The sequence below is a fragment of the Bradyrhizobium sp. UFLA06-06 genome, from assembly GCF_054820065.1.
Map to the genome: position 1 here is coordinate 1 of NZ_JADFUD010000037.1, position 57,055 is coordinate 57,055.

Consider the following 57,055-nt stretch of genomic DNA (forward strand, 5'->3'; position numbering starts at 1 on the left):
TCGACGCCTTCACCTCCGAGGAATGTGCCAACTACCTCAAAAATTCAGGCTATCGAACTTAATGCCATCACGCTTTAATCGCGGGCGGCATCGGCATTACGCCACTGATCGGGGCAGCTTTGGCGTTGGCGCGCCGCGATGCCGACTTCACTCTGCATTATGCCGTTACTTCTCGTGAGCAAGCCATCTATTTGGATGTTCTCGCTCCCCTGCTGAACAAGCGGCTTATTGTCCATGCGGGCAACGAAGGGCGCAGGCTCAATTTGGATGACTTGTTCGCTTCGCTGCCGCGCGACGCCTTGACCCTCTTGTGCGGTCCGATCCGGATGCTCGATGCCGCGCGCCGGGCCTGGACTGGTGCAGGACGCGCACTATCCGACCTACGTTACGAGACCTTCGGTTCGAGCGGCTCACTGCCGACCGAGGGGTTTCGGGTGCGCCTTGCAGATCAGGCCATTGAGATCGAGATTCCGCGCGATCGCTCGTTGCTGGACGTGCTCAATGGGGCCGGTTACGAGGTGATTTCGGATTGCCGGCGCGGCGAGTGCGGCGTCTGCGCCATCGATCTCGTCAAAATCGACGGTGAGCTTGACCACCGCGACGTTTTCTTCAGCGAGCAGCAAAAGCACGCGAACGAAAAGATCTGTGCATGTGTTTCTCGCGCCCGCGGCATGATCACCGTCGATATACTGCACCGACCGGACGCGCTATAGGTTCACTGCGACTCCTTGTTTTAGGTAGCAGATCGTTGCCTCAGAACTCGGCAACTAACGTATGCTTATGGTTTGTTACGTTCACAGAACAGTGGCGCATGATTGCCGGATGGCGGTCCGCGGCCCGTCTTTCTCCTCGACAAGGCGAAAGTTGAGCACGGAATGAACTCCGAGAGCCGGTCTCGTCCATTCTCGCAATGGGGCTGTGACGGGAGTTCTGCGCTTATACACGCCGGCCCTTGAGCGACACCAACAAACAACCAACATGTCGAAGCAGCATCCACGTCAGGATTTGCATCGAGACATTGCGGATGCGCATCTCGGGCGGCCGCTCTGCCGTCTCATTCTGCCGTCGCTGTCTGCTTGAGAACAAAGATGCCGGAAACTTGACAGCGCGTTAGGTTCACCCCGCAGTATCTCTGGCAGTTATGCGCGTTTTTCTCACGCTGGACACAGAGCCCACCACATTTCGCAAGCGGCACGGGGATTGCTGGATGGCGAGCTGAGAAGCGGCCGCCGTCAGGCCGGTCGAAGCTGCCCTGTCACAGGAGTTTCCGATGAGCCTTGCGATTCTGCATTTGCTCGCAGAAACGACGCGATCGCTGCGCCGGTATGGCGACGTGCTCTCGCCGGTGGGCTGACGCACATGGATGCCCTTTCGCCAGAAATCTGGCAATCCGTTGCGCTCACGGTCGAGCTCGCCAGCGTGACGACAATGATCCTGCTGGTGATTGGCGCGCCGCTCGCGTGGTGGTTGGCACGGTCAAAAACGGTTTTGAGCGAGGCGGTGGCGACAATGGTCGCGCTGCCGCTTGTGCTGCCACCCACGGCGCTCGGTTTCTGCGTACTCGTCCTGCTCGGCCCGAACGGACCAGGTGGGCTTCTCGCCTCTTTCTGGGGCGAGCACACGCTCGCCTTTACCTTTGCGGGAATCGTGGTCGGATCGGTCCTCTCGGCGCTCCCTTTGGTGGTGCAGCCTATCCGTAGCGCCTTTGTTGCGATGGGTAACCACCCGCAGGAAGTTGTGGCGAGTCAGCGCGTTTCTGCGTTGTTCGCCTTCATTACCGTCGGCCTGCCGCTGGCACGGCTGGAGTTCCTCAAGGCTGGTTTGGTTGGCTTTGCTCATACGATCGGCACATTCGGTGTCGTGATGATGATCGGAGGCAACATTCCCGGGCGCACCAAAGTGTTGTCAGCTTATGTCATTGACTACGTCCAAGCATCGCGCTGGCGCGAGGCAGGTTGGGTTGCCGGCGGTATGGTAATGTTCGCCTTTGCGGTCATGTTCACTTTGACTCTCATCGACAAACGATGTGCCAGGAGAGGCACGTGAGGGGCAGGCGCACTAAGCCGGATCGAAGCATCTTCGGCGTACTGGCCAAGCTGGCCGGTCATAACCGAGCAGCAGTATTGCAAGTCAGATCCGTCCATTCTTAACGAGGACACAATGAATAAGCTCGTTGCAGCCGCGGCGGCCGCTGGTATCAGCTTCAATTCAGCACACTCCGCGCCTTTGCCCGAGGCGAGGGCCGATGACGTCGGAGTTTCCAAGCAGCGCCTTGCCAAACTGGACGAGTTCTTTGCTAGCGAGATCGCAGCCAAGCGCGTGCCGGGCGCAGTGGTTGCAATCGCCAGAGACGGCAAGCTCATTCACTACAAGGCGTACGGGCAACTCGATCCTGAAAAAGGAACCTCGATGAGGCTCGATGCGATGTTCGCGCTCGCGTCTATGACCAAACCGATGGTGGCGGTTGCTGGGCTTACCCTCATGGAACAAGGTCGCCTGCCTCTGAGGGCCAGACTTACGGATTACTATCCCGAATTTGCAAACATGAAAGTGGGAGTATCGCAGCCTGACGGTTCGTTAAAATTCGAAGCGCAGAGTTCCCCGATCTACGTCCACGACCTTTATCGCCACACATCAGGTCTCACCTATGGCGCGCCGCCGGACAGCTCAGACCAAGTGGCGCGTCTCTATCCGGATTTCGCAGCGCCACCGGTCAAGGGCGATAAGAAGGCTTTCATCGAAGGCATTACCAAGCTGCCGTTGGCGCACCAACCGGGAACGGAATTCGAATACGGCTTCTCGACCGACGTGCTTGGCGCTGTCGTGGAACAGGTTAGCGAGCAGCCACTAGGCGAGTATCTTTCCAGCAACCTGTGGAAGCCGATCGGAATGCTGGATGCCACTTTCCATTTGTCGGGATCGCAACGCGAGCGGCTCGCGCGTCCATTTAAAGACGACCCACTGACGGGAAAGCCACAGGGCATCGAGCTCCTCGAAAGTCCGACGAAGTTTGACTGCGGGGGAGCCTGTGCATTCGCGACAGTTGGTGATTATGTTCGCTTTGGGCAAATGCTGCTAAACGGCGGGGAACTCGATGGCCAGCGCATTCTCGGTCCCAGGACGGTGCATCACATGATCTCCAACCACCTTGGGCCAGAGATCAAAAACAAGGTCGCTAATGTGGAGCCGCACCGTGCCGGCTTTGGGTTCGGGCTCGGAGTGGCTGTACGCATAAGCGAGGGTCTCTCGGCCGTTCCAGGCAATCCAGGTGAGTTCACCTGGACCGGCGCTTACGGAACACAATTTTTCTGTGATCCAAAGGAGCGCCTGGTCGTGGTGGTTGGAACGGCTGCGCCCGGAGAGATCCGCAAGTACTACCGCGAGCAAGTCCAGAATATCGTCTATGCCGGCATAGTTCGCTAGCTCGCTTGCCGCCGGCAAAGCGCGATGAACAGATTGGATGATCAGCAAGTGATGTTTGCTGCTGCGGATCGACGTCAAACTAAAAATACCACACCGTCGTCTGCTATCCGCGTTGCGCGAATCGGACCCAGTACATGGAAACGGCGAGATCGCCTCTGCCATCGCTGCGAAGCTCACCGGAGAAAGGTGTGGTTTCGTGATGCGCCAAGCCATCGCCTCGCTAACGCTTGGCTCGCGCGATGAACGATGAACGTTTCTGGATGAAAGCTCTCAAACGCGCCCAGCCTTGCGCCCGCAATCCCGGCGGGCTTGGTACCGCGCGTCATTGACCCAAGGCAGATTGGATCGATCCGCCCTGAAAGGTGAAGGCGGTGTACTGCGGCGCGGAGGGCTCGCTATCGCGCCGTTCTTGGTCGCCGGTTCGGGTTGTTGGTGACTGCCACTTTGGTGTCGTTGCGCAGTTGCGACGATCGCGGCCTCCATTGCATCTGAGAATGGCGAACAAGTCCCATTGAAATCGGTGAGCAGTGCGGTGCCGCGTGAACTGCGGCAATTGCCGTGTCGGCCGGTGTCGGGACCGTGCTTAAAGAGCGAGTATAACGCATTGGCCGCGAGGGACGAGCCATTGTGCTGCATTGTTGGAGTTCTGACATCGACGGTCAAAACCGGACACCATTGGCACGGTGAGCGCGCTCAGTTGCGCAGCTTGCGCTTAGCTCGCCGATCCCACTGCAAATCACGGAGTGGCGGCTTGGTAACCGTCAGATGTTTGCCGGGCGGTGGCCCATTTTTTGCTGCTGAATGTGAGCAATTCGTCAGGGCCGACGAGAAACTTGGAAGGGGTTCATGAGTGGGGCAACGGAAACCTTCTACAGCGTGATCAGACGCCAAGGTATCACGCGTCGCAGTTTCCACAAGTTTTGCAGTTTGACGGCCTCGAGCTTCGGACTCGGCCCGCTCGCCGCAAGCAGGATTGCCAATGCCCTAGAGACCAAACCGCGTATGCCCGTCATCTGGCTGCACGGGCTCGAGTGTACCTGCTGCTCGGAAAGCTTTATCCGCTCGGCCCATCCGCTAATTAAAGACGTCCTGTTGTCGATGATTTCGCTCGACTACGACGATATGATCATGGCCGCGGCAGGTCACCAGGCTGAAGCCATCCTCGAGGAAGCCCGTCTCAGGTACAAAGGCAGATATGTGCTTGCCGTCGAAGGCAACCCGCCGCTGAATGAGGGGGGCATGTTCTGCATTGACGGCGGCAAGCCGTTCGTCGAGAGGCTCAGGTGGATGGCGGAATCATCCATGGCGGTCATTGCCTGGGGGACCTGCGCATCCTGGGGCTGCGTGCAAGCGGCCAAGCCCAATCCGACCGGCGCTGTACCGATCGATAAGGTGATCACCGACAAGCCGATCGTCAAGGTTCCCGGGTGTCCCCCCATCGCAGAGGTCATGACCGGCCTAGTGACCTTCATCACCACGTTCGGAAGGCTTCCTGAGCTCGATCGCCAAGGACGCCCAAAGATGTTTTATTCCGAGCGCATCCACGACAAGTGCTATCGACGTTCGCATTTCGACGCCGGCCAATTTGTCGAGGCGTGGGACGATGAGTGCGCCCGCAAGGGCTACTGCCTGTACAAGATGGGATGCAAAGGGCCGACCACCTACAATGCCTGTTCTGCCCTTCGCTGGAACGGCGGCGTTTCATTCCCCATTCAATCAGGCCACGGCTGCTTCGGCTGCTCCGAAGACGGCTTTTGGGACAAAGGTTCGTTTTACGATCGGCTCACGACCATCCAGCAGTTCGGCATCGAGAAGAACGCCGATCAGATCGGCATGGCCGCTGCCGGCGCGGTTGGGCTGACCGTCGCCGCACATGCGGCGATCACGGCCGTGAAGCGATTGACCCACAAGCCGGATCGCGCAGTTCGCAAAGATAAGCCGACTTAAAGGGGGCGACGGTGGTGGTCCAGACTCCGAATGGGTTCAACCTCGATCGTTCCGGCAAGCGAATTGTGATCGATCCGCTGACCAGGATCGAGGGCCACCTGCGCGTCGAAGCCAACCTCGATGCGGACAACGTGGTCCGCAATGCGGTCTCGAGCGGGACGATGTGGCGTGGAATCGAAGTCATTCTGCGCGGGCGGGATCCGCGCGACGCCTGGGCGTTCACCGAGCGGATTTGCGGTGTCTGCACCGGCACCCATGCGCTCACCTCGGTGCGTGCCGTTGAAAACGCGCTAGGGATCACCATTCCGGAAAATGCGAACTCGATCCGCAACATCATGCAGCTTTGCCTGCTTGTGCATGATCATCTCGTGCATTTTTATCATCTGCACGCGCTGGATTGGGTCGACGTCATCTCTGCGCTCAAGGCCGATCCCAAGTCCACTTCGGCGCTGGCGCAGTCTATCTCGCCCTGGCCGCTTTCGTCCCCTGGTTATTTCAAGGACCTGCAGATCAGGCTCACCAAATTCTTCGGATCAGGGCAGCCCGGTCCGTTCAAGAACGGCTATTGGGGTCATCCGGCATACAAGCTGCCACCTGAGGTGAACTTGATCACCGTGGCGCATTATTTGGAGGCGCTCGACTTCCAGAAGGAGATCGTCAAGATCCAAGCAGTCTATGGCGGCAAGAACCCGCATCCGAACTGGCTGGTCGGCGGCGTGGCCTGCGCGATCAATATCGATGGAACTGGTGCGGCCGGTGCGATCAATATGGAGCGGCTTAACCTGGTGTCCTCGGTCATCGACCGTTCAATCGAGTTTGTCGAGCAGGTCTACCTGCCCGACATTGCGGCGATCGGCTCGTTCTATAAAGACTGGCTGCATGGCGGCGGACTTTCCAGCAAAAGCGTGATGTCCTACGGCGACATCCCTGAAAACGCTAACGACTGTTCCGCGAAAAGTCTCAAGCTGCCGCGCGGTGTCATTCTTGGCGGCAATCTTGAGGAGATTTTGCCGATCGACCATGGCGATCCCGAGCAGATCCAGGAATTCGTCGCGCATTCATGGTATAAATACCCGAGCGAGTTCAGCGGACTGCATCCCTGGGAGGGCATCACCGAGCCGAACTTTGAGCTGGGGGCAAAGGTCAAAGGCAGCAGAACAGATATCAAGGAGCTCGACGAAGGCGGCAAGTATTCCTGGATCAAAGCGCCGCGCTGGCGCGGCCACGCCGTCGAGGTCGGACCATTGGCGCGATACATCATCGGTTATGCGCAAGGCAAAGCCGAATTCAAGGAGCCGACCAACAGACTGCTCAAGGGGCTCAATCTTCCCCTGAGCGCGCTGTTTTCGACATTTGGCCGTACTGCGACGCGGGCACTCGAATGCCAGTGGGCGGCACATCAGATGCGTTATTTTCAGGACAAGCTGGTCGTCCACATCAAGGCCGGCAATAGCGCGACCGCCAACGTCAGCAAGTGGAAGCCGGAAAGCTGGCCTAACGAGGCCAAGGGCTACGGTTTCACTGAGGCGCCGCGCGGCGCGCTCGGGCACTGGATCAAGATCAAGGACACCAAGATCGACAATTACCAATGTGTCGTGCCGACCACGTGGAACGGGTCTCCTCGCGATTCCAAGGGCAATATTGGCGCCTTTGAAGCTTCGCTGATCGGTACCCCGATCGCGGACCCGCAGCGGCCCCTGGAGATCTTGCGTACGATCCATTCCTTTGATCCGTGCTTGGCCTGCTCAACCCATGTGATCAGTCCTGACGGCCAAGAAATGGCTTCAGTCAATGTTCGGTAGGGACATGGCCGACAAGGCTCCGCAAAACCCTACCGCCGTCGATGCGCCGCCAACTGTTAGCGGCGGCGGCGGTGGCGCCGCTTACGTCTATGAAGCGCCGGTGCGACTGTGGCATTGGGTCAATGCGGCGGCCATTCTGGTGCTGGGCGTAACCGGCTATCTCATTGGAACCGGGACACCGGCGACGCCGGGAGAGGCTAGCGGCAATTTCTTGTTCGGCTATATCCGCTTTGCGCATTTCTCTGCGGGATATGTGCTTGGCGTCGGCTTCCTGCTGCGCATCTACTGGGCCCTGATGGGAAACCCGCATGCCATGCAAATATTTCGCGTGCCGCTCTGGCGCAGCTGCATTTGGCGCGAAGTGTACGATGAGATGCGCTGGTACGCGTTTCTCGCAGTTGAGCCCGACAGGCGCGTCGGGCACAATCGGCTGGCTCAACTTGCGATGTTCTTTATGTTCACGCAGACGATCACGTTCATGATCGTCACAGGCTTTGCACTTTATGGACAGGGTGCGGGCCGTGACAGCTGGCAGTACAAGCTGTTCGGCTGGGTATTTGCAATCTGGCCTAACAGTCAGGACGTCCATACGTGGCATCATCTCGGGCTGTGGATCGTCGTGACCTTTGCGCTGGTTCACATCTACGCGGTGATCCGGGAAGACATCATGTCGGGGCGGAGCATCTCCTCGATGATTTCGGGTCAGCGTCAGTTCCGCGATTGACTGGGAAGCGGATGCTGACTCCGGAGAGCAAGAAAAGGATCCTGGTGCTCGGCATCGGCAATATCCTATGGGCCGACGAGGGATTCGGCGTGCGAGTGGTAGAGGAGTTTCATCGTCGCTACACCATCGATGACAACGTCTCCATCCTCGATGGTGGCACGCAGGGGCTCTACCTTGTCAGCTTCCTTGAGCAGGCCGATTGCCTGATCGTGTTCGATGCCATCGACTATGGACTTTCGCCCGGGAAGTTGATGCTTGTGCGGAATGACGAGGTGCCGAAATTTACCGCTGCCAAGAAGCTGAGTCTGCATCAGACCGGCTTTCAAGAGGTCTTGAGTGCAGCCGACCTGCTTGACCGCTGCCCGCGAGAGCTCGCTCTGATCGGCTGTCAGCCGCTGGACCTGGAGCGTTGGGGCGGTCCGCTGACTGCACCGGTGCGCTTTCAGATCGCGCCCGCGATTGAACTGGCTTGCAAACTGCTGGCCCAGTGGGGCTCGCCGGCGAAACTGCGGGCTTCGCCGCTGCCTGTATCAGAACGGCTGTTGGGGAACAATATCGACCATGTCAATTATGAAAGGGAGCGGCCGATCTAGCGGCCCGCGGCTATTCATGTGCCTTGGCTTACCAATGACGATTGTTGAGACCGACGGCATCACGGCGCTATGCGAGTATGGCGATGAACAGCGGCGTGTCTCAGTCATGCTGCTCTCCGGCGCGTCGGTCGGCGCCAAGGTCCTCGTCCATATCGACACAGCGGTGCGGCTCTTGGAGGAGGACGAAGCAAGGCGGATCTCGGAAGCACTCGACGGGCTCGAGGCCGGCCTCAGTGGCGAGGACTGCGATCGCTTCTTTGCGGATTTGATCGGTCGTGAGCCGCAATTGCCCGACCACCTGCGGTAGCGGCGCCGCGCACAGACATCGCGCTACCGCGCCTTGCTCGCAAATCGAATCTGCATCGTAGGCAACCTATGCACAGCAGATGTCAAGCGCTTACACCTGCTGATCCGGGCGCGCACGCGATTGCAGCGAGACGATGGATTGGCATGTGCCTTGCTAATAGCTCGCCGAGCAGAACCAAAGATTATCGGAAAGGCGTCTGATGAAATTCCAGCCGGCGCAGCATGATTTGGCGCGGCCCGCTCTGTCCGAGGTAGCGAGAGCGAACGCCGGTGCACATCTGACCGCGCAGGATCCCGGGAGTTGGGGCGTGGAGCTGCTGTCGGCAGCGGGTCCCGTAAATTCGCTGTGGGCCAACCACGTCGCAAACGCGCTTTCTGAACAGATCAAGGCGCACCGGCGGCCCATGCAAGGGGGCGCAACCGCGCGCGGCGCCGGTAGCGAGCTGGGTGGGCGGCTCGGCCTGCGTGGCCCGCCGACGCAGATCGAGTGCCATCAGCGCGGCACACTGCGCCGGGTCGGCAAGAGCCAGATCCGTTTGGTCAAGGTCGACCGCATCTCGGCACCGATCGTCGGACCACACGCCGGCGGCGACTGCACCGCCGATAGCATTGCCTCTCGGCGAGCCCCACGGAACTTCGCATCATGAAAACGGCGGCGCGTATTCGATACGAAGCCGCCGCTGCGGCGGTGGGCGGGTTTCCCGTGAATGCGGATAGTCGCGACATCGTCCATAGCGAGCCAACGGCTGTGGCGACGCTGGCCAGGCGCGCTTGGCGCGATGCCGACGAGCTTGCAAAAAACTGTCCGAATGCCATCACGCTGCTATCGAACACAGCTGCCGCCGCTCGTGGCCAGAAGAGTAGCGCACGCACGCAACTGTACAGGCTTTCGAATCTCAGTGATCTCGAGCGCAACCTGATTGCCGAAGTGCTTGGGGAAGGCGAGGTCGCCGGCGTCGTTGCGCTGCCAGATGGCTCTCAGGCGGGAATCCAGGAGTCCGTACTTGCGGGAATCTGGCGCGTGCGCATCGGGACGGATCCGGCACACGAATATGTTGAAGTCGGGGCGATCCCGCAGATCGTGCAGCGCGCCGCAACGGACCTGGCGTCGACCGATCTGGCGATCGGCACCGCGCCGGATGGGGCGATGAACGTGCTGCCGGTGCTCGCCGAAACACGCGAGCGGGCCCGCGCCTGGCGGCCTGGCATGCGCACGCATGTCATCAATCTCACGCTTTTGCCGATGAACGACATCGACCTGGCGTTTCTCCAGCAGAGCGTGGGCAATGGTCCGGTCCAGCTCATCTTTCGCGGCTACGGCGCATGCCGAGTGCAGGCGACTGCGATACGGAATGTGTGGTCGGTGCAGTTCTTCAATTCTATCGACAACATCATCCTGGATACGCTTGAGATCGGCGGCGTGCCGATTGTTGCGTTGGCTGCCGACGAGGATTTCGAGGATTCCGCCGAACGCCTGCAGGAAATCATGAAGGCTTACGTCACGTGAAGAACTTGGAGAATATCTGGCATTCGGCTGGCTCTCACGGATGGCGCCCGCGTCCAACGTGGCATTGGCTGGATCGTGTACAACTGACAAGAGAGCGATGGCGACACAGACTTCTGCGCGAGTGCGTTGCGTTCCAAAAACTGAAAGCGTCTTCGGCTTTCGCACGTCGATGTCCGGCTTCGGGTCGGTTGAAAATGATGCTTGAGCGCGAACAGGACCTTCGCAGGAGCAAGAACCCCGATGTGTCGGCACCTGAGGAGATGCTCGTAGCAGCCGACTGCGATATCGCCGGTCGAGCCGTGCGCACGCGACCGACCTTGAACGATCCGTGTTCAGGGTCCAAGCGATCGGGGTTTCGCACGTGCAGAGGGCAGGGCCCGTTAGCATGATGGGCGCGCCTTGGGCCATGAAGTTGGTCGCCTTCTTGCGCAAGAGCAACCGCCAACGGCATGCTGGACCGAAATCGAACCTGCGCTTGCGAGTTCGATTCCGCAACATTGAGCTTGGTGGCAGCGAAATCGCATCATTGGGCTCGATTGCCTGTTGCTCCCTGCTTTCGGCGATCTCACGCAACGACATGGGTGGCGCCCGCGCCGAAGCAGCGGTCCTTGCCACGATGTGGCCGCCCAACCGCCGAGCGCTAAATCATACCGAAGCGCCACGTCTCTGTCCGATCGACCGCCGGCATTTCTTGCGCGAGATGATGACGGAGCGGTGCGCATGAGCCTCGTCGCTCGCAACAAAATCGATGTCACCATATCGCTTGCTGCCGACGTCATCGCCGCGGTCGAGATCCTGCCGCGAGCCCGGCCGCCACTGGCACGGCTGTTCGCCGGCAAACCGGCCTCGGCGTTGCTCAAGGCGCTGCCGCATCTCTTCCCAGTATGTGCCGCTGCGCAACAAACCGCATTGCTGTCCGCGATCGAGGCGGCACGTGACGAAAAGATCATCCTCGCGACGACACAGCGTCGTATGCTCTTGGTCGTTGCCGAGCGCATCTCAGAATTGCTGCGGGGCCTCTTGGTCGGGTTTCCTACGCCGAATGTCAGTGCGGCGGCGATCCGGTCCCTCATACGAGGACTGTCAATGCTTGTGGGCGGCGCACGGCCAGCACGCGGCTCTATTCGGCGTGAGGCTATAGCGCAGATTGTGGCTTCGCTCGCGGCACTCGGCATGCCGGATGAAGATGGCGCGCCGAGGCCCGGTAGCCCGTTCGCGCTTTGCATTGCAGCGCTTGACGAAGTCGACCTGAGGTCCATCTCGATCGCGCACTCGTTCCTGTCCGTTGCCGACGACCGCAACATCACTGAACGGCTGCTCGGCGATGACCCGACATTTTGCCATTGTCCCGATCTTGGTGGGCATGCGCCCGAGACGGGTCCATGGGCGCGCCAAATGACGCGTGATCGGCTCTGGCTGGGTCGGTCGGGTGCGGTCGCGCGGCTGAAGGCCAGAATTGCAGAAATCCGGCAGCTATGCGATTGGCTCAAGTCCGGTGCTCATATCGAATCGGCCGAGCCTGGGATCATCGAAAGCTACAGGTTAGGTCCTGGACGAGGAGCGGCCGCGATCGAATGCGCCAGGGGCCGGCTCTATCACGCGGTCGAGCTTGATCCTCAGGGCCAGATATCCCGCTTCGAATGTCTTGCGCCGACGGAATGGAATTTCCATTGGCGCGGACCACTTGTCCGGAATCTGCAGGGCGCGGGGCTGACGACGAGACGACATCAGAAAGCGGTTCGTGCGGTGATTGAATCGCTTGATCCCTGCGTCGGATTCACACTCAAGTTTCGCAAAGTTGACGATGCATGAAATGGCGCTTTGTCAAAGCATCGTCGAAATCGTCGAGGAGGAGGCGCATCGCCGATCGTTTTCCCAGGTGCGGAGCGTCTGTCTGGAGATCGGGGCGTTGAGCCATGTTGCGCCTGAAGCGATCAGGTTCTGCTTTGCTGTCGTTGCAACGCGGACCATTGCCGAGGGCGCGGCTGTTAGAATCATCGAATGTCCCGGCGTGGCCTGGTGCATGACCTGTTCGAAGAGCATCGAGATTGCACGGCGCGATGAGTGCTGTCCATGCTGCGGCAGCTATCAGTTGCAGGTAACAGCAGGCGAGGAGATGCGAGTGAAAGAGCTGGAGATCGATTGATGTGTAGCGTATGCGGCTGCAGCGGACAGGCGTCTTCAACTGAACGCGCCGAAGTGCATGATGCGCAAGGTCGCGTTCGCGGCCGTCCCGATGTGCAGGACAATTGCGATCGCCATGAGGTGCATCTGCATGGCGACCAGGGCCTGCAGCATTCACACCATGCCGGCCATGGCCATGATCACCCTCATCATCTTGGCCATCATCAGGCGCATGATGGGCAGGCGTTTGTGAGCCGCGGCGCCGACCCGGCTGCATTGAAGGTCGCGGGTAAGAGCTGCGAGCATATCATTCAGGTCGGGCGCGACATCCTTGGCAAGAATAACAGGATCGCGGCGGAAAACCGCGCCCTCTTCATGGCCCACGAACTGCTCGTATTTAATCTTATGTCCAGTCCTGGTGCAGGCAAGACCTCGCTGTTGGTCCGCGCCGTGTCCGAGCTCAAGCGCAGCTGGACGATCGGGGTCATCGAGGGCGATCAGCAGACCTCGAACGATGCCGAACGCATTCGCTCGGCCGGCGTGCCAGCTATTCAAGTCAATACCGGCAAGTGTTGTCATCTCGATGCTGCCATGATTGGTGAGGCCTATCGCCGCTTGCCGCCGCTCACGCGCGGTATTCTCTTCATCGAGAACGTCGGCAATCTGGTCTGTCCCGCTGCCTTCGATCTAGGCGAGGCCTGCAAGATCGTGGTGTTGTCGACCACCGAAGGCGAAGACAAGCCGCTCAAATATCCGGATATGTTTGCCGCTTCTTCGCTCATGCTGATCAACAAGATTGATCTGGCATCGCTGCTTGAGTTCGATTTGGGCAGGACCGTCGAATACGCAAGACGCGTCAATCCCAAGATCGAAGTGCTCACGGTCTCGGCGCGGACCGGCGAGGGTTTTGGCTCACTCTACGGTTGGATCGATGAGCAGGTAGCGCATCAAAGGCGCGCCTTGGAGGACACCAGGCGATGAGCGCCGCCGCCATCTGCGACCGAACACGGCTGCGCGTGCGCGTGAGCGGGGCCGTGCAAGGAGTCGGCTTTCGCCCCTACGTCTATGGCCTTGCCAGGCGATACGGATTGGCGGGATTCGTCGTCAATGGCCCCGAGGGCGTCACAATCGAAGTCGAGGGTAACCGGGCGTCCGAGTTTGTCGCTGCTTTGCCGCTCGAGCCGCCTCCACTTGCACGTATCGACCACATCTGCGTTCAGCGGACCGGGGCGCTCGCGGCACAAGATTTTTCGATTCACACGAGCGAAGGCGGCAGGTTGTCAACTCGGATCGTTGCCGATGCCGCGACCTGCCGGCAATGCCTGGGCGAGCTATTCGATCCAGAAAATCGCCATTACCTTTATCCCTTCGTCAGCTGCTCCCATTGCGGCCCGCGCTACACGATCGCCGAACAGCTTCCGTATGATCGCCGCAACACGGTCATGAAGGCTTTCAGGCTGTGTGCCGCCTGCGCGGCCGAATATGCCGATCCAGCGAGCCGCAGGTTTCGCGCGGAGGCGATCGCGTGTCCGATATGCGGTCCTCGGCTTAGCCATGGGGTCAACGCCATTGCTGCGGCGATTGCCGGCGGCCAAATCGTGGCAATAAAGGGGCTCGGCGGGTATCAGCTGCTTTGCGATGCGCGCAACCAGGACGCCGTGCAGCGTTTGCGCAGCAGAAAGCAGCGCCCCCAGAAGCCGTTCGCGGTCATGGTCGGTTCCATAGAGCGTGTCAACGAAATCGCGGAAGCGAACGCGGCAGAGCTTGCGCTGCTCGAATCCGTAGCACGTCCCATCGTGCTTTTAACTTCGCGCAATGATTTGGCGCCCGCGACGGCTCCTGGCTTATCGCGCGTAGGTGTCATGTTGCCGGTAGCGCCACTGCATCACCTCATCTTTCATGCGCTTCACTCGACAGGAACATGGCTTGCGGGGGCAGCCCCGGTCATCGTCGCAACCAGCGCCAATTCTTGCGGCGAACCGCTCGTGATCGACAACGCGCAGGCGCTGCGGCGGCTCAAGGGGATTGCCGACCTTGTCGTGACCCATGATCGAGATATCCTGACGCGCGCCGATGACACCGTGCTGTCGGTGGTGGCCAGCCGGCCTCAGTTCGTTCGCCGGGCACGTGGCTATGTTCCCGAACCGATCCGGCTTGCGAGGTCTGTGCCGGTCGTGCTCGCCGTCGGCGGCGCCCTGAAGTCAACCGTCACCATCACGCGGGGCAACGAAGCCTTCGTCTCCCAGCATATTGGCGATCTTGATACGGCCGAAGGGATCTGTGTGTTCGAGCAGACGATCCACCACCTCACATCGACCCTTGATGTGGAGCCTGTCGTCATTGCCCATGATATGCATCCCGATATGGCGTCGACCCGGTTTGCGCAAGCAAGCGGCCGGGCGCTTGTCGCCGTCCAGCATCACCACGCCCACGCTGCCGCTGTCATCGCTGAGCACGGGCACGCCGGACCTGCGCTTGCCTTGGTGCTCGACGGCCATGGCTTCGGTTCCGACGGCGGTAACTGGGGTGGCGAGCTATTATTGTGCGAAGGAACGAGGTTTCGACGCATCGGGCATCTCGCGCCCCTGCAAATGCCTGGCGGCGATCGCGCAGCCCGCGAGCCGTGGCGTATGGCAAGCGCAGTATTGCAGGCGCTCGGCCGGGGTCATGAAATCGCGCCTCGCTTTGCTGCGCAGCGGCAGGCTGGGCGTGTGTCAGCATTGCTCGATCAAGCGGGCGGAGCCACGACGACCAGCGCGGGCCGGTTATTCGATGCCGCGGCGGCGCTGCTGGGGGTTGCAAGTTTGCAGAGTTATGAGGGCGAGGCCGCGATGAAGCTCGAGGCGTTGGTACGGCGGACTGCAATTCTCGAAGCGGGCTGGACCATCGACCGCGACGTGCTGTCGCTTCGCCCGCTGTTTTCGCGGTTGATTGCAGACAACATCGACACCGCGGACGGAGCCGGGCTGTTTCATGGCACCTTTGCCGTCGCCTGCATCGACTGGGTCAGGCGCGCTGCGCGGAGAACCGGCGTCAATACCATCGTTCTAAGCGGCGGCTGTTTTCTGAACGCGGTGCTGGCGGATGAAATTGAGCGCGGTTGCTGCAGCGCAGGCCTCAACCCGCTGGTGCCACGGAAACTGCCGCCCAACGATGGTGGTTTGAGCCTTGGTCAGGCCTGGGTTGCCGCTCTGCAGACTGCCGAACAGTCGTCAGCCCTGGAAGGAGCAACCTGATATGTGTCTTTCGGTCCCGGCAAAGATTTCGAAAATTCTTCCCGACGATATGGCGATCGTGTCCATCGATGGGGTTAGCTTGGAAATATCGATCGCTCTCGTCGAGGAGCTCGATGTCGGCGACAACGTTCTTGTCCATGTCGGCTACGCGCTATCCAAGATCGACCCGACAGAAGCCAAGCGCACGTTGGAGCTCCTGCAGGAACTAGGCAGTGCAGGGCGGGAACCCCGATCATGAAATATGCCGATGAATTTCGTGACAAGACCATCGCACAGGGGCTCGCGCGGGCGATTGGCGCCGAAGCCGGTCCGCGACGGGCTTACCGGTTCATGGAATTCTGCGGCGGGCACACTCATGCGATCTCCCGCTACGGCCTCGAGGATTTGTTGCCTGCGAATGTTCGCATGATCCACGGGCCCGGTTGTCCAGTCTGCGTTCTGCCCGCGAGCCGGATCGACATGGCGGTCCGGCTCGCCGAGCGTCCGGAGGTCACTCTGTGCGTGTATGGCGACCTGATGCGCGCGCCCGGGTCGCAGGGGCAGTCCCTGATGCGCGCCAAAGCGCTCGGCGCAGACATTCGGATGGTCTATTCGACGCTCGACGCTATCCGGCTCGCCGAACAGGTGCCAACCAGGGAGGTGGTCTTCTTTGCCATCGGATTTGAGACCACGACGCCCCCGACGGCGGTGATGGTCCGGATTGCCGAAAAGAAGCGGCTGAGGGGCCTCAGCGTGTTCTGCAACCACGTGCTTACGCCCTCTGCGATGCACAGCATTCTCGAGAACCCGAAGATGCGCAACATCGGTGGGGTCGCAATCGATGGCTTCGTCGGTCCTGCACATGTCAGTACGATCATCGGTACGCAGCCTTACGAGCCCCTAGTGGAACAATTCGGTAAGCCGATCGTCATCGCGGGATTTGAACCGCTCGACGTGATGCAGGCAATCCTGATGCTGGTGCGGCAGGTGAACGAAGGCCGCTACGAGGTGGAGAACCAATACAGCCGTGCGGTGACGCGCCAAGGCAATCGTCGCGCCAAGGACGAGGTCTCGCAGGTATTCGAACTGCGTGAACAGTTCGAGTGGCGAGGGCTTGGGCTCGTCCCCAACAGCGGACTGAAGCTGAAGCGGGCTTATGCCGGATTTGATGCCGAGGCGCGCTTTGCGATGCACGAACTGCGTGTCGCCGACAATCCGGCATGCGAGTGCTGCGCGATCCTGCGCGGCGCCAAGCGGCCGGTTGACTGCAAGCTGTTTGGAACCGTCTGCACGCCGGAAACACCCGTTGGGTCCTGCATGGTTTCCTCGGAAGGCGCCTGTGCTGCGTATTGGACCTACGGCCGAGTTCGCGATGATCAGGTGAGGCGGTTGTCATGAGCGTCAAGGATTATCATGGCAAGCTCGACGTCGAGAACGGACGTGTTGATCTTTCCCACGGATCTGGGGGGCGCGCCATGGCACAATTGATCTCCGGCCTTTTTCACCAAGCCTTCGGTAATGAATGGCTCGCCCGCTGCAATGATCAGTCGGCGTTTGAGGTTGCGGCAGGCAGGATGGTGATGACGACCGACGGCTATGTGGTCTCGCCACTGTTTTTTCCTGGCGGCAATATCGGGTCATTGGCTGTGCACGGCACGATCAATGATGTCGTGATGGCCGGCGCGCGTCCGCTCTATCTGTCAGCTAGCTTCATCATCGAGGAGGGTTTTCGGTTTTCGGATCTAAGGACGATTGCGCAGTCGATGGGCGCGGCGGCGCGCGGTGCCGGCGTTTACATCATCACTGGGGATACCAAGGTCGTCGAGCGCGGCAAGGCGGATGGGTTGTTCATCTCTACGACCGGGATCGGGGTTCTGGCCGATGGGCTCGATCTGTCCGCCGACAAAGCAAGGATCGGGGACCGTGTGCTGGTGTCGGGCAGCCTTGGCGATCATGGGGTGGCGATCATGTCAACGCGCCAGAACGCCGCTCTTCAAGTTGAGATCGTCTCGGATTCCGCATCGCTGCATGACTTGGTGGCCGTCATGGTGGCGGCTGGCGGGCGCGGCATCCACGTGATGCGTGACCCCACGCGCGGCGGTCTTGCCGCCACCCTCAACGAGATTGCGCATCAATCTGGCCTCGGGTTCCGTCTGCAGGAAGCGGCCATTCCGGTAAAGCCCGCTGTTGCGGCAACCTGCGAACTCCTTGGGCTTGATCCGATCCATGTCGCTAATGAGGGCAAGCTCGTTGCGATCGTCGCGCCTGGTGTAGCTGATGCCGTGCTTGCGGCCATGAAGGGGCATCCGCTCGGATGCGATGCAGCCGATATTGGCGAGGCCGTAGCTGACGATCACAAATTTGTGCAAGTGGCGACCAGTTTTGGCGGCGGAAGAATTGTCGATTGGTTGTCAGGCGAACAATTGCCTCGGATCTGTTGAACACGCCACGCGCATTTGCGGGGAGCATGAGGGAACGATGATTAGCTCAGCGAGCATGCTCGTCTCAATACGCTTCGCATCTGCTTGTTTGAAATCCTGCGTAGCTAGTCCAAGATCGCTGAATTCCTGCGCCATTTAGGCGCCAGCCTCGCAATATCGTTGCGCTCTTGCGATTAAAAAACCCCTCTAGGCAGGGAGTTTTCAAATGAAGGTCGGAGTCCCCAAGGAAATCAAGGCGCACGAATATCGCGTGGGCCTTACCCCTGGAGCCGTCCGCGAATATGTGGCAGCGGGCCACCGCGTGATGATCGAGGCCAATGCCGGCGCCGGCATTGGTGCAACCGATGACGATTATCGCGCCGCCGGCGCAACGATTCTCGATTCCGCAGGCGAGGTATTTGCATCGAGCGAGATGATCGTAAAGGTTAAGGAGCCTCAACCGTCCGAATGGAGCCAGCTGCGGGAGAGCCAGATCCTCTTCACTTACCTGCATCTGGCGCCGGACCCGGAGCAGGCCAAGGGGCTCCTGAAATCTGGGTGCACCGCGATCGCTTATGAGACCGTAACTGATGCCCATGGTGGTCTTCCACTGCTGGCGCCGATGAGCGAGGTCGCGGGTAGGCTTGCGATCGAAGCTGCGGGTAGTGCGCTGAAGCGCAGTGCAGGCGGACGAGGGCTGTTGATCGGTGGAGTGCCCGGTGTTCAGCCGGCTCGGATCGTGGTGATCGGAGGCGGCGTCGTCGGCACGCACGCCGCACGCATGGCGGTCGGTTTGGGCGCGGAGGTCACCATCATCGACCGTTCGATACCCCGGCTCCGCGAGTTGGACGAGCTATTCGAAGGGCGCGTTCGTACCAGATTTTCCACCATCGAATCCTTGGAGGAGGAGGTATTTGCGGCCGATGTGGTCATTGGTGCGGTGCTCGTTCCAGGAGCGAGCGCGCCGAAGCTGGTCCGCCGGAGCATGCTGAGCTCAATGCGCAAAAGGGCGGTCATCGTCGATGTCGCTATCGATCAAGGCGGCTGCTTTGAGACATCGCACCCAACCACTCACGCTGATCCAACTTACGAAGTGGATGGCATCATTCACTACTGCGTCGCGAATATGCCCGGCGCTGTGCCGCTAACCTCGAGCCAGGCACTGAACAACGCCACGCTGCCGTTTGGTTTGGCTCTGGCCAACAAGGGCTTTTCCGCCGTGCTCGATAATCCGCACCTGCGCGCGGGCCTCAATGTCCATCGGGGCCGGCTGACTTACAAGGCGGTTGCCGAGAGTCTCGGGCTCCCCTTCTCTCCGATCGAACAGGCTGCGGCCTGATTCCCAGAGGCCCACACGGGCGTTTCCTCCCTGACTTGGGCCACCCTTCGGGGTGGCTTTTTTTCGGCAATTTCGATCTGCCGAGCCCCGCTGGCGTCTCTTCGGAGTACGGACCGAAGCCGAGGGGGCATCAGACGATCGCGCTTGGCTTTCGGTCGTCCCCGTGATGCCAGCCGAAGTAGTTCCGTCCTCTACAGGGAAAGCAGATTTTCCGGTAATCCGCGGGGATTAACATTGCCTGCCGCGGCTCGCCCAGAAGGACCGCGATCATCGAAGCGACCTTTATCTGCGCGATCGGGCACGACGTTTTTTGGCTGTGCTGTGGAGAGGCGAGCCGGGCTGACGAACGTGGCCTGATCGGCCGACCGCCGCCGGATCGACCCTGCGCTCCAACTATGCGTCGCGATCAAGCTGCCGTGAGGCCGATTGTAGCATTTGCGACAATCGTTGAGGCGGCGACATGCCTTGGAAAATAGCCGAGACAAATCAAGCCCAAGCTCTTTGGCATAAGACTTGAAAGCAAGAAGCGGTCCGCACTTTGCTTATGGAATCGCAGTAATGGCCTACAAGATAATCGCGTCCCAGTGCACCGTCTGTGGCGCGTGTGAGTTCGAATGTCCCAACGCGGCGATCAGCCTGAAGAACGATATATATGTGATCAATCCAGCCAAGTGCACTCAATGTGAGGGTCATTTTGACGCGCCGCAATGCGCTGTCGTTTGCCCAGTGCCCGACACCTGCGTGCCGGCATAAGAGGTCGCCGATGAGGGGAACTCCGGCGCAAAGCAGGATGAAGACTCTAGCGACGGCTCTCTGGGTTGGGGACCTGATTCTCTCACCCGCTGATCCCGCGTTGGCCATGACTTGCACGATCAGCTTGGAGGGTCGCGCTGGGCAATCGTCGTCGGCTAGAGTTTTCCGTGTGGGAGCGGAGTAGACAATGGTAGCTGTACAAGAGACGGTCGAGCGCGTCCGGCGCATCGACGTCGACCAGTATCGATATGGGTTTGAGACGCTGATCGAGTCCGACAAGGCCCCGAAGGGGCTGTCGGAAGACACCGTCCGCTTCATCTCCGCAAAGAAGAATGAACCGGCCTGGATGCTGGAATGGCGCCTGGAGGCGTATCGCCGCTGGCTGACCATGACCGAGCCGACCTGGGCGCGCGTCGACTATCCGAAGATCGACTACCAGGACATCTACTACTACGCGGCGCCGAAGCCGAAGAAGACGCTGTCCTCGATCGACGAGATCGATCCGGAAATCCTCAAGACCTACGAGAAGCTCGGCATCCCCCTGCGCGAGGTCGCGATCCTCGAGGGCGTCGAGCCGCCGCCTGGTGGTGAGCAGACGCCGAACCGCAAGATCGCGGTCGACGCCGTGTTCGATTCGGTCTCGGTTGCGACCACCTTCCAGAAGGAGCTGAAGGCGGCCGGCGTGATCTTCATGCCGATCTCGGAGGCGATCCGCGAGCATCCCGAGCTGGTGCAGAAATATCTCGGCACCGTGGTGCCGACCTCGGACAATTACTTCGCGACATTGAATTCGGCTGTGTTCTCCGACGGCTCGTTCGTCTACGTGCCGCCGGGCGTGCGCTGCCCGATGGAGTTGTCGACCTATTTCCGCATCAACGAGCGCAACACCGGCCAGTTCGAGCGCACGCTGATCATCGCCGACAAGGGCTCCTACGTCTCCTATCTCGAGGGCTGCACCGCGCCGCAGCGCGACGAGAACCAGCTGCACGCCGCCGTGGTCGAGCTCGTCACGCTCGACGATGCCGAGATCAAGTATTCGACGGTGCAGAACTGGTACCCGGGCAATTCGGAAGGCAAGGGCGGCATCTACAATTTCGTCACCAAGCGTGGCGACTGCCGTGGTCGCAATTCGAAGATCTCCTGGACCCAGGTCGAGACCGGTTCGGCGATCACCTGGAAATATCCGAGCTGCATCCTGCGCGGCGACAATTCGAGCGGCGAGTTCTACTCGATCGCGATCTCGAACGGTTTCCAGCAGGTCGACAGCGGCACCAAGATGATCCACCTCGGCAAGAACACGTCGAGCCGGATCATCTCCAAGGGCATCGCCGCCGGGAAGTCGCAGAACACTTATCGCGGCCTGGTCAGCGCCCATCGCAAGGCAACCGGCGCGCGCAACTACACCGCCTGCGACTCGCTTCTGATCGGCGACGAATGCGGCGCGCACACCGTGCCCTATGTCGAGGCCAAGAATTCCTCGGCGACGTTCGAGCATGAAGCGACGACGTCGAAGATTTCCGAGGACGTGCTGTTCTACTGCGTGCAGAGAGGCTTGAGCGAGCAACAGGCCACTGGCCTCGTCGTCAACGGTTTCGCGAAAGACGTGCTGCAAAAGTTGCCGATGGAATTTGCGGTGGAGGCGCAGAAGTTGATCTCTATCTCGCTCGAGGGATCCGTCGGGTAACTAAACGTTTCCGCGAGCCCTTGCGATTGCGGCTTGCGTTCTGGATGACGCATTTCAGGGGCAGGTTAAATGGCGCTACTCGAAGTCCGAGATTTGCATGTTGGTATCGAGGGCTGCGAAATTCTTCGCGGCCTCGATCTTGCGGTCAATGCGGGTGAGGTGCATGCAATCATGGGGCCGAACGGCTCCGGAAAGTCCACACTCAGTCACGTTATCTCCGGCAAGCCCGGCTATCAAGTTAGCGCTGGCCAAATCCTATTCAACGGTGAGGACCTGCTCGCGATGGAGGCAAGCGAGCGCGCGACTAGGGGCGTATTTCTTGCCTTCCAATATCCGGTGGAAATTCCCGGGGCGACCACCATGAACTTCCTGCGCGCGGCGCTGAACGCCCAGCGCAAGGCGCGAGCACAAACGGAATTCTCCACCCCCGATTTTATAAAACGCGTTCGCGAGGTTGCTAATTCGCTCAATATACCGCAAGGCATGCTCAAGCGCGGCCTCAATGTCGGATTTTCCGGCGGCGAGAAGAAACGCAACGAGATTCTGCAGATGGCGCTGCTCGAACCGAGCCTGTGCATCCTGGACGAGATAGATTCCGGTCTCGACATTGACGCGCTGCGGATTGTCGCGGGTGGCATCAACGCTCTGCGTTCGTCGGAGCGCGCGATGATTGTAATCAGCCACTATCGGCGGCTTCTCGACTACATCGTGCCGGACGTTATCCACGTGATGTCGAAAGGGCAGATAAGAAAGAGCGGCGGAAAAGAACTCGCGCTGGAGCTTGAGGCTTGTGGCTACGCACAATTCGAAGACGCGGCGTGACCGCGCACGAGATTTCCCGATGAAGCAGGTTGTGACCAAAACCGCCGCCGGGCGCGCAACGGACAATGTCTTTGCCGCGGCGCATGGACGGTTGCCTGGCTCCGGGCTCGTCGCTCATATCCGTGCGAGGGCGTTCGAAGCCTACGAGCGTGCCGGCCTCCCGCAACGCATCGAGGCCTGGAAATACACCGATCTGCGCGCGCTGATGGGCGCGGTCCTGCCGCTCGCTCCGCGACCCGATGCGGCTGCGCTGGTGCGCGCAGCGGCGTCGGTTAAGCAAACAGCAGTCGATCGGGCGGTCAAACTCGTCTTGGTGGATGGTGTATTCGTACCGGAGCTTTCTGATGTGGACAGTCTGGAAGACGGGGTCGCTGTGCGGTCGCTCCGAGAGGTCCTGGAAGATACGACCGACAGTGCGATGGCCGGCCTGGTGCTGTCGACGACGACTGATGCGGTGATCTCGCTCAATGCGGCAATGGCGACCGATGGCTTCGTGATTACGATCGCTGACGGCGAAGCGGTGAAGCGTCCGATTCAGATCGTTCACGTCACGACCGGATCGTTGGTGTCCAACTTCACGCGTTCCTATCTGCAACTTGGCCAAGGCGCGCATGCGGCCTTAGTGGAGAGTTTCGTCTCGGCTGAAGGCGCGAGCGGCTATCAGACCAACGATGCGACAATTGCCCTGGTTGGTGACGAGGCGAACCTGTCGCATATCCGACTGGCGGCCGACGCCGCTGACGCCGTGCATATCTCATCAAGCATCATCGCGGTCGGCGCAAAAGCGAAGCTCGATTTCTTCAGCATGACTTGTAGCGGCTCCGTCAGTCGCTACCAGGGATTCGTCACGCTGACTGGCGAGGGATCCAAGCTCTCGGCGAACGCCGTCAATCTCATCAGGCACAAGCAGCATGTCGACACGACAATGGTCGTCGATCACGCCGTGCCACATTGCACCAGTCGGGAGAAGTTCCGTGCGGTGATCGACGAATGCGGCCGTTCGGTGCTCCAAGGCCGGATTGTCGTTCGTCCTGGCGCGCAGAAGACGGACGCCACGCTGACGACGCGGGCGCTGCTTCTGTCCGACGAGGCCCGGGCCGACAACAAGCCCGAACTCGAAATCTTGGCCGACGACGTGACTTGCGGCCACGGATCGACGTCAGGTGCGCTGGACGGTGCACTCGTATTTTATCTGCGTGCTCGCGGTCTATCCGAAAAGGACGCGCAGGCGTTGCTGATTGGAGCATTCCTGGGCGAGGCGATTGAGGAAATCGTCCCCGAGAGCCTGCGCGATTTTGTGACCGCGCAAACTGAACACTGGATGCAGGCGCGGAGATGAGCGTGCATCCCGCGATGAGCAATGGCAGGTACGAGGTCAACCGTCTGCGTGCGGACTTTCCTGCGCTGAGCATGACGGTTTATGGCAGGCCGCTGGTCTATCTCGACAATGCCGCCTCGGCTCAGAAGCCGAAGGCGGTACTTGACCGCATGATGCAGGTCTACTCAAGCGAATATGCCAACGTTCATCGCGGTTTGCACTACCTCGCTAACGCTGCGACCGAGGCGTATGAAGGCGCGCGTGCCAAGCTGGCGCAATTTGTGAACGCCCGTCTAAACGAAGAGATCATCTTCACCCGCAGCGCCACCGAGGCAATCAATCTGGTCGCCCAGACCTTCGGCCGTGAACGCGTCACCCCGGGGGATGAGATCGTTCTCTCGATGATGGAACATCATTCCAACATCGTGCCGTGGCATTTTCTCAGAGAGCGCCACGGCGCGGTGATCAAATGGGCACCAGTGGATGATGACGGCAACTTCCTGCTGGATGCCTTTGAGCAGCTCCTGACCCGGCGCACCAAGATGGTTGCGATCACACAAATGTCGAATGCTCTGGGGACCGTCTTACCGGTAAAGGAGGTGGTGAGGATCGCTCATGCTCGCGGTATCCCCGTGCTGATCGATGGTTCGCAAGGATGCGTCCATCTGAACGCCGACGTCTGCGACATCGATTGCGATTTCTACGTGATGACGGGCCACAAACTCTATGGTCCGACCGGCATCGGCGTGCTCTACGGCAAATCTGAGCATCTGGCGTTGATGCCACCCTTCAATGGCGGGGGCGAAATGATCCGTGAGGTCTCACGTACCGGCGTCATCTATGGTGATCCGCCGCACCGCTTCGAGGCGGGTACGCCACCGATCGTCGAGGCGGTCGGTCTGGGGGCGGCTGTGGACTACATCAATTCAATAGGCAAGAAGCAGATCCGCGAGCACGAAAGCGCACTGCTTGCTTACGCTCAGCAGCAGCTGGCGGACATCAACTCCGTGCGCTTGATCGGCACACCAGCCGAGAAGGGGCCGATCATCTCCTTTGATATGAAGGGTGCGCATGCGCATGATATTGCCACCGTCATCGACCGCGCAGGTGTGGCGGTGCGGGCAGGGGCCCATTGCGCGATGCCGCTGCTCAAGCGCTTCGGTGTTCTGGCGACATGCCGTGCGTCCTTCGGCCTCTACAACACACGTGAAGAGATTGATACGCTCGTCGGTGCGCTCATCAAGGCGCGGCAGCTGTTCTCGTGAGACGGCGAGTGGGCCACGTCTAAGTGGCTAGGGAGCTTGCATCGAACTCGGCGGGCGATGACGTCATGCACAAGACCATCATCGTCTTCGCTGAAGGTAAGCATCCGTCGTGCCCGGCAGCATAGATGGTATTGGCAAGCCGGAGCCGCGAGCCACCCACTCGTCCATGTTAGCGGCCGTCCCGCCGCGCGCGATCGCAAAATCTTGCAATCGGCGGCAACTGCGCGTCTTCGAGAACTGCGCGGCGCAACTTGGCGCATAGCCGGCACTTGTTCCATTTCGAACAGGGTCAACGAAGAAGTCTCCGCGCAAAGCGCGATGTCGCGTTCGCAACAACAACCAGCCTCATCGGACGGGCCGCGCTAACTGTGTCTATTTGTTCTGGTTTTTGCGCTCCCGACGGACTGGCATGCTCGTTGCAAAAGTCTTGGTCAGCAAGAAGCACTTCCAACCGCTAACCCTTGAAGGACATCAGCATGAGTCTCGCCACGACCCAGAGCATTGCAGAAATCAGGGCTCGTAACAAACAGCTGATCGACGAGGTGCTGAAGGTCTATCCAGAGAAGACCGCGAAGCGGCGTGCCAAGCATCTCAACGTTCACCAGTCCGGGAAGTCCGATTGCGGAGTCAAGTCCAACATAAAATCCATACCTGGTGTGATGACAATCAGAGGCTGCGCCTATGCAGGATCCAAGGGGGTGGTCTGGGGGCCGATCAAGGACATGGTCCATATCAGCCACGGCCCGGTTGGCTGCGGCCAGTATTCGTGGGGCTCGCGTCGTAACTATTACGTTGGCACAACGGGCATCGATAGTTTTGTAACCCTGCAATTCACCTCCGATTTCCAGGAGAAGGACATCGTATTCGGTGGCGACAAGAAGCTGGTCAAAGTCCTTGACGAAATCCAGGAGCTTTTCCCGCTCAACCACGGCATCACCATCCAATCGGAATGCCCGATCGGATTGATCGGGGACGACATCGAGGCCGTGTCAAGGTCGAAATCCAAGGAATATGGTGGCAAGACCATCGTGCCTGTCCGCTGTGAGGGCTTTCGCGGCGTGTCGCAGTCGCTTGGCCACCACATCGCCAACGACGCGGTGCGCGATTGGATTTTCGACAAGCTCGACCCCGACGGCAAACCAAAGTTCGAGCCGACGCCCTACGATGTTGCGATCATTGGTGACTACAATATCGGCGGCGACGCCTGGTCATCGCGAATTCTGCTGGAGGAAATGGGCCTGCGGGTGATTGCACAGTGGTCCGGCGACGGTTCACTCGCCGAGCTCGAAGCAACGCCGAAGGCGAAGCTCAACATTCTGCATTGCTACCGTTCGATGAACTACATCTCGCGTCATATGGAGGAGAAGTTCGGTATCCCCTGGTGCGAGTACAACTTCTTCGGACCTTCAAAGATCGCAGAATCGCTGCGCAAGATTGCCGGCTATTTCGACGACAAGATCAAGGAGGGTGCCGAGCGGGTGATCGAAAAGTACCAGCCGCTGGTGAACGCCGTGATCGCAAAATATCGCCCGCGCCTGCAGGGCAAGACGGTGATGCTGTACGTCGGCGGGCTTCGTCCGCGTCATGTGATTGGCGCCTACGAGGACCTCGGCATGGAAGTCGTGGGAACCGGATACGAGTTCGGTCATAACGACGACTATCAGCGCACCGCACAGCATTATGTAAAGGACAGCACGCTCATCTACGACGATGTCAACGGCTATGAGTTCGAGCGCTTCGTGGAAAAGCTCCAGCCTGATCTGGTCGGCTCGGGCATCAAGGAAAAGTACGTTTTCCAAAAGATGGGTGTGCCGTTCCGGCAGATGCATTCCTGGGACTATTCGGGCCCATATCACGGCTATGACGGCTTTGCGATCTTTGCGCGCGACATGGACATGGCTGTCAACTCGCCGATCTGGAAGAAGATGAAGGCACCTTGGAAGGAAGCCTCGAAAGCCAAGCTCTTGGCTGCAGAGTAACAAGCACTTGGTTTCACAATAGAGCAACCGATCCCGCTCTCTGCGGAGAGTTGGGCGATATCAATTTCGATAGTGAAGGATCCTAACATGGCGCAGAGTGCAGAACATGTGCTCGATCATCTCGAACTGTTCCGCGGTCCAGAATACCAACAAATGCTGGCCGACAAGAAGTTGTTCGAAAATCCCCGCGATCCTGCCGAGGTCGAACGTATCAAGGAATGGACGAAAACCCCCGAATATCGCGAAAAGAATTTCGCGCGGGAGGCGCTTGCGGTAAATCCGGCCAAAGCCTGCCAGCCGCTTGGCGCCGTTTTCGTCTCAGTCGGTTTTGAGGGCACGCTGCCCTTCGTCCATGGCTCGCAAGGCTGCGTGGCCTATTACCGCAGCCATCTGTCGCGGCACTTTAAGGAGCCGAGCTCCTGCGTGTCTTCGTCGATGACGGAAGACGCCGCTGTGTTCGGGGGGCTGAACAATATGATCGACGGCCTCGCCAACAGCTATAACATGTACAAACCCAAGATGATTGCGGTCTCGACGACCTGCATGGCTGAGGTAATCGGCGATGACCTCAACGCCTTCATCAAGACGTCGAAGGAAAAAGGCTCGGTTCCGGCAGAGTTCGACGTGCCGTTCGCACATACGCCGGCGTTCGTCGGCAGCCACGTCACGGGCTACGACAACGCACTCAAGGGCATTCTCGAGCATTTTTGGGACGGCAAGGCCGGAACGGCGCCGAAGCTGGAGCGCAAGCCAAATGAGGCAATCAACATCATCGGCGGCTTTGATGGCAATACCGTTGGAAATCTTCGCGAGATCAAGCGAATCTTGGCATTGATGGGCATCGAACATACGATTCTCGCCGATAACTCTGAAGTCTTCGATACCCCGACCGACGGCGAGTTCCGGATGTATGACGGCGGCACCACGCTGGAAGACGCGGCGAACGCGATTCACGCCAAGGCGACAATCTCCATGCAGCAATGGTGTACGGAAAAAACGCTGCCGTTCGTGTCCGAGCATGGCCAGGACGTCGTGTCTTTCAATTACCCGGTCGGTGTGTCCGCAACAGATGATTTTCTCGTGGCGTTATCACGCATCAGCGGCAAGGAGATTCCGGAGGAGCTCGCGCGAGAGCGTGGCCGCTTGGTTGATGCCATCGCGGACTCCAGCGCGCATATCCATGGCAAGAAGTTCGCGATCTATGGCGATCCTGATCTCTGCTATGGGTTGGCTGCCTTTCTGCTCGAACTCGGCGCCGAACCGACCCATGTGCTGTCCACCAATGGCAACAAGGCGTGGCAGGAAAAAATGCAGGCGCTGTTTGCAAGCTCGCCATTTGGTCAGGCCTGCCAAGCCTATCCGGGGCGGGACCTCTGGCACATGCGCTCGCTCTTGTTCACGGAGCCGGTTGACTTTCTGATTGGCAATACACACGGCAAGTACCTGGAACGGGACACGGGAACGCCACTAATCCGCATCGGGTTTCCAATTTTTGATCGGCATCACCATCACCGCTCCCCCGTGTGGGGCTATCAGGGCGGCCTGAATGTACTGGTGAAGATCCTCGACAAGATCTTCGACGAAATCGACAAGAAGACCAATGTTCTTGGCAAGACTGACTATAGCTTCGACATCATTCGTTGATGGCGGAGAGTGCGCGTGCCATCGCCGGAACACTCGCCGATGGCGCGCGTGCAAGATGGTCGGCAGAGAGTTGCTTTCGCAGAGAGGAAAAAGCTGATGAGTTCGCTAGCGGCCACGGTCCAGGATATCTTCAGCGAGCCGGGCTGCGCCAAGAATGGCAATAAGTCGGAGGCTGAGCGCAAGAAGGGTTGCACCAAGCAACTGCAGCCGGGCGGCGCTGCGGGCGGGTGTGCCTTCGACGGCGCCAAGATTGCGCTGCAGCCCTTTACCGACGTCGCTCACCTCGTGCATGGTCCGATCGCATGCGAAGGCAATTCTTGGGACAATCGCGGCGCGGCGTCCTCCGGCTCTAGTCTGTGGCGCACGGCATTCACAACCGATATGAGCGAAACCGATATCGTATTTGGGGGCGAGAAGCGGCTCTGCAAAGCGATCAAAGAGATCATCGACAAGCGCGACCCGCCCGCAATCTTCGTCTATCAGACCTGCATCCCGGCCATGATCGGCGACGATATCAACGCGGTCTGCAAGGCGGCGTCTCAAAGGTTCGGCAAGCCGGTGATTCCGATCAATTCCCCGGGGTTCGTTGGTTCCAAGAACCTCGGTAACAAGCTCGCCGGCGAGGCCTTGCTCGACTATGTAATCGGAACGCAGGAGCCGGACTACGCCACGCCGTACGATGTAAACCTGATCGGAGAATTTAATCTCTCGGGAGAGCTCTGGCAGGTAAAGCCGTTGTTCGAAGAGCTTGGCATCCGGATTCTGTCTTGCATCTCGGGCGATGGCAAATATCGCGAAGTCGCTTCATCCCATCGCGCACGGGCAGCGATGCTGGTGTGCTCGAAGGCCATGGTCAACGTCGCACGCAAGATGGAGGAACGCTACGGGATCCCGTTCTTCGAAGGGTCATTCTACGGTATTCAGGATTCGAGCTATTCGCTGCGCCAGATTGCCCGCTTATTGGTTGAACGTGGCGCGCCGCAAGAGCTGCTCGGGCGCACCGAAGCGGTGATCGCACGCGAGGAGGCGAGAGCGTGGGCTGCGATCGAGCCGTACAAGCCACGATTCAAAGGCAAGAAGGCTTTATTGATTACCGGCGGCGTCAAGTCATGGTCGGTCGTTGCGGCGCTACAGGAAGCCGGCCTTGAAATGGTCGGAACCAGTGTGAAGAAGTCGACGAGGGAGGACAAGGAACGCATCAAGCTGCTCATGGGGCAAGATGCCCACATGATCGAGGATATGACGCCGCGCGAAATGTACAGAATGCTGAAGAACGCCAAGGCGGACATCATGCTCTCGGGCGGCAAATCGCAGTTCGTTGCATTGAAGGCGGCGATGCCTTGGCTCGATGTCAACCAGGAGCGTTGCCACGCCTATATGGGTTATGTCGGAATGGTCAAGCTGGTGGAGGAGATCGCTAAGTCGCTCTCTAACCCGATGTGGGACCAGCTACGTCGACCGGCGCCATGGGAGGCTTTGGCCAACGCGATGTTGCAGATGCAATCGCCGGTGGCGGCGATCGCGCGCGATCCGGCGCTCGCCGAAGCGGCGCGGCGAGCGAGAAAGATCTGCTCCTGTAACACGGTCGATCTCGGCACGATCGAAGATGCGATCTACGCGCATGGCCTGAGGAGCGTCGAGGCAGTCAGAAATCACACCAATGCCGTCGGTGGCTGCTGCAAGCGACGCATCGAGGACGTCCTGGCGTCCGCGCCGCCCGCCGGGCTGCAGGCCGCCGAATAGGAAGGTGTCATGGCCATCGCGACGTTGCCGACAAAAGCATGCGCGGTTAACCCGTTGAAGATGAGCCAGCCGATCGGCGGCGCATTTGCGTTCATGGGGCTAAGCGGGGCGATGCCGCTTTTGCACGGCTCACAAGGTTGCACCTCCTTCGGGCTCACCCTCTTTGTGCGGCATTTCAAGGAGGCTGTACCGCTGCAGACCACTGCGATGAGCGAGGTCGCGACCGTGCTCGGCGGCTATGAGAATCTCGAGCAGGCGATACTCAATATCTACAATCGTACCAAGCCAAAGATCATCGGAATCTGCTCGACCGGTGTCACCGAGACCAATGGAGACGATGTCGATGCCTACCTCAAGCTGATCCGGGACAAGCATCCGCAGCTTGCGAAATTACCGCTGGTTTATGTCTCGACGCCTGATTTCAAGGGGGCGTTCCAGGACGGCTGGGAGAAGGCCGTGGCGAGCATTGTGGAGTTGCTGGTGGAAGGGCCAAACGTCAATGGCCTGCGCGATCCATCGAGGGTGAATGTTCTTCCAGGATGCCACCTCACGCCGGGTGATCTTGATGAACTTCGTGCCATCCTGGAGGATTTTGGGTTGCGGCCGTCCTTCCTGCCTGATCTGGCGGGGTCGCTCGACGGGCATATCCCTGATGACTTTACCCCAACGACCATCGGCGGCATCGGCGTGGACGAAATCGCGAGCATGGGCCGCGCAGGGTGGACTATCGCGATAGGCGGGCAGATGCGGCGAGCAGCAGAGGTCATGCAGGCCAGGACCGGCGTGCCATTTCGCCTGTTCGAACGGTTATGCGGTCTCGGTCCGAACGACGAATTCGTGACTTTTCTGAGCGAGATCAGCGGCCGCCCCGTGCCATCGAAATATCGGCGCCAGCGCGGCCAGCTCACTGACGCAATGCTGGACGCGCACTTCCATATTGGTGGTCGCAAACTTGCAATCGCGGCCGAGCCAGACCTGCTGTTCGACCTGTCCAGTATGCTGCACGAGATGGGCGCGCAGGTGAGCGCGGCGGTGACGACCACGCAGTCGGCGGTGATCGAGCGGATCAAGACCAAGGAGGTGCTGATCGGCGATCTTGAGGATCTGGAAGAGCTAGCCAGAACAAAGCATTGCGACCTGCTGATCACGCATTCGCATGGCAGGCAAGCGGCGGCTCGGCTGAAAATCCCGTTCTATCGAGCCGGTTTTCCGATGTTCGATCGGCTTGGTGCAGGGCACCAGCTATCCGTCGGTTATCGTGGTACGCGCGCTCTGATCTTTGATATCGCCAATCTTGTGATCGCGGACCGCGAGGAGAATCATCAGCCGACGCCCGATAGATGGAGGCCTTTGGCGGCACTGCCGCTAACGTCGGGCCACCGCAGCGCAGCTGAGAGGTCGACTGCATGAAGGTCGCATTCGCCACGCAAGACCTAAGACGCGTCGATGCCCATTTTGGGTGGGCAAAGAATATCGCTATCTACGATGTCGCGCCAAACGGGCACGTGTTTCTCAAAGCGGTTGAGTTCGAAGGAGATCTCAAGGAAGACGGCAACGACGACAAGCTGGCGCCGAAGATCGAGGCGATCAAAGATTGCGCGATCCTGTACGTTGCCGCCATCGGCGGTGCCGGTGCTGCGCGGGTCGTGGCCAACAACATCCATCCTATCAAGGTGAACAAGCCAGAAAACATCCTAGCGCTGCTCGAAAAGCTCGAGCGCGTATTGAACGGCACGCCGCCGCCGTGGCTACGCAAGGCCTTGGCGAAGGACCAACGGCGCACATTCGAGTTCGACGAATGAGGTGAGATGACCGAGGCCACAGAAATGGCGCAGCAGGGCGACGCCCTCGATTCCCCGTTCCTCAAGGAACTGGTCAAGATATGGCGCGCTCAGGATACCTACGAAGCCTGGGAGGCCAAGAGCGATTTCGAGCTGCTTGAACCCTATATCTTGGACAAGGAGAAGCGACGGGCACTGCCGATTGTCGGCGATCCTGATCCCGACACGCTGTGGCGGCTGGAGCTGTTCTTCAATGCAGTCGCACTCTCGATCGAGAGGGCTACCGGCGTGATGATCCAGCCGATGCTGAAGATGCATCATGAAGGTTTTGGCCGCATGGTGCTGATCGGGGGGCGGCTGATCGCCGTGAACAGGCAGCTGCGCGATATGCATCGCTTCGGCTTCGATAACCTCGCAAAGCTCGCGCAGGAGGGTGACAAATATGTCAGGGGCGGAATCGACTTGATTCGGAAATTTCCGGACGTGGCAAACTATTGAGGGCATTCATGAGCGATCGTGAACTACTGAAGGCGGAGCTAAAGAAACTTTCGGCCAAAGCGCTCCAGGCCAAAATGGATCTGCACGACCTCTCGGAAGAACTTCCCATCAACTGGACATCGATCATGGTGGTGGCGCAGAAGGCGCATGATGCCTATGCCGAACTCGAACGCAAGAGCCATGATTTGAAGGCGCTGGAAGTTAACTAGAGGAGGCCGATTCATGTCATTTGCAACGCGTGATGGCCGCGACTGGACGCCGGACTACTTGATCTCGATAGATGCCAACAAGTGCATCGGCTGTGGCCGGTGTTTCAAGGTGTGCGGTCGAGATGTCATGACGTTGAGGGGGATCAACGAAAGTGGCGAACTTGTCGACCTCGACAATGACGATGACGATGACGACGAAATTGAAAAGAAGATCATGGTTTTGAATGATCAGGGCGCCTGCATCGGCTGCGGAGCCTGCGCCAGAGTTTGCCCGGCCAGTTGTCAGACCCACGGATCAGCCGCAACCGAAGCTGCGTAAGCCGAAGGCCGGGTCTGTCCCTACGGCAGGCGTGCGGCATGTAGCGGGCGAGAGCCATTGCTGGTCGCGTGCAACACGGGCGTGAAGATCAGGCCGGCCTGCGCTGATAGTCTCGATGGTCTAGACGACCTGCCGCGGCCCGACGATGCCGCTGCACCGAACGGCGGGGACAGCGCAACAGCGCGTCACGAAATGGTCGATATCGGCAGCACACGACTAAAACGCACAGAACTGGAAAACGAGAGCGTAAGGGCGGGCCGGTCCTCGATAGACGTGTGCATTTGTTCAAGTATCTGATCAAACCCCCAGCCTGCAAGTGCTCTAATGAAAGGCGATCGCGCGTGTGGCGATGAGTGGCCAGTCCTTGAGGGATGGACCATCGTCATATGACGTAATGTGCACTCACCGAATGCAATTCGATGAGTTGCGCGTGCGGCGAATGCGCGCGGAGCGCCTGGTCGTAGCGTGCGAGGCGGACAGAGGCTTTGCGCTATCTGGGTCAGCTTGCGGTAAGCTAGGCTGTGTATTCTAGTCGGCAGAGCTTGCGCGGCACGAGCTCAACAGCGTGGAAATTTGCCGATAGGAGAGCGATCTGATGTATGGCAGAATCGTTGGCTCATCGAGCCCGTCCACAGGCGCCAGCCAAGCTGATGAAGCGGGAGAGGCGGGGGACAGCTCGCATTTTACGGAAATGGTTGCAGGCGTCGGTTCAAGTGGGGCGTCGCCGGCGCGATACTCTCTGGAATCCAATCCGCCCATTTCCGAGATCGATCGCTCTTCCTTCAATGACGGACTGTGGAGATTTCTGGGTTCTGATATCCAGAGCATCGCAAGTAGCCGGGAAGAGTACTCGGATTTCGTATCCAAGAAAGCTGAGCGCGCAGCAACGGTCGCTGGAAGCTATCTCCACACCTACGATGATCTGTCCAGGCCAGCGAAATTTTTCAGCTATAAATTGGGTGACGAAACGGTCGGCCTCTTAAGAGTGGGAGGTCCGGTTCGGATCAAAGGAGACGCCTTCCGGAACCAGTTTGGCCGCAACGATCTGACGTCTGTGGTAGACCTTCGGGTGACACATCCCCTGGTCGAGAATGCGGGCGATATTCTGCTGGAACATCAACTGAGAATTGATGCGCGCAACGGCGCTGAGCCGCTGATCTTGTCAAAACCAGCCTTAGGCGGGATGGAACCCCGCCTGGCGGAAATGGGTTTTGTTCACGTGGGGCGAAACCACTGGGTGCTTGATCCTCACCAGCATCCGGAAGTGTGGACCAAGAATGAGAACGATGAGTGGCAGCGAGTAGGCAAGCCTACAAAGTACCTCGCCAAGGCAGGGGATGGTGATAGCGCGACCCAAGCGCCTCGCCAGTTTGACTCTTCTGACGAAGATGATTCGACAGAATACTACTACTTGGAGCGCGCCCTTGCGGGGCTGCACACAGAGTAGAGCAGCTGTAAGTCGCGGGAGCCGGCAGGAAATGGCTGGCGTTTCGTGGATTGCGCGCGCCAGCGAAGGCTATGGCCTGATGAGGCGCACGCTCCCGGTGTGCGCCCAAGGATGATTTTGGCGGTGACCGCGGTTACCGCCAACAGCGGGCACGCCGACTTTAAGGCGTGCCTCGCTGCCAGCTATTAGATCGACTGCAGCAACGACGCGTGCGGCGTTGTTAGCTGGCGGTCAATGCGGCGTCTGCGGAGCATTCAGCAGTCCCTGCATTTTCGACGGTCTTGGTTGAAATGCATCATTCTCATCAGTCAAGCTGCGCGGGCCCGCAAACGCGAGCACATCTATGCACATGCGAAGATCGAGAATACAAAGAGACGGTGTGCTTCGTCACATGCCGTAGACAGCCGCACCATTCCGCAGTGCGATGCGACTCGCCTGACTGTGGACGAAAGCGGAACCTTCGAAAGGCTAGAAGATCAATGCTTGCGCGGGATTCGTCTCATCATGCACCAACGCGAGTGAGTTGTTGTACAGGCGAGCTTGTACGTCTCGAGTGCTACAATGCGGAGCCAATCTGGCGCGCTCCTACGGTTGTCGCATTGTTGATACAGGTGATATGAAGCGTGTCGTCGTAATCGACGAGCAATGAACGCAGTCAGACGCCATTTACGCGATTTGCGGTCTTAGCGACATTCCAAGCCGCCGGGCCATGGGATTCCGTCTTATGATCGTCGATCACGACGGCAATCAGCGGCCGTGGTCTATCGTTGTGGTGCGCTGGGGCAAGACGGTGCTCGGTTATCTCAATAGATGCCCGCACAACGGCGTTAATTTGGACTGGGAGCGGAACGAGTTCCTCGATCCATACGGCGTCCGGCTGATGTGCGGTAAACACGGATCGACCTTCGAACTTGGCACTGGCCGGTGCGTCGAAGGTCCGTGCAAGGGCAGAGCGCTCACGCCGATCGCCTTGACAGTTCTGGATGGTGATATCTGTGTCGTCGGCGTGCGTCTTGTCGAAGACGATACGCCTTTTGATGAATGAAGCCAGCGCTCAGACCGGCCGATTTTCGTTTCGATTCTTCACGGGTTCCATCCTCTTCAGCCCATCTTCGTACGAGATCTCATCACAGGACAGATCCAGATTCTTTGCCGCATCGAGCAGGTAATCCAGCTTGCCACCTGAATCGAGCTTCTTGATGTCGTCCTTGTTGATTCCGACCAGGTCCATCATCTCCTTCCAAACTGTGGACTCGTCGCACGGAAGGACGTGGAAAGTGGCATCGCCAAGCCTGACTCGGTATTTCGCCAGCAGATCTATGTTGTTGCAGAACATGAAGTAGCTGCCGTCGGGGCTTAACGCGCCGTCCAGCACGCCTGCAACGTCGGCAAGATAGGCGAAGGAATGCAGATAGCCGGCTAGCACCGGAATGGTTCGCTCTCCATCATGGGCGATGGTCAAAACTTGTTCGATCGAATAGTCCGGCGGCCGCTTCTCGTCCGCGACCTGGGTTTGGAATTTCAGTGCGACGTCACCGCGAAAGCCGAACCGCCCAGGCTTAATGGTCCCGCCTTTGAATACGGCATTGAGCAGGCGACCCTCCTTCTCAAGTCTGCCGAGTGCGGTGTTCTCGATTGCAGTCATTAGAACGTTCCTCGATCTAAGCGTTTCACCAACGCTTCGGCGTCGGTGCGAGATGCAATGCAAATTGCTTGCCGCCCATGTGCAGCGGTCTGCGGCATAGCCGGGAAGGAAAAGGCGTGAAATGGGCACCGACAGCCTGAAGCAGCCTTGTCCGAAATTCGACACGAGTACCAAAGTCAACAGGCGTGGCCCGAAAAGGCAAGCATCATCAAATGTCTGCACGCTGGCACATGACTTGCCAAGAGCACGCAGTCCTAAGCAGATGAAGGATAAGCCATGATCAACCTGACGGATAGCGCGGTGAATGCGGTCAAGAGTGCGATTTCATCATCGACACAGCCAGCTGGCGGCCTGCGCATTATGGTCGAGGCAGGCGGCTGCAACGGGTTCAAATACACGATGGGTCTGGTTGAGGAACCGAAGCCCGACGACAAAGTGATTGAGTGCGGTGACCTGAAGGTGTTTGTCGACGACAAGAGCCATCAACATCTGGTCGGAACAACCATCGACTTCGTGATGGCGCTGGAGAGCTCAGGCTTCACCTTTCACAACCCGAACGCCACCTCGAGCTGCTCCTGCGGAAAATCGTTCAGCTGATATGAAAGAGACATCAAGCATGCTGGCCGAATCAGAGCAACTCAGGCAATTGCAGGCCGCCGTGAACGGCCGAAAACCGCGCATTCGCGCCGTACTCGAGGAGATCCGACCCATTCTGCAACGGGGTGACGGCAGTCGAGTGATCCGGATCGGTGGCAGCAGGAACGTGGTCAGCGTTGGTGGCAGCGCGTTTTGCGAGCTTTTGAGCGGATCGTTGGAAGGCATGCAGGCGCGGCTTGTCGAGAGACTCGGCGAATTCGTCCGTTTCATCCCGGTTGCTGCAGCAGCCAAGGCGTGAGATTGAGTGGGGGATCAGGTGCCGATTTATCTCGATAACAACGCGACGACGCGGACTGATCCGTCCGTCGTGCAAGCCATGTTGCCTTACTTCACCGAGCGATTCGGCAATGCCTCATCCAGCCACGCCTTTGGCGGCGAGGCCGCAACCGCGCTGAAGCAGGCGCGCCGTAGCTTGCAGGATCTGTTGGGGAATGCCGACGATCATGAGATCATTTTTACCTCAGGTGGGACCGAGGCAAATAATGCTGCCATCCTCTCGGCGCTTGCGAGCCAGGAAGGCCGTGACGAGATCGTTACCACCTCGGTTGAGCACTCCGCCATCCTTTCGCTGGTCGAGCAATTGGCGCCGAAAGGCGTCAAGACACATATCATACCGGTAGATTCCCGCGGCCGGCTCGACATCGAGGCGTTTCGCTGCGCGCTCGGGCCCCGCACGGCGATCGTCTCGACCATGTGGGCCAATAACGAGACCGGTACGATTTTTCCCGTGGAGTTTCTGGCCGGGTTGACCCGTGAGGCAGGCGCGCTGTTTCACACCGATGCGGTCCAGGCCGTCGGTAAGGAACGCGTCGACCTGAAGGACAGTGCGATCGACATGCTGTCGCTTTCGGCGCACAAGCTGCATGGCCCAAAAGGGATTGGCGCGCTCTATCTGCGCAAAGGGACAAAATTCCGGCCGCTGATCTGGGGTGGATCGCAGGAACGTCGGCGCCGCGGCGGTACTGAGAATATCCCCGGCATCGTTGGTCTTGGAAAAGCTGCGGAGCTGGCGGTGGAGCGGCTCGAGCCGGAGCGTGTTCGCATTGGTGCGTTGCGCGACCGCCTGGAGCAGGGGATTTTGCGCAGCGGCGAGTGCGCGGTGCTCGGCGATGCTAGCAATCGGCTAACCAACACGGCCAATATCGCGTTCGATGATCTTGAAAGCGAAGCAATCGTCCATCATCTCAATCGTGCGGGCATTGCAGTGTCGCTGGGAGCAGCCTGCAAGTCCGGCTCAATGGAGCCATCGCATGTTCTGCGCGCCATGCGGGTGCCGGAGCGGAGTATGCGCGGCGCGGTGCGCTTTTCTCTGTCGCGTGAAACCTCTGTTGCGGAGGTCGATGAGGTCGTGTGCGTACTATCCGACATCGTGGCTCGCCTGCGCGCCAATTTGCGGGGATCGGCCAGTCTGCCCAGCTATGCGCGGCAGTCGAGGGAGTTGAGCTCGTGAAGATCATGATTCGCCGCGCTCCGGACTCGGGCCTGTCGATCTACGTGCCGAAAAAGGATCTCGAAGAGTCGATCGTGGAATCCGAGCACGAGACGCTATGGGGCGGCTGGATCAAAATAGCCAATGGCTGGGTGCTCGATTTACCGCAGATGGCTAGCGATACGCGCTTGCCGGTGACGATCAACGCCAAGAAACGAGGTGAAAACGGTGACGATCCGTGAATGCGCCCGTGCAAATCGATTTTGTCAACGCAACCGATGCTAAGGCCATTCTCGCGGACGTTGCTGCCGGGCTGAGGGCCGCGAGCATTGTTCCCTATATCGGTCCTGGCCTTGCCGAACTGTCCAGACCCGATGTGCCGACGACGCCTGAGGCGTTATCTGCTTTCTTCGCCAGCAAGGTCGCGTTGCCGCGACGGGCCAAGAGCAATGCATGGGCCGCGGCGCAGCACATCGAAATCAACAAACATCGCTCCACCGTGACGGCATTGATGGCGCAGGCCTTTGCTCGGCCGGTCGAGCCGACCGCCTTGCACGATCATCTTGCGTCTCTGTCGCTGCCCGTCATAGTCGATACATGGTATGATGGCGCGATGCGCGGGGCGTTGGATAAGCGCGATGGATGGGGCGAAGTGCAGGGTATCACCCGCGCCAGCATTGGCGAGAATCGCTGGTATCGCTTTTATGACTCGATTGGCCAAGAGGTCGACGGTGTCGTGGCGGATGGCTGGGCGACGGTGCTGTACAAGCCGCATGGCGGTGTGCAGCCGGCAAAGAACTTCCTGATCTCCGACGCGGACTATGTCGAGGTGCTGACCGAAGTCGACATCCAGACACCGATTCCGGACATCATCAAGGAAAGGCGGATCGGACAGAGCTTTCTCTTCATCGGCTGTCGGTTCAACGACCAGCTGTTGCGTAGCTATGCCCGGCAAATCATCAAGCGTACAGCCAAAACCCACTATGCGATCGTTGATCTGGATGCGCTCTCACGCAATGAGCTCCGCTTTCTGCGCGAGCAGGGCCTGACGCCGCTTGCGATTGGATTGCCTCGCGCAGTCGAGATACTGCTCACCCATTAGCGCGTTGCGAAGCCGGACCGCCAGCTCGCATCGGCCTATTGTCAGATGCCGTATCGCATCAAGGTCAACGGGGAAGGAGCCGGGATCGCGCATGCTTGGCGTTTGAATGAATGCACCCGCCGTGGAGCTCGGCGGCAGGAATACGACGTGCTTGTTGGCTTTCAAACACGCGCATGGTTGCTGTTCTTGCATTCGGTTGCGTTGCTGTTCCAGCTAACTGTTTGGCGTATGGCTACAATCGCATCGACTCTACCATGGCATATGAGTTGCTACTGCTCTTGCTGAGGCTCTCGGGGCTGGTCCTGAGAAGCCGAAGATTGCCTGCAGGGAGACATGGAAAATGAACGCGGTCGTCGGGCGCGGAAAATGTGCCAAAGCTGCGGTAGGTGCCAGCAAGATGGTGCAGGCCGCCGAGCATAAGGGCTGCCGCACCTCGTCCAACTCCGGGCAGGCGAGTTGCGGCTCGCGGGCAGGGCAAGGCGATCTGCCGACCGAGATCTGGGAAAAAGTGAAGAGCCATCCCTGCTACAGCGAAGAGGCGCATCATCATTACGCGCGCATGCACGTCGCAGTAGCGCCAGCCTGCAACATCCAGTGCAACTACTGCAACCGCAAATACGACTGCGCCAACGAATCACGTCCGGGCGTGGTGAGCGAGAAGCTCACGCCGGAGCAGGCGGTAAAGAAAGCGCTTGCGGTCGCGGCCACTATTCCCCAGATGACCGTGCTTGGCATCGCCGGTCCCGGCGATCCGCTGGCCAATCCAGAAAAGACGTTCAAGACGTTCGAACTCGTCGCCAAAGCGGCTCCGGACATCAAGCTGTGTCTATCAACCAATGGGCTGAGCCTGCCAGATTATGTTGACGTCATCGCCAAGTCCAAGGTTGACCATGTCACGATCACCATCAACATGATCGACCCCGAAATCGGCGCCAAGATCTATCCTTGGATCTTCTTCAACCACAGGCGCTACACCGGCCTCGACGCGGCAAGGGTACTTGCCGATCGCCAGCTGCTAGGCTTGGAGATGCTTAGCGAACGGGGGATCCTGTGTAAGGTCAACTCTGTGATGATCCCGCATATCAACGACGGTCACTTGGTCGAAGTGAACAAGGCGGTGAAGTCGCGCGGCGCCTTCCTCCACAATATCATGCCGCTGATCTCCGCACCCGAGTACGGCACGGTGTTTGGCCTCAACGGTCAACGCGGGCCGACAGCGCAGGAATTGAAGGCGCTGCAAAATGCTTGCGAAGGGGAGATGAACATGATGCGTCACTGCCGTCAGTGCCGTGCCGATGCTGTGGGTCTACTCGGAGAAGATCGCAGCGCAGAGTTTACGACCGACCGAGTCATGAAGATGGACGTCAAATACGATCTCGAGATGCGCAAGGCTTACCAAGACCGGGTAGAGGATGAGCGTGCTGCCAAGGCCGCGGCCAGCAAAGAAGAGCTCGGGGAATTGGCCGGAGCGGCGAGCGAGATCTCGCTTCTGGTGGCAGTCGCAACCAAAGGCTCCGGCCTGATCAACGAGCACTTTGGACATGCGAGGGAATTCCAAGTCTACGAACTTTCCACATCCGGCACTAAATTCGTCGGCCACCGCCGCGTAGACGTCTACTGCCAAGGCGGTGATGGGGAGAAGGATAGGCTTTCGACTATCATTCGCGGCATCAATGACTGCCACGCGGTGTTCGTGGCCAAAATCGGCGGCAGCCCGAAAAGCAACCTGATCAAGGCCGGAATCGAGCCGGTTGATCAATACGCGCATGAGTTGTTTGAGAAGTCGGCGATCTCCTGGTTCCGATCTTATCTCGACCGGGTGAAAAGCGGTGAGATCCAGCACGTGAAGCGCGGCGACGCGTCGATTCGGCAGAAAGCCGTGATCTCTGCGGCGTAGGGGGGGATGTGCCATTCAAGATCATTGCTTCGCAGTGTACGAGCTGCTCAGCCTGCGAACCCTTGTGCCCGAACGTTGCAATCTCTGAGAAGGCGGGGAGCTTCGTCATTGAACCGGCAAAATGTACCGAATGCATTGGCTATTTCGACGAGCCGCAATGCGTCGCCGCCTGTCCAGTCGACAATACCTGCGTTGTTGACACATCCTTGGCGCGATACCAGGCGCCAGCCTAAAGGTGAGCCCAGTGAACGGATTGCCGCCGCTTGATGATGCGAACCGTGCCCAGGAATGAGCCCATGCGCCTGCTCCTGCGAAGCGAGCCCCATCGCAGCCTCGCCGTCTGGCCCGGATCTTCGCTTGATGTGCGAGGAATGGCGCCGATGCTGGCCGGCCAGCACAATGAAGTTGATCGCGCCGTTGCGCGCCGCATCGCTGCAGCTGTTCTACCGATTGATGAGTCATGCGGAGGTCGAGTGCCGCCACTCTCTGGCATGGGTTGTCCGCGATGAGTGGCCGTTAGCCATGGCGAACGACCCGAACGCCTCCGTGCGATTCGAGAATATGCAGGGACTGTTGCCGAGGGTGCGAACTGCACCGCAGCACGGTCCTGACCGGTATCTCCGCCTTGAAATGGCGTGCGGCATTGCCGCTGGTGAATCGCGGGATGTCTTCGAGAATGAGGACAAATCGATGCAGGCCTCGCTTGCGCTGGTATGGCGGCGGCCCTGCGTGTCCATGAGGAGCGCTGCATGAATAAAATCGTTCGCGATAGCGACGTCGTCGAGCTCAGCGGGCCGCCTGTCTTCAGCTTTAGCGAAAAGGTACGGGCCAATCGCACCATCCGTAATGATGGCACCTTTCGCGGCAAAGAGATTGGCGAGGTGTTGGTCAAAAAGGGAGAGGTGGGTTACGTCGTTTCGATCGGAACGTTCCTGCAGCAATTCTACATCTACGGCGTCGAGTTTCTCGAACGTGGCTACCGCGTTGGCATGAAGCGCAAGGAGCTTGAGTCGGTGGACGCGTGCGAGGAGATCGATGATTTGCCATTGCCGGAAGAGGCTGTGTCATGACTGAGGACCGCTTTCCGAAATATCGGCGGGGCCAACGCGTTAAAGCGGCGGTCGACCTCATCAACGATGGCTCTTTTCCCAATACGGAACCCGACGGGATCGTGCTCGGCGCCGGAGCAACCGGCGAGATCGTCAGAGTCGCTATCCATACCGAAGCCGACGTGCCGATCTATACTGTCGATTTTGGTGTGCAACGGCTCATTGGCTGTTTTGAAGAAGAAATCACGGTGCTCTGAAGGGGGGCTTTCGCGATGACTGCCGCGCTGATGAGGAAGGTAAAAACCGGGTTGGTTCCTCACCCAAACGAGCTCGATCGCATGCGGATCGAGCGCGGCTTGAGCTCGCGCAAGCGCTATCTGTATGTCTCGCCGAACGTGACGCCAGTGAGGGGTGGTTATCTGATCGAGAGTCCCTGTTGCTCGCGCAATATCGACCAGGATGGTGGTCTCATTGATGTCGCGCTGATTCTTTACGACACCGTCAGTGGGATCTGGAAGCTGTTTTGCAAGAACCACGCGCAAGGGATCTGGGAATTTTACAGCCTTTACCACCACTTGACTTCAGCAATCGATGAGTTGAACGCGGATCCGGAGCGCCTGTTCTGGCAATGACGACGACCACCTTAGGGAGTCCTAGAGGAGCCACGATGGCGCTTACTGCGGAGGAATTGATTGAAATCGAAGGGCTGCTTGCTGTCGACGGCGCGGACATGGGCCCCCTTGTCGAGCTGCGGCGCCGCTTTCCGCAGCTTGCATGCGTTCGCTGCGATGCGTCGGATGTGACGGATCAGCCGTTCCGGCGGTTCCCTCGTTTCGATCTGCATTTGCTCGACGGGTCGGATCACTGCGTGCAGATTACGGCCGATCCGAAGCGGGCGACCGGCATCGTGTTGGCAAGAAGGAATGTTGCGCGGTGAGCGGGATTGAACTGGCAGCGCATCGGCTTGATGGTGCGGACAGGATGGAGGCAAATACGTCCTTCATTCCATTGTCCGATCCCGATATCACCTTCGCCGAGCTCTCCGCCGTGGAAACGATTCTGTGCTCGCCGCAGATCTCCAATGGGTCGGTCACTGAGGCGTTCGAGCACGCTTTTGCAGCCTATCTTGGCCGCAAATATGCCGTTGCGGTCTCGAGCGGCACCATTGGGCTCGTGCTTGCGCTCAAGGCGGTCGGCATCGGGCCAGGGCAGGAAGTCATCGCTTCGCCCTATTCACTCCGCGAGACCGTCCATGCGATCGGTCTTGCAGGCGCGCGGGCGGTATTTGCCGACATCGACTATTGGTCGGGAACATTGGTCCCAGATAAAGCCGAAGAGCGCATCACGGCCCACACGCGGGCGATTGTCGCCGGCAATCCCAACGGCCATCCCGCGCCGTGGTCGGAATTGCGGGCGATCGCGCAGCGCCACCATCTGGCGCTTCTAGAGGATTCCACCGAAGCAATCGGATCGCGCTACAAGGGCGAACTCGTCGGCCGGTTTGGCGACCTGGCGGTCTTCGACTTTGCCCAGCCCTTGGCCCTAAGTTGTGGCGAAGGCGCAATGGTGGTAACGGACGATATCGACATCGCGGTTGGCTTGCGTCGCTATCGCGCCCACCGCCTGGACGAACGCTCCTCCGTGATCGTCGGTGCCGCAGCACCATACCAAGCCGGCATGAGCGATCTCACGGCAGCCTTGGGTCTGGCGCAGCTCAAGCGTCTCGATGAAATCCTGGAGCGTCGTCGGCTGGTGGAGCAGCTCTACAACGCGCATATGCAATCATTTGAGGGCATCAAGCCGCCTTACGTTGGTCCCCATGTGACCGAGGTGAATTGGTTGCTCTATCTCGTCCATCTTGGAACACGCTTCACGCGATCCGGTCGCGATGCCATCGTCGATGATCTGCGAGTCGCCCAAATTGAAGCCGTCGCTTATAGCCATCCGCTGCACTTGCAACGCCACTACTTCGAACTCGGCTATCGACGTGGCGATTTCCTTGTTGCCGAAAAGATCGCCGATCGCGCCCTGGCGCTGCCGTTTCACACCCATCTCACGAACGACAGGATCGAGTTCATTGTCGAAGCCGTAAAGGATGCCTCGATCAACGTGGGCGCAGGGGCAGCGATCTACTGAGATGCGCGTCATCCACCACATCGAAGGACCACGATTGAATGCGATGATCCCACTTGCAACGTCGCGCGAGATGAGCGGGGCGACCGAGGGGGGCCGTGGGCACGAAGAAGACCTGCTCGAAAGTAGCGAGGCGCGGTCTCCAAGCCGCGGCTGGAGGCCACGCAAGCTGCCGGAAACGGAGCACGTCGCAACAGAGATCGTCAGTTTCGGCTCGGGTCTTTAAAGTCGGCCAAATAGGGGTTGCCATGACTTCTCAACAGGTCATCATTCACGTCCGCTTCGCTCCAAACGGGAGAGTGATCCAAATCAGCGAGCGCCCGGCGAAGCTCACGCCGAACCAATGGTTTGATGTCCTCAATACCCGTGCCGGCTCGACCTATCGGCCGCTCGCTCGTGGCCGCGGCGTTTTTCGGCTGGCCCGGGCTGCAGTCGAAGCTTTCAAGCAGGAAACTGCGAGGCCTGGATAAGCAAAGGGATGATCGGCCCGATGTGTGATCAGATCGAGGTGTTCGCCGTCTGTCCGGTCGATGCCATCGAGCGGTGTGGCGCCAAGGCCTTTAGCTTGTCGCAGGTAGACGACAGCGGCGAGAGCCGGCCGTTTCCAATTGTTGTGGTTCGCACTTTTGACGATGACTATCTAGGCTACGTCAATCGTTGTCCGCATGACAGCTTATGGCTCAACATCGGCTCCGGCGAGTTCTTCTCCTCCGATCGCTCCTTTCTCAGATGCGCACGGCACGGTGCGAAATTTGAGATCGACACCGGGCTGTGCATCGATGGTCCCTGCACTGGACAAACACTTGAGCCGATCGCACTCGCCGTCATCGAAGGTGACGTCTGCCTGTGTGGCATCAAGCTACTTGAGGATGATCGGTTTTCCGAGCCGTTCGAGGACAGCGACGAAACCATGGATATAACGATCCATCCCGATTAGCAGGCGTCACTTGGCTGTTGCTCAACACGTCTCCGGGGCGTTGTCGCCGAATAATGCCATCGTACCAGCGAGTGCTGGGCGCGGACGCGCGTCAATGCTTTGGCGTTGAGAGGCGAACAGCCGAACCTCGTGCGACCGCGACCTTCGCGGCACCTAGGAGGTGCTTTGGCGCTAGCGCACCAAATCGAGCCAGCAGGCCATTGCCGCCGCTGGATACGATGTCTTTGAGAAGGAAATGCCCTCGGCGGTTACGCCGAGGGCACCGTCTGGGCTGGTTGAAATGGGGGGACCCAGACTGACAGGACCGTTTGGTCTGGAGGAATGACGATCCTGTGTCACAATTCTTGGACGACCGCCGAAGCGGGCGTAGCAATTGCAATGCCAAGCTTTCGCTCATGCGATGCCCTTAGCGAGTGCCGCACCATAGTCAGCCGGTGGCGGCCGCCAAGGTCGAATGCACGAACGGGCGCGTTGGCGTGGTCCGGCTATTGTGCGTGCGAACGGTGCGCAACGCGAAATGCTGAAGCGGGAGCGTATCAAACGCGATGTGCCATATGTCACGCATGGAACAAGGGAGGGCGACAATGTTGCAACCTCGGCATAATTGTCAGTCGCGCCGGATAATCGTCAATCGCGCCGGAGCATCGAATGAGATCGCTGAAGAAATGATCGCTACGCATCTGGTGCGGAACTTGCTTGGAAAAGTTGGATGGTTGCGTAAGTAATGCGGAGGGAGACACCGCGAGGTTGAAGCTGATCAAGGAGGATATTCTAGATGTCGAGTATCGCTGATCGTCAGCGATCATCATCGGCATGTCGCCCGCTTTCGCAAGCTGGAGTGGGAATTAGTAGGATCAATTGGTCGATGCGGCGTTCGACTGAGGAGCAGGTTGTTCGGGCGGATGCGCTCGGATCTTGTCTCTTTTCAGATGATGGAGGCCGTTGATTTCAGGATAGGCGCATGAACGCAGAAACCGAATTCGAGCTTCCTCAACTTTATAGGCATCACGTCTTTGCCTGCAACACGCAGCGTCCGCCGAATCATCCGCACGGCAGTTGCGGCGCTTCTGGGGCGCAGGCCCTCTGGGATCGGATGGGCAAGGCGATCGAAGCGCAAGACCTCACTGATGTCGGTTTCACGGTGACGGGCTGCCTTGGCTTTTGTAACTCCGGTCCTTTGATGGTCGTCTATCCAGACGGAATCTGGTATCGCGCCACCACGCCTGAGGACGTTGATGAAATCGTAGACTCTCATCTCAAGCAGGGCAAACGTGTCGATCGCCTCGTGATGGTGCTGAGGCGAAGCTAAAGGCGTCGCTTGAGCGCCGCTCGCCCTTTGTATCGAACATCGCAGGCCTATCCGCCCAGTAGCTAGCATCTTGGAACGTTCGACAATGATCGGGTGCCCTAACGCTTCCAGTACGTGCCCAACACGGGACTGCTTACTTGTCGCTATGGCGTTGGTTTCAAGAACATGCGCTACAAGCTAAGCCTTGATCGGATTCTACTCATGATCGGGGCCGAAGAGCCCTGAGCTCATGTCCTTGCAAGTGCGGTCGTTCTCTCGCAGGGGGCGACCGCCTTGAATTCTCGGCGCCGATAGGCAGGCGGCCGCTTCTGCTAATGCCGGGAAGCACGAGCAGGAGCCTATCACTAGTGGCTCGATTTGATTGTTTTCCACCACTTACCGACACATCCGTGACGCACAGCGCGAGCAATGCTGGGAGTGGCTCCTGGTCACCGGCGAGACGACGCGTCTTTACGCATCATCTCGCTGGCGTTTGTACTGTATTATAACGGAGAGACGCGTCCGGCGACCCGGCGCGTCCGGGAAGTTCACTGAAGCGTGTTTCCAGCCTCAGAACTTGTAGGTGATGCCACCGCTGACGAGCCATGGGTCGATATTGGCGCGACCAGTGACGGCAATCGCATTGTTCACGGTCGCCGAATAATCCGGCCGCAACCACAACTTCTTCACGTCGAAGTTGAGGCCCCAATGGCGGTCAAGCATATAATCGAAGCCGAATTGGACCGCGGCGCCGAACTGGTTGGCGATGTGCAAATCCGTCACGGCAAGGCCGGCGAGCGACGTATTGGCAGCCGATTGGTTGAAGAATACGGTGTAGTTGATGCCCGCGCCGATGTAAGGCTTGAGCGGGCCGAAATCGGTGAAGTGATATTGCAGAGTCAGCGTTGGCGGCAACAGCCAAGCCTTGCCGATATCTAGTCCATTTAGCTTACCTGTGCCGCTGATGTGATGGCGGCTCACACCGAGAATGAGTTCGGCGGCAACGTTTCTTGTGAAGAAATAGGTGATATCGAGCTCCGGTACCGCTTGGTCGCTGATCGATAGCCCGGAGGCTGGCGAGGATAGCGGCGACGCCCCGGCGACATTGACGGAGCTGCCTGCGGTATCCGGTAAAACGCCGAGAACGCGCAGGCGGATCATCCACGGATTGAAGGGTTCGATTGGGGGGGCTTTGTAGTAGATAGGGGCCTGCGCCAGATCGGCGGCCTGAACCGACATGCTGGCCAACGAGCTCGCGAGCGCGAGCAGCGATGTCGTCGTCAGAATTGCTTTGATCCTCATCGAATTCTCCATTCCAAAGTTCGCGCGAAGAGTCGCGCGAGACCTCTGTCACACATGGGAGACGGCGATTGATTTGATGCTGATCAAAATGGCGGCGCACGTAGCGCAATTATGCAGCCACGTTGCATAAGGATCACGACCACGAAGCTCCGTGGTTCTGTCCGTATCGTTTATTCAGTTTAACATTCCGTCTGAGCCGAATCTATTCAATAACCGTGTCTCGGCTCAAAGCTCTGATCAAATCCGGGCTGCAGGAATCTTGTGCGCGATAGAACTGCGGTGGTTTCCCACACCGCAGGCGACGACATGTCTTATTCAAACCGAGCAATCTGAGCGCCGCTGGTTACGAAGAGCCACGCACGTCGGCCGTCTCGCCGAACATGCCGTCGGCCATCCTGACCAAGCGATAAGGCAGGATCGTTGTTCGCATTGGTTGGCGGCGCAGTCGTATGATCGATCGTATCCTCACATCTGCGGGCAGTGCGTGCCCTGTTGTTCGTGGGAGCATCCCTCAAGGTCACCTTGCGCGTCCCGGCCAAGCAACGACAGCACGGCTTCATGATCGAATCCGGCGCATCTTGTACCATCGACGTCGATCAGCGGACGTCTGATCAGGAGCGGATCTGCCAGCATTAACGTCAGTGCGCTCGCTGCGTCGATTGCGTCAGGATTAACTTCGCCTGACCTGATACGAGGCGCGGCTCGGTTGAACCAGGATGCAATCGGCGTCCTGCCGAAGAAGTGTCGCAATTCCTCCGCAGCCCACGGCTCCTTCAATATATCCTTGGCTATCACGTCATGGCCAGCGGCCTTCAGCGCCAGCATCTGACGTGCATTGGTGACGCAGCCGGGTTTTTGATAAAAGACGATTGTCGCCATGGTCTGCCTATGTGGGTTCGCTGAGCTGAACGATCGGCGACGGGTTCCGCTATGTCGGAGAGCGCATTTGACGCTCGTGCGAATGATCACACATAAGCGGCTTGAGCACCGTACCGTGCTTGCGCCCCTTCTTAATGTCTTCGTTGGACGATTAACTCATCAACGAGAATTGGCCTTTCATGTCTCGCAAACGAAGCGCGGAGCAGAACCGCAGCTAGTTTCGATCCGAGGCACCCTTGTAAGTGCCTTCAGGCTCAGGCGCGTCGTTCTGATCAGTTGGATCAATTGGTCGGTGAGCCGCACAATTTACCTCGCATCATCGACCACGAACCCCATCGCCGGTCACATGCCTTAGAGATGCCAACCTCGACTGCATCTCGCTCTGCCCAAATTGCCGACCACTGGCTTGCAAGAAGAGGAGCAAGTCCCGTTCCATTTGAGAGCATTGGATCTGGTCATGCCAAGCTGCCGTTTTCCAGCCTGATTGGTTGGCCGGTGTTCGTTTTCTGACAGCCGAGCGGATCCTGTCCGGTGCAAAACACTCCGGGGTTGTTCAACGGCTCGTTGGCTTTTTAGAATGCAATCAGAAGCTTAATGAGCGCGGACAGTGTTGGCACGACGGTTGCTATTAAGCGGCAGCAACACTGAGTGAGGGCTGAGTGCACGCCGACGCGTAAGGCGAGCGATGCGCTCCTTCCCTTGAACCCGTGTGCCCCGTTTCTGAGAGAGAAACAAGCTCGCGTGTAGGAAGCGCGCAACTTTTGGCAAATCGGTTGATGGAGAACAACATGTCTTCACTGAGACAAATCGCGTTCTACGGAAAAGGCGGCATCGGCAAGTCGACCACTTCCCAGAATACGTTGGCGGCACTGGCCGAGATGGGTCAGAAAATCCTGATCGTGGGATGCGATCCTAAGGCGGACTCGACCCGCCTGATCCTGCATGCCAAGGCGCAGGACACGATTTTGAGCCTTGCAGCGAGCGCCGGCAGCGTGGAGGACCTCGAACTCGAGGACGTGATGAAGGTCGGCTACAAGGACATCCGCTGCGTGGAGTCCGGCGGTCCTGAGCCGGGTGTCGGCTGCGCCGGCCGCGGCGTCATCACCTCGATCAATTTCCTGGAGGAAAACGGCGCTTATGAGGACATTGACTATGTGTCCTACGACGTGCTCGGTGACGTGGTTTGTGGTGGCTTTGCGATGCCGATCCGGGAAAACAAGGCGCAGGAGATCTATATCGTCATGTCCGGAGAAATGATGGCAATGTATGCCGCAAACAATATCTCCAAAGGCATCCTGAAATACGCCAACTCTGGCGGCGTGCGGCTGGGCGGCCTGATCTGCAACGAGCGGCAGACCGACAAAGAGCTGGAACTGGCGGAGGCGCTGGCCAAGAAGTTGGGCACCCAGCTGATCTACTTTGTGCCGCGCGACAATGTGGTGCAACATGCCGAGTTGCGCCGCATGACGGTGCTGGAGTATGCGCCCGAGTCGAAGCAGGCCGATCACTATCGCAATCTTGCGACCAAGGTTCACAACAATGGCGGCAAGGGCATCATTCCGACCCCGATCTCCATGGACGAGCTCGAGGACATGCTGATGGAGCATGGCATAATGAAGCCCGTCGACGAATCCATCGTCGGCAAGACCGCCGCCGAGCTCGCGGCCTCGTAAGGTCGCGGGTCGCGGCCTTGTGAAGGCGCGCGACGGATGCCGGTCTCCCTCACCCCCCATCCGGGGAGACCGGCATTCTGACGATCACCCGGCCAGCTAGAATGGGACGGGGCAAACGTGACGCTGTAAAAGATTCATGCCCAAAGCGAACTTCCATCCGTTTGCAGCTGTTTGCGCCGACGCGGGCAGCGAGGTGCAAAGAGGAATTGCGACCTATCGAGCGCTCACTGGTGTGCCTCCCGAAGAGGCCGACATTACGACCGACAGCAATTTCGATTGCCATGTCCTGGCGTCAATTCTGGCGGCCGCCTCGATGGATGGTGGCCCGCTTCCCGAGAAGGCCGGCCTGTCCGGCCACGAGCTGGCGGCCCTGCTGGACCACCATTTTCCATCGATCGGGGTCAAGGTGTCGGAGCAGCTCCTGGCTTTCAAGTGCGATGAGAACGACGAAATCGCAATGGTGCGCGATCTCTTGCTCAAGCAACGCTCAACGGAAGGACGTATCGGGGGTTGGCTGGCCGCGATGATCGCACGCCGCGCCATAGAGCCAAACCACTTGTGGGAAGATCTCGGATTACGCAATCGTGGCGAACTCTCTCGGCTGCTAAGTCGCCACTTCGCGCCGCTCGCCGCGCGCAATAACAACAATATGCGCTGGAAGCGCTTCTTCTACCGCTCGCTGTGCGAGGATGAAGGCCTCGTCATGTGTACAACGCCCGTTTGCACGCAATGTAGCGATTTCAATCTCTGCTTCGGCGAAGAAAGCGGCGAGAGCCGGATGGCAGAACGTCGGCGTGACGTTCTGTTGCAGACGGCTCGCCCGGTCATCGGCGTCGACTGGCCCATTTAAGCCGTTGCAAGGCTCGATCGCTCAAGTCAGCTAGAACCCGCGCGCGCTTTGGCGAGTTCAGCAGGAACTGGAGGGCGCGGCCTAACGCCGTTTCGATGCGCGCGCGACCATGGGTCTAAGGCGGGCGGGCCACAAATACTCCGCGACATTCGTGCCTACCGGCGTGTCGCAATCGCGTTAACATTCGAGCTCGGTGTTGCGAGAGGCAGGATGAGCCGTCCGCTTCATAAGCCTGTCGCGTTTGCGACAATCAATTAGCGAAGGCAAGCTAGCCGCTGAAGTAAGCATATTGTTTTCAACGGGTTAAAAAGCGTGGCGGGCTGGCATGGGGGTTGCTGAAGCGCCTGTGGGTCAAAAGCAATAAGGAGCCCTTTCGTGATGGCCGCTACCAAGACCGCCAAGCCGGCTTGGCCCGAGCAGGCGAGCGCCAAGCCGACCGTGCTCAACGACACGACATTACGCGACGGCGAGCAGGCGCCTGGCGTTGCGTTCACCACAGAGGAAAAGCTGGCGATCGCGCAGGCGCTGGCGCGGGCCGGCGTGACGGAGATCGAGGCGGGAACGCCCGCGATGGGCAACGAGGAGATCACCGCCATCCACGCAATCGTCGAAGCAGAGCTTCCGCTGACCACCATAGGCTGGTGCCGGATGCGCGAAGCCGACATCGACGCGGCGATCGAAGCGAAGGTGTCCATGGTCAATGTGTCGATCCCGAGTTCCGATATCCAGATCGCGGCCAAGCTTGGCGGTCGTCGCGACCTGGCGCTGGAACAAGTGAAGCGAGTCGTAGGTTATGCACGTGAGCGGGGACTTGAGGTTGCCGTCGGCGGCGAGGACTCCTCCCGCGCCGACATCGACTTTCTCATCAGACTGATAGCCGCGGCAAAATCGGCGGGAGCGCGTCGCTTTCGTATTGCCGATACGCTCAGTGTGCTCGACCCGGACACAACCTCCGCTCTGGTCGGAAATTTGCGGGCGACCACCGATCTCGAACTTGAGTTTCATGGTCACGACGATCTCGGCCTCGCAACCGCCAACACGCTCTCCGCCATCAAGGCCGGCGCGAGCCACGCCTCGGTAACCGTTATCGGCCTCGGCGAACGGGCTGGAAATGCACCGCTCGAGGAAGTCGCGGTCGCGCTCAAGCAGCTCTACAGGCGCGAGACCGGCATCATACTTCCGGAACTCGAGAAGGTCGCCGCAGTGGTTGCAGCGGCAGCCGCACGTGCGATTCCTCTGAACAAAGCCATCGTCGGAGAGCATATTTTTACGCATGAATCGGGCATTCACGTGGATGGCCTTTTAAAAGATCAACGTACCTACCAGTCGCTTGATCCGGTTCTGCTTGGGCGCCGCAACAGTTTTGTGATCGGTAAGCATTCCGGGCTGTCGGCGATCACCGCGTTGCTCAATGAATTACAGCTCGTCGCCAGCGCCGACCAAGCCAGACAGATCCTGACGCAAGTCCGCAAGCATGCCATAAAGCACAAGGTGCCGGTCGAGCGCGAAACAGTAGCAGCGATCTGGCGCGATGTGTGCGGATACTTGTCGCCCCACCCGGCCTGAAGAGGCGTACCCAGCAAGATCTGGACAGGCTATTCGAAAACCAAGCGCCGCGAGGACGGTATCGGGCATCGTTAATCGACGGCCACGACGGCCTGCCTCAGCATGGTCGCGCGAGGTTGGCTGCAGCAGGATCACCAGGCGGTGCCGCGCTGTCGCCGATCGTCCACGTGCCAATTCAAAGGGAGTTTTCGATGAGTAACTCGCACCCATCAGCCGGTATCCTGGATCGGCTCAACAAAGCCTCGTCCGCGGAAGAGTTTTTTTCACTGCTAGGCGTCGAATACGACCCCGGAATCGTCAATGTCGCGCGCCTTCACATCCTAAAGCGCATGGGACAATATCTTGCCAAGGAGCAATTCGCTGGTGCCGCAGAACCGGACATCAGAGCTCGTTGCAAAGCGATGCTGGAACAGGCCTATGCCGACTTCGTGGCATCGTCGCCAATCGACCAGCGGGTGTTCAAGGTTTTGAAGGATGCTGTTGCAGACCATGACAAGCCGATGGCCTTTGTCCCATTGAGCGAGCTGAAGTGATCTCGCGCTTTCAAGGTTTGTCACCAAGTGTGGCGTGGTGATGATCCCTCGTGCAACCTTCGTCTTCTTCCGGATCGACTCTCCGCAGCCATGGCTCGCGCGGCGCTGTCGTATTCCCGACCCATGTTCGGAGTGGTCGTGTCCTGGGGATTAGCAGCCCTTCCAAGTGTCCCCTAAGTCATTGCGTTCGCCTAATCTTCCCCGAGTTTTGCAACTGGTACGACACTTGCTGTTGTCGGGTCGATCCGGTCATCGATGCAGACAAATGGTAGCCGTTCGAGATGAGATTTGAAGGAAGACCTTTCACGCTACGTCTACTGCCGGCCGAGTTGTGCGGCATCATCTCGTGGTTCACGCTCGCGCAGTGGCACCCCAAATGGCTTTTGACGCAATTGAAACTGCCATCGAGCCCGCGATGGGAGGCAATGGGTAACTCGCCCGTCAGCGCCACACCTCGGAAACGTATGCATATCATCGTCCAAATCAGGCGGGTGCCCACTTGCGCGCAGATCCACAGCTACCTCAGAGCCGATAGCAACATGCGCCAGGAAAAGAGCCAAACCTCCCCTGCGAGTCGGCGGCGCTGGCGGCCGAGCACTCATCGCATGAAAGTGCGGTGGCATCGACCGAGTCGTCACGGCCGATGCGGAGCGCTAGGCCGAAAGCAAGGTGCAGCTATTGCGCAGCAAGCGGACCGGCGTAATCAGCCATGGAGAGAGTCAATTAGAGTGACCGCAGTGGCCAGGCCGCCTTGCTGGCGCTTGTCGAATAGAGCGCGCAATGAACCTGTCTTGGGGCCATCTCGGAACTTGGCCAGCCAGGTACGTTCACCCCGTGCGACGCCTCTCGTTGCGCGGTCGGGCCGCGCCGAGCAAGCGGAAACAACGAGCAGCAAGCCATCTGCTGATCAAAAGTGATCTCCAGCCAGCCGAAGTAGAAACCAATCCTGTGGCGCGGGCGCGCGCATTTTGAGGGGAATTTAAAGCATGAGCAATGTCACCAAAACGGCCGCGCCGGCGGCCGGCCGCGCGGCGGCCAAAAAGGAACTTCCGGAGCACTTCAAGGCCTACAAGCATGTCTGGGTTTTTGTCGAGCAGGAGCGTGGCCAGGTGCATCCGGTTTCCTGGGAGCTCATGGGAGCGGGGCGCAGGCTTGCCGACAGGCTGAAGGTGAATCTCGCCGCGGTCGTTATCGGTCCGGAGGGGCAGCCGACGCGCAACGCCGCGCTGGAGTCATTTTGCTATGGCGCCGATCTGGCCTATCTCGTGAGCGACAATGTATTGTCGGATTACCGCAACGAATCATACACTAAAGCGCTAACCGAACTCGTCAACACCTACAAGCCTGAGATCCTGTTGTTAGGCGCGACGACACTCGGTCGCGATCTTGCAGGTTCGGTGGCGACCACCTTGTCGACGGGACTCACAGCCGACTGTACTGCGCTCGACGTCGACGCCGACGGTTCGCTTGCGGCGACGCGTCCGACCTTTGGCGGCTCGCTGCTGTGCACGATTTATACCTTGAACTATCGTCCACAGATGGCAACCGTCCGCCCGCGCGTCATGCCGATGCCGGAGCGCGTCGTACGCGATGCCGCTCGTATCATCATCCATCCGCTTGGCCTTGTTGAAGACGATATCGTCACGAAGGTGCTGACGTTCATTCCCGACCGGGATTCCGAAACGTCAAATCTAGCCTATGCCGATGTTGTCGTCGCCGGCGGCCTAGGACTGGGATCGCTCGAGAATTTTCGGCTGGTGCGCGAGCTAGCAACTCTGCTTGGCGCCGAGTATGGCTGCTCGCGTCCTCTGGTGCAGAAGGGATGGGTGACGTCTGACCGGCAGATCGGCCAGACCGGCAAGACCATTCGGCCAAAGCTCTATATTGCGGCCGGCATTTCCGGCGCGATCCAGCACAGGGTCGGCGTGGAGGGGGCGGACCTGATCGTCGCCATCAATACCGACAAAAACGCGCCGATCTTCGACTTCGCCCATGTCGCGATCATCAGCGACGCCATGCAGTTGCTCCCGTCGCTGACGGCCGCATTTCGCGCCAGGCTTTTGCCGGATTCGCGCGCCCGGCTCGCGGTCTAGAGGAGATGCCGTGATGATCGAAGAGAGGTTTGATGCGATCGTGGTCGGAGCCGGTATGGCTGGAAACGCAGCGGCGTTGACCATGGCCAAGCGCGGCATGAAGGTGCTGCAGCTCGAGCGAGGCGAATATCCGGGATCGAAGAATGTGCAGGGCGCAATTCTCTATGCCGACATGATGGAAAAGCTGATCCCCGAGTTTCGCGGGGAGGCGCCGCTCGAGCGCCATCTGGTCGAACAGCGGTTCTGGATGATGGACGATCGCTCGCATGTTGGCATGCACTACCGCTCGGATGACTTCAACGAGGAGCGGCCGAACAGATACACGATCATACGCGCGCAGTTTGACAAATGGTTCTCCTCGAAGGTGCGGGAGGCCGGCGCGACCGTGCTGTGCGAGACGACAGTCACCGAGCTCGTACGGGACGACCGCGAGAGGATCGTCGGGGTTCGTACTGATCGCCGCGACGGCGAAATACACGCCGACGTCGTCGTGCTGGCCGAGGGTGTCAATGGCCTGCTCGGGACGCGCGCGGGCCTGCGGTCGCGGCCGAAACCCGATAATGTGGCACTCGCGGTGAAGGAAATGCACTTTTTGCCTCGCGAGACTATCGAGGCCCGTTTCAATCTCAAGGGCGACGAAGGCGTTGTGATCGAGGCGGCCGGTACCATTTCTCGCGGCATGACCGGAATGGGTTTCATCTATGCCAACAAGGAGTGCATTTCGCTCGGCATCGGCTGTCTCGTCGCTGATTTCCAGCGCACCGCCCAGACGCCCTACGGCATGCTCGATCATTTCAAGCAGCATCCGTCCGTGGCGCCGCTCATCGCAGGTTCCGAAGTCAAGGAATACGCGGCGCATCTCATTCCTGAAGGCGGCTACAAGGCAATCCCGCAGCTCTACGGCGAGGGCTGGGTGGTGGTCGGGGACGCGGCGCAGCTCAACAATGCCATTCATCGCGAAGGTTCCAATCTTGCGATGACTTCAGGCCGCATCGCGGCCGAAGCGATCGCCCAGGTAAAATCGCGCCGCGAGCCGATGACCGCGACAAATCTGTCGCTCTACAAGAAGATGCTCGACGAGTCCTTTGTCATCAAAGATCTAAAGAAGTACAAGGATATGCCGATGCTGATGCACACCCATTCGCAAAACTTCTTCCTTA

Annotated in this window: 57 protein-coding genes and 1 pseudogene (1 of these 58 cut by a window edge); 55 read left to right on the plus strand and 3 right to left on the minus strand. The window is 59.2% G+C overall.

Annotated features, from left to right (window positions below):
- Nucleotides 1-65 precede the first annotated feature (65 nt).
- From IF803_RS27170 to IF803_RS27335, 34 genes and pseudogenes are all read left to right on the plus strand, one after another.
- Nucleotides 66-713: pseudogene (locus IF803_RS27170) on the plus strand (flavin reductase family protein); the annotation flags it as partial.
- 646 nt (nt 714-1,359) lie between these two features.
- On the plus strand, nt 1,360-2,046 hold the full coding sequence (locus IF803_RS27175) for a molybdate ABC transporter permease subunit (RefSeq protein WP_016846835.1): 687 nt from the start codon (nt 1,360-1,362) through the stop codon (nt 2,044-2,046).
- 114 nt (nt 2,047-2,160) lie between these two features.
- A complete protein-coding gene (locus IF803_RS27180; RefSeq protein WP_016846836.1) occupies nt 2,161-3,423 on the plus strand; it encodes a serine hydrolase domain-containing protein in 1,263 nt (420 codons plus the stop codon).
- An 846-nt stretch (nt 3,424-4,269) separates the two neighbouring features.
- On the plus strand, nt 4,270-5,370 hold the full coding sequence (locus tag IF803_RS27185) for a hydrogenase small subunit (RefSeq protein WP_028344289.1): 1,101 nt from the start codon (nt 4,270-4,272) through the stop codon (nt 5,368-5,370).
- Nucleotides 5,371-5,381: 11 nt separating this feature from the next.
- Nucleotides 5,382-7,172, plus strand: coding sequence for a nickel-dependent hydrogenase large subunit (locus tag IF803_RS27190; protein ID WP_028344288.1), 1,791 nt, complete (start codon nt 5,382-5,384; stop codon nt 7,170-7,172).
- A gap of 4 nt (nt 7,173-7,176) precedes the next feature.
- The gene (cybH, locus tag IF803_RS27195; RefSeq protein ID WP_016846839.1) at nt 7,177-7,896 is read left to right on the plus strand and encodes a Ni/Fe-hydrogenase, b-type cytochrome subunit; all 720 of its coding nucleotides are present in this window, start codon (nt 7,177-7,179) and stop codon (nt 7,894-7,896) included.
- A gap of 11 nt (nt 7,897-7,907) precedes the next feature.
- Complete coding sequence (locus IF803_RS27200; RefSeq protein ID WP_016846840.1) at nt 7,908-8,489, plus strand: HyaD/HybD family hydrogenase maturation endopeptidase; 582 nt, start codon at nt 7,908-7,910, stop codon at nt 8,487-8,489.
- 16 nt (nt 8,490-8,505) lie between these two features.
- On the plus strand, nt 8,506-8,796 hold the full coding sequence (locus IF803_RS27205; protein ID WP_026192295.1) for a HypC/HybG/HupF family hydrogenase formation chaperone: 291 nt from the start codon (nt 8,506-8,508) through the stop codon (nt 8,794-8,796).
- 199 nt (nt 8,797-8,995) lie between these two features.
- Nucleotides 8,996-9,442: a hypothetical protein gene (locus IF803_RS27210; RefSeq protein ID WP_016846842.1), complete on the plus strand. Its 447-nt coding sequence runs from the start codon at nt 8,996-8,998 to the stop codon at nt 9,440-9,442.
- Nucleotides 9,439-10,302, plus strand: a complete 864-nt coding sequence (locus IF803_RS27215; protein WP_016846843.1) for a hydrogenase expression/formation protein — start codon at nt 9,439-9,441, stop codon at nt 10,300-10,302. The genes IF803_RS27210 and IF803_RS27215 overlap by 4 nt, the downstream gene beginning before the upstream one ends.
- 328 nt (nt 10,303-10,630) lie before the next feature.
- Complete coding sequence (gene hybE / locus IF803_RS27220) at nt 10,631-11,026, plus strand: [NiFe]-hydrogenase assembly chaperone HybE (protein WP_075968856.1); 396 nt, start codon at nt 10,631-10,633, stop codon at nt 11,024-11,026.
- Nucleotides 11,023-12,114 carry a nickel-dependent hydrogenase large subunit gene (locus tag IF803_RS27225; protein ID WP_016846845.1) on the plus strand — a complete coding sequence of 364 codons (1,092 nt, stop codon included), beginning with the start codon at nt 11,023-11,025 and terminating at the stop codon, nt 12,112-12,114. The genes hybE and IF803_RS27225 overlap by 4 nt, the downstream gene beginning before the upstream one ends.
- A complete protein-coding gene (gene hypA / locus IF803_RS27230) occupies nt 12,107-12,448 on the plus strand; it encodes a hydrogenase maturation nickel metallochaperone HypA (RefSeq protein ID WP_016846846.1) in 342 nt (113 codons plus the stop codon). The genes IF803_RS27225 and hypA overlap by 8 nt, the downstream gene beginning before the upstream one ends.
- Nucleotides 12,448-13,407 (plus strand): hydrogenase nickel incorporation protein HypB, encoded by a 960-nt coding sequence (gene hypB, locus IF803_RS27235; RefSeq protein WP_038376412.1) that lies wholly within the window; start codon nt 12,448-12,450, stop codon nt 13,405-13,407. The genes hypA and hypB overlap by 1 nt, the downstream gene beginning before the upstream one ends.
- Nucleotides 13,404-15,662: a carbamoyltransferase HypF gene (hypF, locus tag IF803_RS27240; protein ID WP_016846850.1), complete on the plus strand. Its 2,259-nt coding sequence runs from the start codon at nt 13,404-13,406 to the stop codon at nt 15,660-15,662. The genes hypB and hypF overlap by 4 nt, the downstream gene beginning before the upstream one ends.
- Before the next feature lies 1 nt (nt 15,663).
- The gene (locus IF803_RS27245; RefSeq protein ID WP_075968855.1) at nt 15,664-15,900 is read left to right on the plus strand and encodes a HypC/HybG/HupF family hydrogenase formation chaperone; all 237 of its coding nucleotides are present in this window, start codon (nt 15,664-15,666) and stop codon (nt 15,898-15,900) included.
- Entirely contained in the window at nt 15,897-17,039 is a 1,143-nt protein-coding gene (gene hypD / locus IF803_RS27250) for a hydrogenase formation protein HypD (protein ID WP_016846852.1), read from the plus strand. Before IF803_RS27245 ends, hypD begins: the two co-directional genes overlap by 4 nt.
- Complete coding sequence (gene hypE, locus IF803_RS27255; protein WP_016846853.1) at nt 17,036-18,082, plus strand: hydrogenase expression/formation protein HypE; 1,047 nt, start codon at nt 17,036-17,038, stop codon at nt 18,080-18,082. Before hypD ends, hypE begins: the two co-directional genes overlap by 4 nt.
- Nucleotides 18,083-18,287: 205 nt before the next feature.
- Nucleotides 18,288-19,400 (plus strand): alanine dehydrogenase, encoded by a 1,113-nt coding sequence (gene ald / locus IF803_RS27260; RefSeq protein WP_016846854.1) that lies wholly within the window; start codon nt 18,288-18,290, stop codon nt 19,398-19,400.
- 558 nt (nt 19,401-19,958) lie between these two features.
- On the plus strand, nt 19,959-20,153 hold the full coding sequence (locus IF803_RS27265) for a 4Fe-4S binding protein (RefSeq protein WP_075968854.1): 195 nt from the start codon (nt 19,959-19,961) through the stop codon (nt 20,151-20,153).
- Between the two features lie 187 nt (nt 20,154-20,340).
- Nucleotides 20,341-21,837: a Fe-S cluster assembly protein SufB gene (gene sufB / locus IF803_RS27270; RefSeq protein WP_194483392.1), complete on the plus strand. Its 1,497-nt coding sequence runs from the start codon at nt 20,341-20,343 to the stop codon at nt 21,835-21,837.
- A gap of 69 nt (nt 21,838-21,906) precedes the next feature.
- The gene (gene sufC / locus IF803_RS27275) at nt 21,907-22,659 is read left to right on the plus strand and encodes a Fe-S cluster assembly ATPase SufC (protein ID WP_028343124.1); all 753 of its coding nucleotides are present in this window, start codon (nt 21,907-21,909) and stop codon (nt 22,657-22,659) included.
- Nucleotides 22,660-22,678: 19 nt separating this feature from the next.
- The gene (gene sufD / locus IF803_RS27280) at nt 22,679-23,998 is read left to right on the plus strand and encodes a Fe-S cluster assembly protein SufD (protein WP_016848149.1); all 1,320 of its coding nucleotides are present in this window, start codon (nt 22,679-22,681) and stop codon (nt 23,996-23,998) included.
- Complete coding sequence (locus tag IF803_RS27285; protein ID WP_016848150.1) at nt 23,995-25,242, plus strand: cysteine desulfurase; 1,248 nt, start codon at nt 23,995-23,997, stop codon at nt 25,240-25,242. The genes sufD and IF803_RS27285 overlap by 4 nt, the downstream gene beginning before the upstream one ends.
- Before the next feature lie 476 nt (nt 25,243-25,718).
- A complete protein-coding gene (gene nifD, locus IF803_RS27290) occupies nt 25,719-27,221 on the plus strand; it encodes a nitrogenase molybdenum-iron protein alpha chain (protein WP_026192298.1) in 1,503 nt (500 codons plus the stop codon).
- Between the two features lie 87 nt (nt 27,222-27,308).
- Nucleotides 27,309-28,865: a nitrogenase molybdenum-iron protein subunit beta gene (gene nifK / locus IF803_RS27295; RefSeq protein WP_018269909.1), complete on the plus strand. Its 1,557-nt coding sequence runs from the start codon at nt 27,309-27,311 to the stop codon at nt 28,863-28,865.
- Nucleotides 28,866-28,961: 96 nt separating this feature from the next.
- Complete coding sequence (nifE, locus tag IF803_RS27300) at nt 28,962-30,608, plus strand: nitrogenase iron-molybdenum cofactor biosynthesis protein NifE (protein ID WP_016848155.1); 1,647 nt, start codon at nt 28,962-28,964, stop codon at nt 30,606-30,608.
- A gap of 9 nt (nt 30,609-30,617) precedes the next feature.
- Nucleotides 30,618-32,018: a nitrogenase iron-molybdenum cofactor biosynthesis protein NifN gene (nifN, locus tag IF803_RS27305; RefSeq protein ID WP_026192299.1), complete on the plus strand. Its 1,401-nt coding sequence runs from the start codon at nt 30,618-30,620 to the stop codon at nt 32,016-32,018.
- On the plus strand, nt 32,015-32,410 hold the full coding sequence (gene nifX / locus IF803_RS27310; RefSeq protein ID WP_016848157.1) for a nitrogen fixation protein NifX: 396 nt from the start codon (nt 32,015-32,017) through the stop codon (nt 32,408-32,410). Before nifN ends, nifX begins: the two co-directional genes overlap by 4 nt.
- 6 nt (nt 32,411-32,416) lie before the next feature.
- Nucleotides 32,417-32,887 carry a NifX-associated nitrogen fixation protein gene (locus IF803_RS27315; protein WP_016848158.1) on the plus strand — a complete coding sequence of 157 codons (471 nt, stop codon included), beginning with the start codon at nt 32,417-32,419 and terminating at the stop codon, nt 32,885-32,887.
- 8 nt (nt 32,888-32,895) lie between these two features.
- On the plus strand, nt 32,896-33,096 hold the full coding sequence (locus tag IF803_RS27320) for a CCE_0567 family metalloprotein (RefSeq protein WP_016848159.1): 201 nt from the start codon (nt 32,896-32,898) through the stop codon (nt 33,094-33,096).
- A 13-nt stretch (nt 33,097-33,109) separates the two neighbouring features.
- Nucleotides 33,110-33,415, plus strand: a complete 306-nt coding sequence (gene fdxB, locus IF803_RS27325) for a ferredoxin III, nif-specific (RefSeq protein WP_016848160.1) — start codon at nt 33,110-33,112, stop codon at nt 33,413-33,415.
- Between the two features lie 595 nt (nt 33,416-34,010).
- A complete protein-coding gene (locus IF803_RS27330; RefSeq protein ID WP_016848161.1) occupies nt 34,011-34,862 on the plus strand; it encodes a hypothetical protein in 852 nt (283 codons plus the stop codon).
- Between the two features lie 664 nt (nt 34,863-35,526).
- The gene (locus tag IF803_RS27335) at nt 35,527-35,907 is read left to right on the plus strand and encodes a Rieske (2Fe-2S) protein (RefSeq protein WP_028343126.1); all 381 of its coding nucleotides are present in this window, start codon (nt 35,527-35,529) and stop codon (nt 35,905-35,907) included.
- Nucleotides 35,908-35,916: 9 nt separating this feature from the next.
- Here IF803_RS27335 and IF803_RS27340 read toward each other — a convergent pair whose 3' ends face one another.
- Nucleotides 35,917-36,507 carry a hypothetical protein gene (locus tag IF803_RS27340; protein ID WP_016848163.1) on the minus strand — a complete coding sequence of 197 codons (591 nt, stop codon included), beginning with the start codon at nt 36,505-36,507 and terminating at the stop codon, nt 35,917-35,919.
- 276 nt (nt 36,508-36,783) lie between these two features.
- Between IF803_RS27340 and IF803_RS27345 the strand changes: the two genes are divergently transcribed.
- The 15 genes from IF803_RS27345 to IF803_RS27415 all read left to right on the plus strand — a co-directional run bounded on the left by IF803_RS27345 (nt 36,784) and on the right by IF803_RS27415 (nt 47,020).
- Nucleotides 36,784-37,104 (plus strand): HesB/IscA family protein, encoded by a 321-nt coding sequence (locus tag IF803_RS27345; RefSeq protein ID WP_028343127.1) that lies wholly within the window; start codon nt 36,784-36,786, stop codon nt 37,102-37,104.
- Between the two features lie 19 nt (nt 37,105-37,123).
- Nucleotides 37,124-37,402, plus strand: a complete 279-nt coding sequence (locus tag IF803_RS27350) for a hypothetical protein (RefSeq protein ID WP_016848165.1) — start codon at nt 37,124-37,126, stop codon at nt 37,400-37,402.
- A gap of 18 nt (nt 37,403-37,420) precedes the next feature.
- Nucleotides 37,421-38,614 carry a cysteine desulfurase NifS gene (nifS, locus tag IF803_RS27355; RefSeq protein ID WP_016848166.1) on the plus strand — a complete coding sequence of 398 codons (1,194 nt, stop codon included), beginning with the start codon at nt 37,421-37,423 and terminating at the stop codon, nt 38,612-38,614.
- The gene (gene nifT, locus IF803_RS27360; protein ID WP_016848167.1) at nt 38,611-38,835 is read left to right on the plus strand and encodes a putative nitrogen fixation protein NifT; all 225 of its coding nucleotides are present in this window, start codon (nt 38,611-38,613) and stop codon (nt 38,833-38,835) included. Before nifS ends, nifT begins: the two co-directional genes overlap by 4 nt.
- The gene (locus IF803_RS27365) at nt 38,832-39,695 is read left to right on the plus strand and encodes an SIR2 family NAD-dependent protein deacylase (protein ID WP_016848168.1); all 864 of its coding nucleotides are present in this window, start codon (nt 38,832-38,834) and stop codon (nt 39,693-39,695) included. Before nifT ends, IF803_RS27365 begins: the two co-directional genes overlap by 4 nt.
- Nucleotides 39,696-40,035: 340 nt before the next feature.
- Nucleotides 40,036-41,592, plus strand: coding sequence for a nitrogenase cofactor biosynthesis protein NifB (gene nifB, locus IF803_RS27370; protein ID WP_016848169.1), 1,557 nt, complete (start codon nt 40,036-40,038; stop codon nt 41,590-41,592).
- A gap of 8 nt (nt 41,593-41,600) precedes the next feature.
- Nucleotides 41,601-41,825 carry a 4Fe-4S binding protein gene (locus IF803_RS27375; RefSeq protein ID WP_075968411.1) on the plus strand — a complete coding sequence of 75 codons (225 nt, stop codon included), beginning with the start codon at nt 41,601-41,603 and terminating at the stop codon, nt 41,823-41,825.
- A 166-nt stretch (nt 41,826-41,991) separates the two neighbouring features.
- A complete protein-coding gene (locus IF803_RS27380; RefSeq protein ID WP_028343130.1) occupies nt 41,992-42,345 on the plus strand; it encodes a hypothetical protein in 354 nt (117 codons plus the stop codon).
- Nucleotides 42,342-42,662, plus strand: coding sequence for a nitrogen fixation protein NifZ (locus tag IF803_RS27385; RefSeq protein WP_016848171.1), 321 nt, complete (start codon nt 42,342-42,344; stop codon nt 42,660-42,662). Before IF803_RS27380 ends, IF803_RS27385 begins: the two co-directional genes overlap by 4 nt.
- The gene (locus tag IF803_RS27390; protein WP_016848172.1) at nt 42,659-42,898 is read left to right on the plus strand and encodes a nitrogen fixation protein NifZ; all 240 of its coding nucleotides are present in this window, start codon (nt 42,659-42,661) and stop codon (nt 42,896-42,898) included. Before IF803_RS27385 ends, IF803_RS27390 begins: the two co-directional genes overlap by 4 nt.
- A gap of 15 nt (nt 42,899-42,913) precedes the next feature.
- Entirely contained in the window at nt 42,914-43,273 is a 360-nt protein-coding gene (locus IF803_RS27395; protein ID WP_016848173.1) for a DUF3024 domain-containing protein, read from the plus strand.
- 35 nt (nt 43,274-43,308) lie between these two features.
- Nucleotides 43,309-43,578: a hypothetical protein gene (locus IF803_RS27400; RefSeq protein WP_016848174.1), complete on the plus strand. Its 270-nt coding sequence runs from the start codon at nt 43,309-43,311 to the stop codon at nt 43,576-43,578.
- Between the two features lie 44 nt (nt 43,579-43,622).
- Complete coding sequence (locus IF803_RS27405; RefSeq protein ID WP_016848175.1) at nt 43,623-44,777, plus strand: DegT/DnrJ/EryC1/StrS family aminotransferase; 1,155 nt, start codon at nt 43,623-43,625, stop codon at nt 44,775-44,777.
- Between the two features lie 475 nt (nt 44,778-45,252).
- Nucleotides 45,253-45,711 carry a Rieske (2Fe-2S) protein gene (locus IF803_RS27410; RefSeq protein WP_016848177.1) on the plus strand — a complete coding sequence of 153 codons (459 nt, stop codon included), beginning with the start codon at nt 45,253-45,255 and terminating at the stop codon, nt 45,709-45,711.
- Nucleotides 45,712-46,672: 961 nt separating this feature from the next.
- Nucleotides 46,673-47,020 (plus strand): (2Fe-2S) ferredoxin domain-containing protein, encoded by a 348-nt coding sequence (locus tag IF803_RS27415; protein WP_035632565.1) that lies wholly within the window; start codon nt 46,673-46,675, stop codon nt 47,018-47,020.
- A 549-nt stretch (nt 47,021-47,569) separates the two neighbouring features.
- Here IF803_RS27415 and IF803_RS27420 read toward each other — a convergent pair.
- Together IF803_RS27420 and IF803_RS27425 are read right to left on the minus strand one after the other, a co-directional pair.
- Complete coding sequence (locus IF803_RS27420; RefSeq protein WP_016848180.1) at nt 47,570-48,313, minus strand: OmpW/AlkL family protein; 744 nt, start codon at nt 48,311-48,313, stop codon at nt 47,570-47,572.
- 453 nt (nt 48,314-48,766) lie between these two features.
- Complete coding sequence (locus tag IF803_RS27425) at nt 48,767-49,180, minus strand: ArsC/Spx/MgsR family protein (RefSeq protein ID WP_016848181.1); 414 nt, start codon at nt 49,178-49,180, stop codon at nt 48,767-48,769.
- Nucleotides 49,181-49,968: 788 nt separating this feature from the next.
- On the opposite strand from IF803_RS27425, the gene nifH reads away from it, so the two are divergent.
- The 6 genes from nifH to IF803_RS27455 all read left to right on the plus strand — a co-directional run.
- Entirely contained in the window at nt 49,969-50,853 is an 885-nt protein-coding gene (nifH, locus tag IF803_RS27430; protein ID WP_026192307.1) for a nitrogenase iron protein, read from the plus strand.
- Nucleotides 50,854-50,989: 136 nt separating this feature from the next.
- Nucleotides 50,990-51,703: a nitrogen fixation protein NifQ gene (locus IF803_RS27435; RefSeq protein WP_210291207.1), complete on the plus strand. Its 714-nt coding sequence runs from the start codon at nt 50,990-50,992 to the stop codon at nt 51,701-51,703.
- A gap of 378 nt (nt 51,704-52,081) precedes the next feature.
- On the plus strand, nt 52,082-53,269 hold the full coding sequence (gene nifV, locus IF803_RS27440) for a homocitrate synthase (protein WP_016848184.1): 1,188 nt from the start codon (nt 52,082-52,084) through the stop codon (nt 53,267-53,269).
- 191 nt (nt 53,270-53,460) lie between these two features.
- Nucleotides 53,461-53,802, plus strand: a complete 342-nt coding sequence (nifW, locus tag IF803_RS27445) for a nitrogenase stabilizing/protective protein NifW (protein ID WP_016848185.1) — start codon at nt 53,461-53,463, stop codon at nt 53,800-53,802.
- Nucleotides 53,803-54,788: 986 nt separating this feature from the next.
- Entirely contained in the window at nt 54,789-55,895 is a 1,107-nt protein-coding gene (locus IF803_RS27450) for an electron transfer flavoprotein subunit alpha/FixB family protein (protein WP_016848186.1), read from the plus strand.
- A 13-nt stretch (nt 55,896-55,908) separates the two neighbouring features.
- Nucleotides 55,909-57,055, plus strand: partial view of an FAD-dependent oxidoreductase gene (locus IF803_RS27455; protein WP_016848187.1) — the 5' portion only. The gene runs 161 nt beyond the window's last position; the window shows 1,147 of its 1,308 coding nt (coding positions 1-1,147); the start codon lies at nt 55,909-55,911; the stop codon falls past the right edge of the window.

Excerpts from the sequence above, each read along its gene's own strand:
- nifE (WP_016848155.1), top strand. The coding sequence starts at position 28,962 with ATGAGTTCGCTAGCGGCCACGGTCCAGGATATCTTCAGCGAGCCGGGC.
- nifX (WP_016848157.1), top strand. The coding sequence starts at position 32,015 with ATGAAGGTCGCATTCGCCACGCAAGACCTAAGACGCGTCGATGCCCAT.
- ald (WP_016846854.1), top strand. The coding sequence starts at position 18,288 with ATGAAGGTCGGAGTCCCCAAGGAAATCAAGGCGCACGAATATCGCGTG.
- nifK (WP_018269909.1), top strand. The coding sequence starts at position 27,309 with ATGGCGCAGAGTGCAGAACATGTGCTCGATCATCTCGAACTGTTCCGC.
- nifN (WP_026192299.1), top strand. The coding sequence starts at position 30,618 with ATGGCCATCGCGACGTTGCCGACAAAAGCATGCGCGGTTAACCCGTTG.
- sufC (WP_028343124.1), top strand. The coding sequence starts at position 21,907 with ATGGCGCTACTCGAAGTCCGAGATTTGCATGTTGGTATCGAGGGCTGC.
- nifD (WP_026192298.1), top strand. The coding sequence starts at position 25,719 with ATGAGTCTCGCCACGACCCAGAGCATTGCAGAAATCAGGGCTCGTAAC.
- hypF (WP_016846850.1), top strand. The coding sequence starts at position 13,404 with ATGAGCGCCGCCGCCATCTGCGACCGAACACGGCTGCGCGTGCGCGTG.
- IF803_RS27175 (WP_016846835.1), top strand. The coding sequence starts at position 1,360 with ATGGATGCCCTTTCGCCAGAAATCTGGCAATCCGTTGCGCTCACGGTC.
- IF803_RS27225 (WP_016846845.1), top strand. The coding sequence starts at position 11,023 with ATGAGCCTCGTCGCTCGCAACAAAATCGATGTCACCATATCGCTTGCT.
- sufD (WP_016848149.1), top strand. The coding sequence starts at position 22,679 with ATGAAGCAGGTTGTGACCAAAACCGCCGCCGGGCGCGCAACGGACAAT.
- IF803_RS27185 (WP_028344289.1), top strand. The coding sequence starts at position 4,270 with ATGAGTGGGGCAACGGAAACCTTCTACAGCGTGATCAGACGCCAAGGT.
- IF803_RS27400 (WP_016848174.1), top strand. The coding sequence starts at position 43,309 with ATGGCGCTTACTGCGGAGGAATTGATTGAAATCGAAGGGCTGCTTGCT.
- hypB (WP_038376412.1), top strand. The coding sequence starts at position 12,448 with ATGTGTAGCGTATGCGGCTGCAGCGGACAGGCGTCTTCAACTGAACGC.
- IF803_RS27210 (WP_016846842.1), top strand. The coding sequence starts at position 8,996 with ATGAAATTCCAGCCGGCGCAGCATGATTTGGCGCGGCCCGCTCTGTCC.
- IF803_RS27245 (WP_075968855.1), top strand. The coding sequence starts at position 15,664 with ATGTGTCTTTCGGTCCCGGCAAAGATTTCGAAAATTCTTCCCGACGAT.
- IF803_RS27345 (WP_028343127.1), top strand. The coding sequence starts at position 36,784 with ATGATCAACCTGACGGATAGCGCGGTGAATGCGGTCAAGAGTGCGATT.
- nifH (WP_026192307.1), top strand. The coding sequence starts at position 49,969 with ATGTCTTCACTGAGACAAATCGCGTTCTACGGAAAAGGCGGCATCGGC.
- IF803_RS27385 (WP_016848171.1), top strand. The coding sequence starts at position 42,342 with ATGAATAAAATCGTTCGCGATAGCGACGTCGTCGAGCTCAGCGGGCCG.
- IF803_RS27315 (WP_016848158.1), top strand. The coding sequence starts at position 32,417 with ATGACCGAGGCCACAGAAATGGCGCAGCAGGGCGACGCCCTCGATTCC.
- IF803_RS27320 (WP_016848159.1), top strand. The coding sequence starts at position 32,896 with ATGAGCGATCGTGAACTACTGAAGGCGGAGCTAAAGAAACTTTCGGCC.
- IF803_RS27350 (WP_016848165.1), top strand. The coding sequence starts at position 37,124 with ATGCTGGCCGAATCAGAGCAACTCAGGCAATTGCAGGCCGCCGTGAAC.
- IF803_RS27265 (WP_075968854.1), top strand. The coding sequence starts at position 19,959 with ATGGCCTACAAGATAATCGCGTCCCAGTGCACCGTCTGTGGCGCGTGT.
- IF803_RS27410 (WP_016848177.1), top strand. The coding sequence starts at position 45,253 with ATGATCGGCCCGATGTGTGATCAGATCGAGGTGTTCGCCGTCTGTCCG.
- cybH (WP_016846839.1), top strand. The coding sequence starts at position 7,177 with ATGGCCGACAAGGCTCCGCAAAACCCTACCGCCGTCGATGCGCCGCCA.
- IF803_RS27435 (WP_210291207.1), top strand. The coding sequence starts at position 50,990 with ATGCCCAAAGCGAACTTCCATCCGTTTGCAGCTGTTTGCGCCGACGCG.
- IF803_RS27405 (WP_016848175.1), top strand. The coding sequence starts at position 43,623 with ATGGAGGCAAATACGTCCTTCATTCCATTGTCCGATCCCGATATCACC.
- IF803_RS27205 (WP_026192295.1), top strand. The coding sequence starts at position 8,506 with ATGTGCCTTGGCTTACCAATGACGATTGTTGAGACCGACGGCATCACG.
- IF803_RS27200 (WP_016846840.1), top strand. The coding sequence starts at position 7,908 with ATGCTGACTCCGGAGAGCAAGAAAAGGATCCTGGTGCTCGGCATCGGC.
- IF803_RS27340 (WP_016848163.1), bottom strand. The coding sequence starts at position 36,507 with ATGACTGCAATCGAGAACACCGCACTCGGCAGACTTGAGAAGGAGGGT.
- IF803_RS27395 (WP_016848173.1), top strand. The coding sequence starts at position 42,914 with ATGACTGCCGCGCTGATGAGGAAGGTAAAAACCGGGTTGGTTCCTCAC.
- IF803_RS27425 (WP_016848181.1), bottom strand. The coding sequence starts at position 49,180 with ATGGCGACAATCGTCTTTTATCAAAAACCCGGCTGCGTCACCAATGCA.
- IF803_RS27285 (WP_016848150.1), top strand. The coding sequence starts at position 23,995 with ATGAGCGTGCATCCCGCGATGAGCAATGGCAGGTACGAGGTCAACCGT.
- hypD (WP_016846852.1), top strand. The coding sequence starts at position 15,897 with ATGAAATATGCCGATGAATTTCGTGACAAGACCATCGCACAGGGGCTC.
- IF803_RS27380 (WP_028343130.1), top strand. The coding sequence starts at position 41,992 with ATGAAGTTGATCGCGCCGTTGCGCGCCGCATCGCTGCAGCTGTTCTAC.
- fdxB (WP_016848160.1), top strand. The coding sequence starts at position 33,110 with ATGTCATTTGCAACGCGTGATGGCCGCGACTGGACGCCGGACTACTTG.
- IF803_RS27180 (WP_016846836.1), top strand. The coding sequence starts at position 2,161 with ATGAATAAGCTCGTTGCAGCCGCGGCGGCCGCTGGTATCAGCTTCAAT.
- nifW (WP_016848185.1), top strand. The coding sequence starts at position 53,461 with ATGAGTAACTCGCACCCATCAGCCGGTATCCTGGATCGGCTCAACAAA.
- nifV (WP_016848184.1), top strand. The coding sequence starts at position 52,082 with ATGGCCGCTACCAAGACCGCCAAGCCGGCTTGGCCCGAGCAGGCGAGC.
- nifB (WP_016848169.1), top strand. The coding sequence starts at position 40,036 with ATGAACGCGGTCGTCGGGCGCGGAAAATGTGCCAAAGCTGCGGTAGGT.
- IF803_RS27450 (WP_016848186.1), top strand. The coding sequence starts at position 54,789 with ATGAGCAATGTCACCAAAACGGCCGCGCCGGCGGCCGGCCGCGCGGCG.
- IF803_RS27420 (WP_016848180.1), bottom strand. The coding sequence starts at position 48,313 with ATGGAGAATTCGATGAGGATCAAAGCAATTCTGACGACGACATCGCTG.
- hypE (WP_016846853.1), top strand. The coding sequence starts at position 17,036 with ATGAGCGTCAAGGATTATCATGGCAAGCTCGACGTCGAGAACGGACGT.
- IF803_RS27415 (WP_035632565.1), top strand. The coding sequence starts at position 46,673 with ATGAACGCAGAAACCGAATTCGAGCTTCCTCAACTTTATAGGCATCAC.
- IF803_RS27215 (WP_016846843.1), top strand. The coding sequence starts at position 9,439 with ATGAAAACGGCGGCGCGTATTCGATACGAAGCCGCCGCTGCGGCGGTG.
- hypA (WP_016846846.1), top strand. The coding sequence starts at position 12,107 with ATGCATGAAATGGCGCTTTGTCAAAGCATCGTCGAAATCGTCGAGGAG.
- sufB (WP_194483392.1), top strand. The coding sequence starts at position 20,341 with ATGGTAGCTGTACAAGAGACGGTCGAGCGCGTCCGGCGCATCGACGTC.
- IF803_RS27390 (WP_016848172.1), top strand. The coding sequence starts at position 42,659 with ATGACTGAGGACCGCTTTCCGAAATATCGGCGGGGCCAACGCGTTAAA.
- IF803_RS27330 (WP_016848161.1), top strand. The coding sequence starts at position 34,011 with ATGTATGGCAGAATCGTTGGCTCATCGAGCCCGTCCACAGGCGCCAGC.